Here is a 56097-nt window from a genome sequence, read left to right on the forward strand (position 1 = left end):
GCCGACCTGATGATGGTGGCCGGCAAGAAGATCGAGGAGCTGATCGCGCGGCTGGCGCAGAAGGCGCGCGCCGCCGGCATCCACCTGATCCTGGCCACCCAGCGCCCGTCGGTGGACGTGATCACCGGGCTGATCAAGGCCAACATCCCGACGCGGATCGCGTTCCAGGTATCGAGCAAGGTGGACAGCCGCACCATCCTGGACCAGATGGGCGCCGAGGCGCTGCTGGGCCAGGGCGACATGCTGTTTCTGCCGCCGGGCACCGGCTACCCGCAACGGGTGCACGGCGCGTTCTGCGCCGACGACGAAGTGCACAAGGTGGCCGAATACCTGAAGACCACCGCCGAGCCGAATTACATCGACGGTATCCTCAACGGCGGCTTCGAGGCCGAGGCCGCCGCGGGCGGCGGCGGGGGCGGTGCGCCGTGGGAAGGCGGCGGCAGCGGCGACCCGGAAGGCGATGCGCTGTACGACGAAGCAGTGGCGTTCGTCATCAAGAGCCGCAAGGCGTCGATCTCGTCGGTGCAGCGCCAGCTGCGCATCGGCTACAACCGCGCCGCGCGGCTGATCGAGCAGATGGAAACCGCCGGTCTGGTGAGCCCGATGGAAACCAACGGCAATCGCACGGTGCTGGTGCCGCCGGCCGATTGACGGCGATGCGCGCGCGCCACGGCGGGTGATGCGACACCTTGAACGCCGTCACGAGTTCATGCTATAAACTCGGTTTTTCCAGAAGTCAGGGAACATTCCAACCATGGCACGAGTATGCAAAGTCACCGGCAAGCGCCCGGTGACCGGGAACAACGTTTCCCACGCCAACAACAAGACCAAGCGTCGCTTCCTCCCGAACCTGCAATCCCGTCGTTTCTGGGTTGAGAGCGAAAACCGCTGGGTGCGTCTGCGTGTATCCAACGCCGCCCTGCGTACCATCGACAAGGTGGGTATCGAAGTCGTGCTGGCCGATCTGCGCGCCCGCGGCGAACTGTAATCGAGGCAACGACCATGCGTGAAAAGATCAAGCTCGAATCCTCCGCCGGTACTGGTCACTTCTACACCACGACCAAGAACAAGCGGACCAAGCCGGAAAAGATGGAAATCAAGAAGTTCGATCCGGTTGTCCGCAAGCACGTGATGTATAAGGAAACCAAGCTCAAGTAATCTGAGCTTGCCTTCCCTGGCTTCAGTGCTCGCAACGAAGAACCCCGCCTACGCGGGGTTTTTTGTTTGGCGCTGCCGAGGTTGTAGCGGGGCAAAACCCACACCTTGAACCACGGAGAACGGTGAGAACACAGAGTTGCACAGAGGAAAGCAAACCATTGGCCGGTGGATTTGCCCTCTCGTTTTGGTTTCCTCCGTGTATCTCTGTGCCCTCTGTGGTTCAAGGTGTGGGGGTTCCAAGGCAACGCCAACGGAATGCCCGCCGCCTATCCCCTGCCGTCGCTGTCGTCCACCGCCCACACTTCGCGCAGACCGTCGCGCAGCAGCATCAGCATCGGGTCTTCCTCGCGGTCGGCCGAATAGATGAACTGCAACGGCGCCGAGATCGCCACCTCGCCGCCCCGCCACAGCGCGATCGAGCCATCGGCGGTAAAGCGGCGCGCGGTACGCTCGGCCAGGATCGCCATGCCCAGACCGGCGCGCACCAGTTCGACCAGGGTGGCCTCTTCGTCGAACTCGCCCACCCGGCGCGGCGAGATGTTCTTCTCGCGCCATAGCTCCTGGGTGATGGTCGCCAGGCTGGTGAACTGCGACAGGCCCAGCCACGGCATCTGCCCCAGCGTGCGCCAGTCGCCATCCTGCGCCTGCGCGGCCCATTCGGGCGGCATGGCGATGCAGAAACCGAACTCCGACAGCACCATGTTGTTGACGTTCTGGTAGGGGTTGCGCCCCAGGTAGAAGCCGCCGTCCAGACCTTTCTTGCGGACTTCGTTCAGCACCACGCCGGAGATCGCGTGCTGGGTCTGGACTGAAATCAGCGGATGACGACTACGCAACAGCGCCAGCCACGGCCCCAATCTGAGGCGCGACGGCACGCCGATGGTGCCGATGCGCACCTTGCCCTTGGGCTCGCCGACCAGCCCGCGCGCGCGTTGCAGCATGCCGCGCGACAACGCCAGGATGTTCTCGGCCTCGGGCAGCAGGATTTTGCCGGCCTCGGTCAACTGCACCCCGCCCGGATAGCGTTCGAACAGCGAACTGCCCAGTTCTTCCTCCAGCGCCTTGATCTGCGCCGTGACCGCGGGTTGCGACAGATGCAGCAGTTCCGCGGCCTGGGTCAGGTGGCCCTGTTGCGCCACCGCCACGAAAGTACGTAATTGATAGATTTCCATCCGAAGCCTGTTCCGGGTCTGTGAGCGACCGCGTTACCGCTGTGCGCGGCGACGCCCGCCTTGCCGCGCCGCCCCTGCTGCCGGGGCCGCCGTGACAAACCGGACCATCCTTGGATTATCCCCCCATTTGATCGGCATTGTCGCCGCGTGGTGCACGGGGAATGTAGTCGCGAAATGCTAATTTCGCCCTGATGGGTAAGACTGATGCAACGCAACATCAGAAATGCTGATTCGCAACATCAGAAATTGCAATTGGCGCTGGTCCGGGCAGGGTGCTTACAGTGCTCCACGAACCGGGCAGCCGGTCGCCGTTCACCCCCTTCAGGAGTCAAGCATGGACGAAACACTGCTCCAGCGAATCCAGAGCAACCCCAAATTCACGGAATTGGTTCACAAGCGCTCCAGGCTGGGCTGGACGCTGTCGATCATCATGCTGGTGATCTATTACGGCTTTGTCCTGGTGCTGGCGTTCTCGCCGGCCACCTTCGGCACGCCGATCAGCGCCGGCAGCGTGACCACCGTCGGCATCCCGGTCGGCATCCTGGTCATCCTCTCCGCTTTCGTCATCACCGGTATCTACGTGCGTCGCGCCAATACCGAATTCGATCAACTGACCCGCGAGCTGGTCGAGGAGGTCCGTCAATGATGCGTTCGTTCACCACCCGTGCCGCGCTGCTCGCGGCCGGCCTCGTCGCCAGCCTGCCCACCTGGGCGGCCGAAGCCATCACCGGCGACGTCAAGCAGCGTGACCTGAACTGGCACGCGATCATCATGTTCTTCGTGTTCGTGGCGTTCACCCTGGGCATCACCTACTGGGCCGCGCGCCGCACCCGCTCCGCCAAGGACTTCTATGCCGCCGGCGGCGGCATCTCCGGCTTCCAGAACGGGCTGGCGATCGCCGGGGACTACATGTCCGCCGCGTCGTTCCTGGGGATTTCCGCCCTGGTGATGACCAGCGGCTACGACGGGCTGATCTACTCGATCGGCTTCCTGGTCGGCTGGCCGATCATCACCTTCCTGGTGGCCGAGCGCCTGCGCAACCTGGGCAAGTTCACCTTCGCCGACGTGGCGTCGTATCGCCTGTCGCAGACGCCGGTGCGCACCTTCGCCGCCGTCGGCACGCTGTGTACCGTGGCGCTGTACCTGATCGCGCAGATGGTGGGCGCGGGCAAGCTGATCCAGCTGCTGTTCGGCATGAGCTATCTGTCGGCGGTGGTGCTGGTCGGCATCCTGATGGTGCTGTACGTGACCTTCGGCGGCATGCTGGCCACCACCTGGGTGCAGATCATCAAGGCGGTGATGCTGCTGTGCGGCGCCACCTTCATGGCGATCATGGTGCTGGCGACCAGCGGCTTCAGCTTCGAAACCATGTTCCAGACCGCCGTCGCCACTCACCCCAAGGGCCTGGCGATCATGAGCCCGGGCGGCATGGTGTCCAACCCGATCGACGCGATCTCGCTGGGGGTGGGCCTGATGTTCGGTACCGCCGGCCTGCCGCACATCCTGATGCGCTTCTTCACGGTGAAGGACGCCAAGGAGGCGCGTAAATCGGTGTTCGTGGCCACCGGCTTCATCGGCTACTTCTACATCCTCACCTTCATCATCGGCTTCGGCGCGATCATGCTGGTGCTGGGCAAGCCCGAGTTCACCGAGACCATCGTCAAGGACGGCCAGCCGGTGTCGCAGCTGATCGGCGGCGCCAACATGGCGGCGGTGCACCTGGCCAACGCGGTCGGCGGCGACTTCTTCCTCGGCTTCATCTCCGCCGTGGCGTTCGCCACCATCCTGGCGGTGGTGTCGGGCCTGGCGCTGTCGGGCGCCTCCGCCGTGTCGCACGATCTGTACGCCAGCGTATTCGCCAAGGGCCGCGCCACCGAGGCCAAGGAGATCCGCGTGTCCAAGATGGCCACCGTGGCGCTGGGCATCGTGGCCATCCTGCTGGGCATCCTGTTCGAGAACCAGAACGTGGCGTTCATGGTGGGCCTGGCGTTCGCCATCGCCGCGTCGGCCAACTTCCCGGTGCTGTTCCTGTCGATGTTCTGGAAGGGCCTGACCACGCGCGGCGCCGTGGTGGGCGGGCTGGTCGGCCTGCTCAGCGCGGTGGTGATGATCGTGCTCGGACCGGCGGTGTGGGTGAAGACGCTGGGCCACGCCCAGGCGATCTTCCCCTACGAGAACCCGTCGATCTTCTCGATGCCGCTGGCGTTCCTGGCGGTCTGGATCGTCTCGTCGCTGGACAACAGCGCCTCAGCCGCCAAGGAACGCGCGCTGTTCCTGCCGCAGTTCGTGCGCTCGATGACCGGCATCGGCGCGGAAGGAGCCTCCAAGCACTGAGCGCCCAGCCGCCCCGCCCTGTCGCAAGTCCGCGGCGGGCGGGATGGCCGGCCACCTCTGGCCGGCCATCCATGGCGGACCGCTTCGTGACAAGCTTCGGCAACGCCCCGCCCGCGCGGGGCGTTTGCGCTAGGTGCGGCACGCCGGATGCCGCTCCGGATCAACCAACCAAGACGACGCGATGCCCGCTCCCTTCGACTTCAGCCGCCCGCCCTTCGATTGCCTCACCGACACCGAACGCGTCGAGCTGGAGGCGACGATGGACCTGGAATACTTCGCCGTCGGCGAGACGGTGATCGGCCAGGACCAGGAGGTGGACGCGCTCTACGTGACGATGAAGGGCTGCGTGATCGAGGCCGGCGTCGACGATCCCGCCGTCTACCGCGCCGGCGCGCCGTTCGACACCCGCGCGCTGGTCGCCGGGCGCGGCACCAGCCGCCTGCTGGCGCACGAGGACAGCATCGTGTTCCGCATCCCGCGCGACACCGTGCTGGCGCTGACACGACGCAACCCGCTGTTCGGCGCCTATTTCTACCAGGACGTCGCCAAGCGCCTGGCCTTCCTGGCGCATCGGCCGCTCCAGCGCGAACTGCAATCGCTGTGGATGGCGCGGGTGCGGCAGGCGCCGGTGGGCGAGCCGCACTGGCTGGAGCACGGCGCCACCGTGCTGGACGCCGCCCGCACCATGCGCCAGTACCACGTGACCTCGGTGCTGGTGCGCGGCGAAGCCGGCAGCGGCATCTTCACCCAGAGCGACCTGCGCAATACCGTGATCGACGGCATCGACGCCCGCAGCGCCCCGGTGGCCGAGCACGCGCGCTACGTGCTGCACGGCGTGGAGGAGGACGACTTCCTCTACCAGGCGATGCTGACCATGACCCACCACGGCATCCAGCGCGTGGTGGTCACCCGCGAGGGCGAAGTGGTCGGCGTGCTGGAGCAGGTGGACCTGCTCGCCTTCCTCTCCAACCATTCGCACCTGGTGGCGGCGCAGATCGAGCGCGCCGGCACCCTGGACGAATTGCGCCAGGCCGCGCGCGACATGGAACGCATGGTGTCGCTGCTGCACGGCCAGGGCGTCAAGGTGACGCTGATCGCCGAACTGGTGTCCGAACTGCACCACAAGCTGCTGGCGCGGCTGTTCGCCATGGTGGCGCCGCCCGACGCGCTGGCGCACGTCTGCCTGCTGCTGCTCGGCTCCGAAGGACGCGGCGAGCAGATCATGAAGACCGACCAGGACAACGCGCTGCTGGTCGAGGACGGCTACCGCCATCCCGAGCTGCCGGCCGCCGCCGCCCGTTTCAACGAGCTGCTGGTCGAGTTCGGCTACCCGCCCTGCCCCGGCGGCGTGATGCTGAGCAACCCGCGCTGGCGCCAGGAGATCGCCCCGTTCAAGCGCCAGCTCGAACAATGGATGGACCACCCCGACGGCGAGAACGCCATGAACCTGGCGATCTGGCAGGACGCCACCCCCATCGCCGGCCGCAGCGACCTCTACGAACAGGTGCGCACCCATTTCACCCGCTGGTTTGCGCAGGATGCCGGGCTGCTGGCGCGCTTCGCCCTGCCGGTGGAACAGCACTTCGACGCGCCGCGCCCGCTGCTGGCGCAGCTGTGGGGCGGCGACGCCCGCGACACGCTGGACCTGAAGAAAAGCGGCATCTTCGTCATCGTGCATGGCGCCCGCAGCCTGGCGCTGGAAGCCGGCATCATCGGCGCCAACACCTATCGCCGGCTGGACGCGCTGGCGCGCGGCGGCCACCTCGACAAACAACAGGCGCGCGACCTGGCCGAGGCGCTGGCCTTCCTGCAGGCGCTGCACCTCAAGCACGCCCTGGCGCAGGCCCAGGATGGCAAACCGATCGACTACCGCATCGCGCCGGGCGAATTGACCACGCTGGAGGGCGACCTGCTCAAGGACACGCTGGCGGTGGTCAAGCGCTTCCGCGCACACCTGCGCCACCACTTCCAGCTGGATACGCTGTGATGCGCGCCCTGTTCGACACCCTGCGCCGGGACTGGCACCGCCGCCAGTTACGCGACCCCGACTACGCCTTCCTGTTCGACGAGGAGCCGCCCGACGAATACGTCAGCCTCGACTGCGAGACCACCAGCCTGGACCCGCGCCGCGCCGAGCTGCTGGCCATCGCCGCGGTGCGGGTGCGCGGCCGGCGCATCCTGTCGTCCGAGCGGCTGGTGTTGCCGGTGCAGCCCGAAGGCGACATCGACCGCGCCGGCATCGCCATCCACGCCATCCGCCGCCAGGATGCGGTCGGCGGCCTGGCAGCGCGCGTGGCGCTGGAACGGCTGCTGCGCTTCATCGGCCCGCGCCCGCTGATCGGCTACTACCTGGAATTCGACCTGGCGGTGATCGACCGCCTGCTGCGGCCCTGGCTGGGCATCGGCCTGCCCAACCGCCGCATCGAGGTGTCGTCGATCTACTACGACCGCCACGTCAGCGCCTACCGACCCGAAGTCGACCTGTCGCTGGGCGCCATGCTGCGCGGGCTGCAATTGCCCGACCTGGGCCGGCATGATCCGGTGAACGACGCACTGATGGCGGCGATGATCTACCTGAAGCTGACGCAGCAGCCGGTGAAGGCCGACTGAAGCATCGGAAACCGCGCTGACACCGGCCGACATCCATATTGCAGCGCAATATCAGCGTAATTGATTCGGCACATCAAAAAACACGATTGGATTCGGCGATATCGGGGTTTTACATTAGCGTCCACCTGCACGGGTCCAGCCCGTCTTCCGTTTCTCTCCCGGTGCCGACCGGCCAGAACCGACCACAAGGAGCACGCATGAGCAGCATCGATTCCGTCCTCAAGGAAAACCGCCTTTTCCCGCCGAGCGACGATTTCCGCGTCAAAGCCAACGTCTCGGGCATGGAGGGCTACAACGCCCTGTGCGAACAAGCCAACAACGACTACGAAGGCTTCTGGGGCGACCTCGCCCGCGAACTGATCACCTGGAAGAAGCCGTTCGGCAAGGTGCTGGACAGCAGCAACGCCCCCTTCTTCAAGTGGTTCGAGGATGGCGTGCTCAACGTCTCCTACAACTGTCTGGATCGTCACCTGGAAACCCGCGGCAACAAGGTCGCGATCATTTTCGAAGCCGACGACGGCACCGTCACCAAGGTGACCTACCGTGAGCTGCACCAGCGCGTCTGCCAGTTCGCCAACGGCCTGAAGAGCCTGGACGTGCAGAAGGGCGACCGCGTGGTGATCTACATGCCGCACGGCATCGAAGCCGTGGTGGCGATGCAGGCCAGCGCCCGCATCGGCGCCATCCACTCGGTGGTGTTCGGCGGCTTCTCCGCCGGCGCGCTGCGCGACCGCATCGCCGATGCTGCCGCCAAGGTGGTGATCACCGCCAACGAATCGGTGCGCGGCGGCAAGGCCGTGCCGCTCAAGGCCGTGACCGACGAAGCCCTGGGCCTGGGCGGCTGCGACTCCATCGAAAAAGTGGTGGTGTACCAGCGCACCAGCAACAAGTGCGAACTGTGGGACGACGCCCGCGACCTGTGGTGGCACAACCTGGTCAAGGGCCAGGCCAGCGAATGCGAACCCGAATGGATGAGCGCGGAAGACCCGCTGTTCATCCTGTATACCTCCGGCTCCACCGGCAAGCCCAAGGGTATCCAGCACAGCAGCGGCGGCTACCTGCTCGGCACCCTGGTCAGCATGAAATGGGTGTTCGACTACAAGGAAACCGACGTCTACTGGTGCACCGCCGACGTGGGCTGGATCACCGGCCACAGCTACGTGTGCTACGGCCCGCTGGGCATCGGCGCCACCCAGGTGGTGTTCGAGGGCGTGCCCACCTACCCGGATGCCGGCCGCTTCTGGCAGATGATCGAAAAGCACGGCGTCACCACCTTCTACACCGCGCCGACCGCCATCCGCTCGCTGATCAAGCTGGGCGGCGACCTGCCCAAGCAATACAACCTGTCCAGCCTGCGCCTGCTGGGCACCGTGGGCGAGCCGATCAACCCCGAAGCCTGGATCTGGTACCACGAAGTGGTCGGCGGCGGCCGCTGCCCCATCGTCGATACCTGGTGGCAGACCGAGACCGGCGCCAACATGATCGCCCCGCTGCCGGGCGCCGTGGCGACCAAGCCCGGCTCGTGCACCCTGCCGCTGCCCGGCATCATCGCCGACGTGGTCGATGAAGCCGGCGCCCCGGTCGAGCCGGGCAAGGGCGGCTTCCTGGTGGTGAAGAAGCCGTGGCCGTCGATGGTTCGCACCATCTGGAACGACCCGGACCGCTTCAAGAAGACCTACTTCCCGGACGACTTCAACGGCAAGCTCTACCTGGCCGGCGACTCCGCCCACTTCGACGAGAACGGCTACATCTGGATCATGGGCCGCATCGACGACGTGCTGAACGTTTCGGGCCACCGCCTGGGCACCATGGAAATCGAATCCGCGCTCGTGGCCAACCCGCTGGTGGCCGAGGCCGCCGTCGTCGGCAAGCCGCACGAGATCAAGGGCGAGGCCGTGGTGGCGTTCGTGGTACTCAAGGCCAACCGCCCCGAGGGCGAGAAGGCCACGCAGATCGCCAAGGAACTGCGCGAGTGGGTGGCGCACGAGATCGGCAAGATCGCCCAGCCGGACGAGATCCGCTTCGGCGACAACCTGCCCAAGACCCGCTCCGGCAAGATCATGCGCCGCCTGCTGCGCGTCATCGCCAAGGGCGAGGAAGTCACCCAGGACACCTCCACCCTGGAAAACCCCGCCATCCTGGATCAACTGCGCCACAGCGCGCTGTAATCCCGATCAAGATCACGGCAGTACATTCGGCCCGCCCACAAGGCGGGCCTTTTTTTGCCCGGTTTGTACTGCGGCGCGCACGCCACAGCCACCACGCCCATGGATTTGCGCAAATAGACCCGCATTGCTAGGATGACCCGGCATTTCCGCTCCCGCGCAGCGGGCGCCTGGATTTGCGCAACCCCTTGCGCGCGGCCCAGTGCCGCGTTCTTTTTTATCGGTGCCGCACGACCATGGACCTCCAGCCAACCCCCGATTCCCCCGTCGCAACCGAAGGCAGCGCCCTCGCCGTCATCCAGCACTTCCGCGTCATCGTCGCCGCCATGCAAGGCCAATACCGCAGCATGCACAAGCAGACCGGCCTTTCCGGTGCCCAGCTCTGGTTCCTGCGCGAAGTGGCCGCCGACCCCGGCCTCACGCTCGGCCAGGTGGCGCAACGCCAGGCCATCCACCAGTCCACCGCCAGCAACCAGCTGGAAAAGCTGGTGCGACGCGGCCTGGTGCAGCGGGTGAAGGGCGAACAGGACCGCCGCCTGACCCGGCTGCAACTGACCGAAGCCGGCAAGGCCGCGCTGGCGGAAACCCCCGGCCCGGCGCGTGGCGTGTTGCAGGAGCTGCTGCTGACCATGCCGCAGGATGAACTGCACCAGCTCGATACCGCGCTCGCCGCCGTGGTGAACCGGCTGGAGCCGTGGCTGGACCACGAGCACCCCGCCGCGCAGACGCCGCTGGCCACCCTGCTGGACGACCAGGCCGAGGACTGACCCGGCCGTTCGCCGCGCTGGGCAAGCCGGGGACTTGTTTTTCCGGCGTGCCGCCGCCATACACATGGATTGCCGCGCCGCCGTCCTGGCGGTCGCCGCCGGGCAACGCCCGCCCACAGGTTCCGAGGTGCCCATGTACGTCGAATTTCCCGGCTCGCCCTACAAGCTGTTCCAGCCGTTCCCGCCCGCCGGCGACCAGCCGACCGCCATCGACGGCCTGATCGAAGGGCTGGAGGACGGCCTGAAATTCCAGACCCTGCTGGGCGTCACCGGCTCGGGCAAGACCTACACCATGGCCAACGTGATCGCCCGGTCCGGTCGCCCGGCCATCGTGATGGCGCCAAACAAGACCCTGGCGGCGCAGCTCTACGCCGAGTTCCGCGAGTTCTTCCCCGAGAACGCCGTCGAATACTTCGTCAGCTACTACGACTACTACCAGCCCGAAGCCTACGTCCCCAGCCGCGACCTGTTCATCGAAAAGGATTCGTCGATCAACGAGCACATCGAGCAGATGCGGCTGTCGGCCACCAAGGCCATGCTGGAACGCTCCGACTGCGTGATCGTCGCCACCGTGTCGGCGATCTACGGTATCGGCGATCCCACCGAATACCACCAGATGATCCTGCATCTGAAGGAAGGCGAGACCCACAGCCAGCGCGACATCATCCGCCGCCTTTCCGCCATGCAGTACGACCGCAACGAAATGGATTTCGGCCGCGGCACCTTCCGCGTGCGCGGCGACGTGATCGACGTGTTCCCGGCGGAAAACGCCGAGCTGGCGCTGCGCATCGACCTGTTCGACGACGAAGTGGAAAAGCTCAGCCTGTTCGACCCGCTGACCGGCCACATCAAGCAGCGCGTCGGCCGCTACACCGTGTTCCCGTCCAGCCACTACGTCACCCCGCGCGACACCGTGCTGCGCGCGGTGGAAACCATCAAGGACGAACTGCGCACCCGGCTGGAGTTCTTCAACAGGGAACAGAAGCTGGTCGAGGCGCAGCGGCTGGAGCAGCGCACCCGCTTCGACCTGGAGATGCTCAACGAGATGGGCTTCTGCAAGGGCATCGAGAACTACTCGCGCCACTTCTCCGGCAAGAAGCCCGGCGAGGCCCCGCCGACGCTGATCGACTACCTGCCCAAGAACACGCTGATGTTCCTGGACGAATCGCACGTGATGATCGGCCAGATCGGCGCGATGTATAAGGGCGACCGCTCGCGCAAGGAAAACCTGGTCGACTACGGCTTCCGCCTGCCCAGCGCGCTGGACAACCGCCCGCTCAAGTTCGAGGAATTCGAGCGGATGATGCCGCAGACCGTGTTCGTCTCCGCCACCCCGGCCGACTACGAGGACAAGCACCAGGGGCAGGTGGTGGAACAGCTGGTGCGCCCCACCGGCCTGATCGACCCGCGCGTCGAGGTGCGCCCGGTCGCCACCCAGGTGGACGACGTGCTGTCCGAGATCACCAAGCGCAGCGCCGTCGGCGAGCGGGTACTGATCACCACGCTGACCAAGCGCATGGCCGAGCAGCTGACCGAGTACCTGAGCGAGCACGGCGTCAAAGTGCGCTACCTGCACTCCGACATCGAGACCGTCGAGCGCGTCGAGATCATCCGCGATCTGCGGCTGGGCGTGTTCGACGTGCTGGTGGGGATCAACCTGCTGCGCGAGGGTCTGGACATCCCCGAGGTGTCGCTGGTGGCGATCCTCGACGCCGACAAGGAAGGCTTCCTGCGCAGCACCCGCAGCCTGATCCAGACCATCGGCCGCGCCGCACGCAACCTCAACGGCACCGCCATCCTCTACGCCGACCGCATCACCGACAGCATGGAGCGCGCCATCGGCGAAACCGAGCGCCGCCGCAACAAGCAGATGGCGTTCAACGCCGAGCACGGCATCGAGCCGCGCAGCGTCAACAAGCGCATCAAGGACATCATCGACGGCGTATACAACGAAGAGGAAGCCGCCGCCGCCCGCATCGAACGCAAGCGCCAGGCGCAACTGGCCGAGCTGGACGAAAAGCAGTTGTCCAAGGAGCTGAAGCGCATCGAGAAGGAAATGATGGAAGCGGCCAAGAACCTGGAGTTCGAAAAGGCCGCCAGCCTGCGCGACCAGCTCAAGCAATTGCGCGAGCGCGCCTTCGGCCACCAGTAGCCAACCGTCGCCGAAAACCAAATGGGCGCCCGCGAAGGCGCCCGTTCTCGTTTTTGCCGCGATCGCCGCGTCAGACTTCCTCTTCGTCCGGCGAGCCGCGGCACCAGCGCGGCAGGATGTTGTAGGACAGCCCCTTGCCACGGCACAGCCACTGGATCGCGCCGTCCTCGTCCTCCTGCGGCAGCAGGTGCAGGGTCTTGCCGGCCAGGCCGCCGCCGCTGCCGAAGGTCAGCGAGATCACGCCGCTCTCCGGATCGATCCGCGCATCCGCCAGCCCTTGCGGTAACGGCGCCTTCACCCCCGCCTCCGCCAGCGTCGCCGGGATCTGCTCGGTCTCGGTGTAGTGCGCCGTCACCGCCACCGTCGCCTGCTGCGCATAGGCCGACACCTCGGTCATCTGCGCGCGCTGCATATAGTCGGCGTACGCCGGGATCGCGATCGCCGCCAGGATGCCGATCATCGCCACCGCCACCAGCAGGCCCGCCACGATCACCACCACCAACGCGCCGCTGTCGCCCTGGCCCGGCACCGCGCCCTGGTTATGGCGCGCGTCCCAGCGCTCGTCGTCGGTGCAGAGGAACACGATGCCCTCCACCAGCGAGATCAGCCCTGGGATGAAGGTCCAGGAGAACAGCAGGTAGAACACGCCCCACCACTGGCCGAGATAGAAGCGGTGGATACCGAAGCCGCCGAGCAGCAGCGCCAGCACACCGGCAATGGACTTCTGCTTGTAGCGCTTGCCGCCCACCGGCTTGGCGCCGCAGAACGGACACTGCGCCGGTACCGGCTGTGGCTGCTGCCGGCCGCAGCCGCCGCAGAAAACGAGATTACCCATGATTTCCCCTGATTTTGGATCGTGTTTTGTCGTGACCGCCCGGGCGGTGCCGGCGTCGAGGCCGGCTCGGGCATTCTACGGGCAGCCGGCAAACGCTTTCAAATCCAGTCAATCAGCAATAGGGAAAAAGTCATCTGACGGGTCCAGTGCTAACCTTCGCGCTCGTCTCGACTTCCGTTCCCCGCGCCCCATGAGCCACGCCGCGCCAGACGCATACCGCATCCGGGAAGAAATCCCCAGCATCGAGCACTACATCGCCATCCGGCTGGCCGCCGGCCTCAGCCGCAAATCGGAGCAGGCCGCCGCCATCGGCCTGCGCAACGGCCTCTACAGCGTGGTCGCCTACCGCGGCGACCAGCCCATCGGCCTGGGCCGCGTCATCGGCGACGGCGGCTGCTTCTTCGAGATCGTCGACATCGCCGTGCTGCCGGCGCACCAGCAGCAAGGCGTCGGCGATCTGATCATGCGCGCGCTGATGGCCCATATCCATCGCCATGCCCCGCCCACCGCCTACGTCAGCCTGATGGCCGACCACGGCACGCCCGGCTTCTACGCGCGCTACGGCTTCCAGCCGTCGCTGCCGCCGGACAGGGCCGGCATGTTCCTGCGCATCGCCTGAAACCCATCCCCGGCCTGATCGATTGAAACAAGCAGCGCGCTGCCCGCGTCAGAGGCCGCCAGCCTCGAACGGCAGTTCCTTCGGCGCGCGTTTCAAGTGACGCAGCAGTTCGCCGGGATTGATGCCGAAATGAGTGCTGAAGCGGCGCGAGAAGCTGGCGATCTCCTGGTAGCCGACGGCGGCCGCCACCTGGCCGACGTTGCCCCAGCCCGCCAGCAGCAGCTCGCGGGCGCGCGCCATGCGTCGCGCCACGATCAGCTGCTGCGGCGCGTGGCCCAGGTGCTTCAGGCACAACCGCTGAAAATGCGCGGCGCTCACGCCGTGGCGCGCCGCCAGCGTGGCCACGCGCCAATCCGCATCCGGCGCGCGGGTCACGTCGTCGAACAGCGCGCGCAGGCTGGCGGCCTGGGCGTCGGCCGCCTCGCTGCTGTGGAGCATGCGCTTGAGCAGATCCGCCACCAGCACCAGCGCGCCGGCCGACAGCGCCTCGTGATCGCGCCGGGCCTCCAGGCACAGCGCGGCGACGGCGTGGAACAGCGTCTCGGCGTCGCGCACCGGCCGCACCTGCGCCCCGCCGCCGGCCACGATGGGCCAGCTCAGCGCATCGTTCAGCAGGAACCACGCGAAGCGCCACGGCGCCGCGGTCATGCGGAAGCCCGAATGCCCCAGCGCTGGCAGCACCGCCAGCTGGCCCGCGCCCACCGGCAGCCGCGATTCGCCGTCGATGACCTCGCCCGCCCCGTCCACACTGACCAGCACCACATGGAACGGCGCGCCGACCCGCTCCACGTGCAGCAGATCCCGCGCCTCGGAAAACCCCGCCAGCACGATGTCGTAATCGCTCAGCGCGCGCAGGTGCGGATGATGGAAAATGCGGGCGCCCACGCCCAGTTGCCGCGTCTGGGGGCCGGCTTCGAACAGCTCCTGGTAGATGGTGGACATGACGGTGCGCGATCCGGACAAACGAAGCGGTCAGATTGCGACATTCGCCCGCCGCATTCAATGGCTTATCTTGCGCTAGGAGGAATCGCCCCGGCCCATCTCGCGCCACACCGCGACCATCGGACCGGCCGAATCGATCCGGCCCGCGCCCTGCGCAGGCCATCACGACAGCAATCAGGCACCGCCTGACACAAAGAGGAGTTGGACCATGACCACCGTTCGCGCCCTGCCCCTGGCGCTGGCCCTGCTCAGCGCCAGTACCATCGCCCATGCCGCGCCCAAGCTGATTTCCTACCTGCCCACCTGGCAATCGGACGAAGACCGCGCCCGCGCCGCCGAGGTGCTGCCGCAGCTGGACATGGGGCTGTATTCCTTCATCGCCGTGCAGCCGGACGGCACCGCCTTCGTGCCCGACGAATCGAAGCCCGTGGCCGAAGCCTGGCGCAAGGCGTTCGCCAACGCCCGCAAGGTGAACCCCAAGCTGGGCTGCCAGTGGGCCATCGGCGGCTGGACCCTGTCGCGCAACATTGCCAAGGTTGCCCAGACCGAAGCCACCCGCAACAAGCTGGCCGCCACCTCGGTGGCCATCATGCGCGACTACCAGTGCCAGGGCCTGGACCTGGACTGGGAACACCCGGTCACCGGCGGCGACTACGCGGCCGACGCCTCCGAGGCCGACCGCGACAACTACATCAAGCTGTTGCAGGCGCTGCGCACCGCGCTCGACGCCCAGGCCAAGAAGGACAAGGCCACCTACGTGCTGACCGCCGCCATCCCCAACACCGCCGGCGGCTGGGGCGTTTCCGGCTACGACCTGCCGCGCGCCGCCGAATTGCTCGACTGGGTGAACCTGATGAGCTACGACTTCTACGGCGGCTGGAGCGGCCACGCCGGCCTGCACGCCGCGCTCTACCCCACCCCGGGCGAGCCGGATGCCGCCATCCTCAACGGCGACGCCGGCGTGAAGTACTTCATGTCCAAGGGCTTCAAGCCGTCGCAACTGGTGTTGGGCGTGCCGTTCTACGCGCGCGGCCAGGGCAACGTCGAGCCCGGCCCCAACAACGACGGCCTGGCCCAGCCCTCCAAGGGCCCCGGCCTGACCAAGTACCCGGAGGCCGGCACCGCGCAGTACTACCTGGCGAAGAAGGACGTGATCGGCCAGCCCGGCTGGAAGTCGTTCCGCAGCAAGGAGGCCGGCGACGCGCCGTACCTGTACAACGCCGAGCTGAAGGAACTGGTGAGCTACGACGATCCGCAGTCGCTCAAGGTGAAGGTGGATTACGTGAAGGCCAACAAGCTGGGCGGCGTGATGATCTGGGAACTGACCCAGGACGATGCCGAGCATAGTCTGCTGAAGGCGCTGAAAAGCAACCTGAAGTAACAAGTAAATAGGGGTGGCCAACGTTGGCCACCCCTGCTGCCATTTTGCATTCTGAAAAAACCTCTCAAATACCTGCAATCATCAATGCCAACCATGCCAATACAAGGGGGCCTACGATCAATTTAAAAAGGACTTTATCCCCCTTACTAAACATAACCCCCGCCACCACGCCCGTCACGCCAGCCGCTAGCAACATCGGAGTGAAGGCCAGAAAAGCAATCCACGCAAATTGGATCTTCAAAGTAGAAAAAATAAATCCAGAAACGCCCACCACAGAAAAAAACAACATAACCACACCAGCCTTACCACCCAAGAACCTCCCCCAGAAGAAGGAGAAAAATACATACAAGACGACGCCCGTCAATAAGTCCAATTTGCAACCCCAAAGGATAGATTTCTCTGCCTCTGCACATCAAACAGGTTTCGGGAAGAATATCAAATCAGATGCACACCACACTCCGGGCAGTGGTCTGCCGTGCCCTCAATAGTCTTCCGGCATATTGGGCAAAGCATTTGGGTTTTCACAGCATAGCCTTCCCCACCACCTTCAGAATTTCTGGGCTCAGACACCTTAATAAAAGCATCAGTCTTTTTTTTGTCCTTCTCCCTTACCGGAATAAAAATCCCAAACATTGCAACAACATTTGACGCCAGCCAAAAATAGTAACCAGGAAGTAAATCAACCTTCACGATAGTCGGAGAACCTCCACCCCCACCAATCCAACCCGGAGGAATAACCAGACAGGAAGCAGCCAGCACGACAGCCAAAATAGCTAAAACACATATGAAAAACGGGGGTTTTCTTTCACTCAACACATAGCAAATCACAACAGGAAAAAACAAATTAACAACCCATCTTATCTCACCCAAGGACAGCAAACCAATAACCCCCACAAGCAATACCATCCACCCTGAGGCCGGGTCTCTAGAGTCCACAACGGGCATTGAAAGGGAAACAAAATACAAAAAAATCGACACAAAACCAAATGCAGCATTAAAGTAATGCGATGACTTCTTCGGCCTTTTCTCGAAATTCTCCATCTTCGTCCAAATCCAAATTAAAATCTTCAAAATTCGATCATAAAAAATTTGACAAAATGCCCCACCCACAACACTAGCAGCGTGCGCTTTTCATCCTATTGACCAGTGGCACTTGCAGGGCAAAAAAGAAGGGCCTTATTTGCAATCAAGTAAAGCGCAAAGAATTTATTCCCTTGATCACCGCTCACAGGCACTTAGGCCAGCGAGCGATTTTAGCTTTGATCAGCACCCACTACCAATCCAGTTCCGCGCCCTCCAGCAACGCAATCAACCCCCGCGCAATCGCCCGGTGATCGCGCGCCGACGGATGCCAATGGCAGGCGCGCAGGTCCAGGTCGCCGTATTCGAAGTACACCACCCGCGCATCGCCGGCCGCCCGGGCCTCGGCCACCGCGGTCCGCACCGTCGCCAGGAAAGTGCTGGACGGCGGGGTGGCAGTCGCGACCAGCAGGGTATCCGGGCCGTAGCGCTGACGCAGGTCGGCGAGCAAGGCGAGATACGCCAGCTTGAACTGCTGCGGAAAGGGATCGGCGATCAGCCCACCGATCTGCGCGGGCACGATACCGAAGTCATTGAGCCCCAGTCCGATCGCCACCACCTGTGGCCGCCAGTCCGCCGGCTGCGGCCAGCGGCTGCCCGGCTCGCTGGGCAGGGTGCGCTGGTAAAAGGCGGGAAACGCCGGCAGCGACGCCATGCCGTGGTAGTTGCGCACCAGCCCGATGCCGGAATACGCATTGATCTGCACGTCCGCGCCGAAATGCCGCGCGGTCAGTGCACCGTAGCTGCGCTGCGCGTCGGTGCGGTCGAACACTTCGGCGTCGCTGCACTGGTGCGTGGTGCTGCGCAGACCGTAGCCCACGGTATTGGAATCGCCGATGAACTCGATCTGCCGCGACCGCGCCGGCGGGGGCGGCAGCACGGCGCCGTCCCGATCCGCCACCAGCCCCAGAAAGCGCCCCACCCGATCCGGCGCCTCGCTGCGGCCGGCCAGCCGCAACGTATGCTCGCCCGGCGCCAGCCCCTCGACCCACACGGTGCGCCGGCCGGGCTTGCGCACGTCCGCCACCGGCTTGCCATCGACTTCGACGTCGAAGTGGTTGATCGCGTCGTCGAAACGCAGGCCGATCCGCGTTCCGCGAAACCGCCCCTCGAAATACACGCCGGGCCAGCCGTAGCGCGCGCCGTCGTCGTCGAGCTGAACCCGCCCCACCGCGCGCACCGTCGCCAGCGAAGTCGCCTGTTCCGCCGCGTGGAGCTGCGGCAGCGCCGTGACCAGCACCAGCAACGCCAGCCCGGCGCGACGCCTTCGATCTCCGATCCATCCCATGTCCGTTCCCTCCCTCGATGATTTGCCTGCATTGTGGAAAACCGGGCCGGGCAAATCCATGCAGCGGACGACACAGCACAAGTTGGGAACAATCGTGTATCCGGCGGCGATCACCGTACCGGCAACACCCGCGGCTCCAGTGGCATGGCGCGCGGGGTGGCGTGCAGCTGGCGCAGCATCTCGCTGGGGTTCACCCCGAAATGTCGCTGGAAGCGGCGGCTGAAGCTGGCGATCTCCTGGTAGCCGACGGCAGCCGCCACGTCGCCCACCCGCTCGCAGCCGGCCAGCATCAGCCGTTGCGCGCGCTCCATGCGTTGCGCGATCAGCAACTGCTGCGGCGTGCGCCCCAGGTGCTTCTGGCACAGCCGCAGCAGTTGTTCGGCGCCGACGCCATACGCGGCGGCGAGCGCTTCCACCCGCCAATCGTGCGCCGGATCCTGCCCCACCTGCTCGAACAGCGCGCGCAGGCGCGGCGCGTGCTCGTCCGCCGGCAGGCCGTGCGCCAGTGCGCGTTGCAGCAGGTCCAGCGTGGTGACCAGCGCCGCGCCGGCCCCGGCGGCGCGATCCCGCGCCTGGTGGCAGAACAGCGCCAGCGCGTGGAACAGGCTGTCCGCGCCGCCGATCGCCAGGCTGCTGGCGCGCGGCCCGGCGAAGCGCGCCCAGCGTGGGGTGGGATCGAGCAGCAGCCATGCCAGTTGCCAGTGCTCGCCGGTCAGGCGCAGCCCGCGCCGCGCGGGGCCGGCGGGCAGGATGCCGAGCATGCCCGGCCCCAGCGGCAGGCGGCGGTCGTCGTCGAGCAGTTCGCCCTGCCCGGCCACGCATACCACCGCCACGTGGAACGGCGCGTCGATCCGCTCGACCACGAATCGCTGCCGGATATCCGAATGGCCGGCGAAGAAGATGTCGTGGTCGGTGAGCGGCAGGTAGTGCAGCAGGTGATACACCCGCCCGCCGATGCACAGCTGGCGGCACGCCGGATCGATGTCGAACGATTCCTGGTAGGTGGCATTCATGGCGCTTGCGGAATTTGGACAAACCGCCGGCCAGATTGCGACATTCCCTTGGCATTTACAAGGCGGTAGCGTACCGCCTGCCTGTCGGATTCGGCCAAGCAGCCGGGGCGCGGGCGATACCGGACAATCGGCCGCGCTGACGGCCGGCAGAACGAGGATGGAGCAATGAAAAGAACCAGGATGATCGGCCTGCTGGCGGCGCTGCCGCTGGCGATGATGCTGATCGGCGCCCAGGCCAAAACGCTCAGTTGGGCGGGTTACCAATGGAACGTCCGCAGCGGCGGCGGCGGCCCGGGCCCCAATACCTGGGACGAGCGCAACGCCTGGGTGGACGAGAACGGCTACCTGCACCTGAAGGTGGCCAACCGCAACGGCGCGTGGTCGTCCGCCGAAGTGCAGTTGTTGAACCCGGCGCGCGTCGGCTTCGGCACCTACCAGTTCCAGATGCTGGGCCGGCCGGATCTGCTGGACCGCAACCTGGTGTTCGGCTTCTTCACCTATCCCAGCGCCGACGTCGGCCCCAACGCCACGCACGAGATCGACATCGAATTCGCGCGCTGGGGCAACGACACCTACCCGTGGGGCAACTACACGGTGTATCCGAACGAAGTCGGCATCGAGCAGAGCTGGGCCGGCTTCAACGACCCGCTGACCACCGACCGCACCACCCACCGCTTCGCCTGGAGCGGCGGCGGCGTGGTCTACCAGGCGTTGAACGGCCACGTGGCGGTGAACGACAACGCCGGCCAGTTCATGCGCTGGGAGTTTCCGCGCAGCGAGGACCCGAACAACTGGCTGCGCCGCAACAAGTGCCCGAACAACAATGCCGCGCGTTGCGTCTCGCAGAAGCAGCAACAGTTCCTGATCAACTTCTGGCAGTTCGAGGGCAAGGCGCCGGCCAACGGCCAGGAAGCCGAAGTGGTGCTCACCGGCTTCACCTACCTGCCGCAGGGCAGCAATCCGCCCACGCCGACCCCGACGCCGGTCCCCACACCGACCCCGACCAAGGCGCCGACACCGACCCCGGTGCCGACCCATGTCCCCACGCCGACGCCCACTCCCAGCGCATGCTACCCGGCGTGGGCCGCGGCCGCCGTGTTCAGCGGCGGCCAGCGCACCACCTACAACGGGCGCAACTACGAGGCCAAGTGGTGGACCCAGGGCGACAACCCGGCGCAGTCCGGCCAGTGGGGCGTGTGGAAGGATATCGGCGCCTGCGGCAACGGCACGCCGCTGCCCACCCCGCCAGCCACGCCGACGCCCCAGCCCACGCCCACGCCGGCGGTCACCCCGGTACCGACCCCCGTGCCGACGCCGGCCGGCAACTGCCCCGCCTGGCAGGATGGCCGCGCCTACGCGGTGGGCGACTGCGTCAGCTACAACGGCCGCCAGTACACCGCCCTGATCGCCCACACCGCCCCGGCCGGCGGTAACTGGACCCCGGAAATCGTGCCGGCCCTGTGGCGGGCGAAGTAACGCGCTGCGCGCCAACGAAAACAGCCCGGCAAGCGCCGGGCTGTTTTGTTTGCGTACCCTGTCATGGGTTAGCGGTAAGCGACTCGCGGGCCTGTTGCGTAGAGGCTTCGCCGCACGCCACTCCATCCACAGCACATCGATCCACTAAGCCTTCACCACTTCACGCCAGCCGTCTCCAGCAGCCCGATCAGGCGTCGCGCAATCACTTGGTGATCCCTCTCCGACGGGAGCCCATGGCAGCCGCACAAATCCAGGTCGCCGTATTCGAAGTACAGTACACGGGGGTCATCGGCCGCCCGGGCTTCGACAACGATCTCCCTGATCGTGGATTTGAACTGCGCGGGAGGCCGGATATCGGTAGCAGTCAGAACCAGCCAAGTATCCGGACCATAGCGTTGGCGAATGTCGTCAAGCAATGACTTATACGCCTGCTTGAACTGTTGCTTCAAAGGATCCGCAATTCTCTGGTCGCTTGGCAACGATGAAAAATCGTTGATCCCGAGGCCAATCACCACTACCTGAGGCCGCCAGTTGGGGGGAGTCGACCAATGAGGCTCGGCCATTCCGGGATATGTTCTTTCGTAGAACACACGAAAACCTGGCAGATCCGTCATTCCCGAAGCGTTATGGATCAGCCCCAGCCCCGAATAACCGTTGATCTGAGCGTCCGCACCGAAATGTCGAGCAACCAGCATGCCGTAGCTGAGCTGGGTATCGGTGCCTTCAAACACTTCCGAATCAGCGCATCGGGGGACACTGCTACCCAACCCAGACCCAACAATATGGGCATCCCCCACAAATTCCATCTGACGAGGACTCGCCGCGGGCGGAGCCAGCATTGCGCTATCTTGTCCAACGACAAACCCTAGGAATCTGCCGACCTGGCCCGGCGCCTCACTACGTCGTGCCACCCGCACGGTATGTTCGCCCGGACCAACACCGGGAACCCACAGCGTTACTTTCCCGGGCCGACGAACCACCATCTTCCGCACATCATCCACCAGCACATCAAACAAGTTGATTTGATCGTCGAACCGCAACCCAATCTGCGTGCCTCGAAAGCGCCCCTCGAAATAAATCCCTGGCCAAGCATAAAGGGCGCCATTCCGATCAAACTCCATCCGCCCTACTGCCTTGACATAGGCCATCCCCCCACCAGACGGGCGGATGGGCACCTCCACAGCTTGGCGCTTGTCGATCCCCGCACCATAAGTGTTCAAGTTCAATGCCAATACAGAAAACCCCACCACAGCGTGCACCAACCAACGACAATCCATAGCCCTGACTCTTCTTCTTTTACTCGTGAATAACCTTCAACACCCTGTTTTATAAGTCCAGCCAACTCCGTGCGAGGGCTGGAAAAGCAGCAAGCGAAGTGAAATGGTACCGGGCATTTACACGATTCGTGCAGCCTTGTCGTTCCAGCGCCCATGATCAGGCGAGCCCCCGGCCAAAACTCAGTTTGTCCTTCAGCAGCACCAGACCCCGCCCCTTCAGGGGGCTCTCCTTACCCCTTCAACCCCAGCCGCTGCGCCAGCTTGTGCAGGTTGCTGGAATCCAGTTCCAGCAACCGCGCGGCGGCGGCCCAGTTGCCCTGGCTGGCGGCCAGCGACTGTTCGATGGCCTGGCGCTGGCAGGCGGCGACGAGATCGCGCATCGGCAGCGGCATCGCCGGCGCGACCGGCGGCGTCACGCCGGGGGCGGCGCTGGGCGTGGCCGGCAGCTGGCCCGGGTCCAGGTCGAGCAGGTCCGGCTCCAGGGTGACGATATCGCTGCGGTCGGCGCCGCGGCCGATGGCCTTGAGCGCGGCGCGGCTGATGGCGTGTTCCAGCTCGCGCACGTTGCCCGGCCAGCCGTAGCGCCGCAGCGCATCCTCGGCGCCGGGCGACAGCCGCAGGCTGCGCAGGCCCAGCCGCGCGCGGTTGCGCTCCAGAAAGCGCCCGGCCAGCAGCAGCACGTCGTTGCCGCGCTCGCGCAGCGGCGGGATGGCGATGGGGTAGACCGACAGGCGATGGTAGAGATCGGCGCGGAACTGGCCCTGCCGCACCAGATCGCCCAGGCTGCGGTTGGTGGCGGCGATCACGCGCACGTCCACCCGCTTGGGGCGATCCGCGCCCAGGCGCTGGATTTCGCCATTCTGCAAGGTGCGCAGCAGTTTGGCCTGCACCGCCAACGGCAGCTCGCCGACCTCGTCGAGGAACAGCGTGCCGCCGTCGGCCGCCTCCACCCGCCCGGCGCGCTCGCCGCCGGCGCCGGAGAACGCCCCCTTCACGTGGCCGAACAGCTCGCTCTCGGCCAGCGATTCGGGCAGCGCCGCGCAGTTCACGTGCACCAGCGGCGCCGCGTGCCGCCGCGAATGGCGATGCAGCCGGTGCGCGAACAACTCCTTGCCGACGCCGGTTTCGCCCAGCAACAACACCGGCAACTCGGAATCGGCCACCACATCGATTTCGTGTAGCAACCGCGCCATCGCCTCGCTGCGGCCGACGATCTCGCCGTCGCCGGCCGGCACGCCCTCGCCCACCGCATCGCCGCGCAGGGCGCGCAGCGCGCGCAACTCGCCTTCCAGCTGGGTCACCCGCACGGCGGCCTCCACCGCCACGATCAACTGCCGCAGTTCGTCCTGCGCAATCTCGTCGAAGGCACCGACCTCCAGCGTGTCGAAGGTGACCACGCCCCACGGCCGCCCCTCCACGTAGAGGCTGGCGCCCATGCAGTCGTGCACCGGCAACGGCTCGCCGGCGTGGCTGTCGATCAGGCCGTCGTAGGGGTCGGGCAGGTTGCTGTCGTGGTGGAAGCAGGTGACGCCGCGCTGGCCGAGGATGGCCGCCAGCCGCGGGTGCTGGCCGATGGCGAAGCGCCGGCCCAGCGCATCGCGCACCAGCCCGTCCACCGCCACCGGCTTCAGATCGTCGCCCTCGCGCTGCAACAGCGCCACCGCGCCACATTGGAAATGCGTGCGCAGCCAGCCCGCCAGGCGTTGCAGGCGCACCGCCTGCGGCAGATCCGCGGCCAGATCGGCCAACATCAGGGGAAGCATCATGGTTCAAATCACCCTATCAGGTAAAACGAACCCTAACGCAATACGGTCGTTTGCACCACACCAACCTACAAAGCATTGATTTCATTGGCATCCGGCAGCTGGAACAGCGCTTGCTAAAGAAGAGGCAACCCCGGCAACCACCGGCCCGCATCCCCATCCGAACAAGGACCGACCATGGAACTCCTCGACCAACCCCTGGCAAAACTGGCCCAACGCATCGCCGGCGCCACCCGCGTGTTCCACGAACACCAGCTCGACTTCTGCTGTGGCGGCAAGCACACCCTGCGCGACGCCGCCGCCGCGCGCGGCGTGGATGCCGACGCTGTCGCCGCGCAACTGGCCAAACTGGCCGAATTGCCGGCCGGCGACCAGCGCGACTGGAGCGCCGCGTCCACCGCCGAGTTGATCGACCACATCCTCACCCGCTTCCACGACGTGCACCGCGAGCAGTTGCCCGAGCTGATCCGCCTGGCGCGGCGCGTGGAACAAGTGCACGGCGACCGCGAGGATTGCCCGCACGGTCTGGCCGACCACCTGGAATTCATGTTCCAGGAACTGGAAAGCCACATGCAGAAGGAAGAGCAGATCCTGTTCCCGATGCTGGCGGCCGGGCGCGGCATGATGGCCGGCGGCCCGATCCAGGTGATGCGCATGGAGCACGACGAACACGGCGAATCGCTGCGCCGCCTGGCCGAACTCACCCACGACATCACCCCGCCGCGCGGCGCCTGCAACACCTGGCGCGCGCTGTACCTGGGCCTGCGCACCCTGCGCGAGGACCTGATGGAGCATATCCACCTGGAGAACAACATCCTGTTCGAGAATGCGGGACGGACCGCGGCGTGATGCGGGATTGAACGAACTGGCCTCGTCGGCGATATGAGCGGTCGGGGCCAGTCAGGCGCACCTCGCGCCCGCTCAACCCGCCGCGCTCGTCACCCACGCCGCAAAAGTCGGCAGGTGCGCCACCACGGGCGTGGCCACCTGCTTGCGCGCAGCGGAGCCCGACGGATCGAACCAGACCCCTTGCACGCCAAAGCTGCGAGGATAGTGCGCATCCTGTTCATAGGAGTCGCCGATCATGGCGATGCCTGCCAACGGCACCCCCAGCCCGTGCGCGACGGCGGACCAGAACTCGGGCTGATCCTTGCGGCAACCCAGCTCGGTGTAACAGAAGATGTTCTGGAAGTACTCGTCGAAGCCCACGCGCCGCAGCGCAAGCTCGATCATCGCCCGCCCGGATACCGTGGCATTCGTCGCAATCGCCAGCGGCACCCTGCCCTTCAGCGCGGCCAGCGCTTCGGCGGCGCCCTCGATGGCTTCGACCCGAGGCCAAAGCCCCATCGGAAGATCGTCGGGACCGCCGTGCTCGGACATGAGCGTGCCACCCCAGTCGAAGCAGACGGCTTTGATGTGGTGGAGGGGGTTCATGGTTCAGGGTATTTCGAGAGATGGGAGCTGCTTATCTCCCTGACCCCGGGATATCTTGCTGGACACCTTGCCGAGCGGCGGCGACTTCCTGGAAATATCGTTTGGAAGCCGAGCCGAATGTGTACCGATAAAACCAAACCACCGGAAGCACCGACAAAACGAAGACAAAAAGCGCTGTACCGGGCGCTTGGGCAAACATCCCGAACGCAGCAAGGAAACCGGCGCAAGAGCCAAGCAACAGGAAAGCCAATACCGCTATCACAATCCGGCGGCCCACGATGGTTCCCGATAACGCGCCTATAAATCCGAGTGTAAAAATGACCTTTTGTACGAGCGACAACATTCCTGTCAGGTCCAGCGGATACCCACCCAGCAGGTAACTCAGGAACGAGAGCACGCCAAGAACGACCGTGGTCACGATCACAACGGGAGGCTTGTCTATTTTTTTGGATTCCACAGGGCACGCTTCCTGTACGACTTTGCGCTCAAATACTCTGAGCGGTGGTCTGGATGAATAATGGGCGAGGCCAGCCTTTGCAAAAGGCGCTTTTCTTCATGCGATCCGACTCCGCCACGCAATCTCACGACAAATCCACCGCCTCCGCACTCATCCTGAGGCTGGCCATCTGCATCGCGTAGATTCTCTGCACCACCAGCAGCGTCGCAATACTGGAAAGAATGCCGATCCAGTCGGAGATTTGCGTGGCGATGTTTGCCCACATGTATCCGTCGATCTCCTCCGCGTGCATCACCACCCACAATGCCACATTGCCGGCAACGTTGGAGGCAATCCACAGCCCCACCACCACCCCAGCAGGGACGCGACGGCCTTTGCTTCCAATCGCTCTGGATATCGCTGGCCTGCCAGATTTCCTTCATCGCCTGGAAGGGCACGTCGCAGGATCGATGAATGTCTCATCCTTGCTTGTCATCCCGTTCCCCTGCACTTGTTTGTTTTTTCTATGGCCGAAGCCGCCGCCCGCGACCCGCGCGGCTCCCGCTTTCTTGGTTCCCAGATGCGCCATCATGGATGGATCGTGATGGCGCTCCAGGCGGAACCGACGCGATTGATACTGCAAAACCACCGCCTGCGCCATCCCCGGATCAAAAAAAGGAGCCATTGCGCTCCCTTGTTCTTCGATTGATTCCCACCCCACGCCATGGCTTTATTCGGCGCCGTGAAGGCTTGGCGTATCGCGCAGGCTTTGTTCCGTGTTTTCGGTGTTCTCCCCGCCCTCGATATCGGCTGGCTTTCCAGCCGCCCCGCCTCAATCCCGATGGTCCGCCAGCCCATGTTCCACCGCATACACCGCCACCTGCACCCGGCTGCTCAGGTTCAGTTTGCGCAGCACGCTCTGGATGTGGATCTTGACGGTGCTTTCGGCCAGGTCCAGCCGGCGGGCGATTTCCTTGTTGCTCTCGCCGCGCGCCAGGCAGGCGACGATGTCGCGCTCGCGCGGGGTGAGCTTTTCGCGCTCGACCGGGGGCGCGGCGGGGGTGCTGGCCTGGGCGCGGAATTGCGCCACCAGCTTGCCGGTCATGCTGTCGGCGATCACCGGCTCGCCGCTGGCGGCGCGGCGGATGGCGGCCACCAGCGCGTCGGCGTCGATGTTCTTGATCAGGTAGCCGCGCGCGCCGGCGCGCAGTGCCTGCGCCAGCTCCTCGGCTTCTTCCGATACGGTGAGGATGACGACGGCGCACTCGGGCAGATCCTGCGCCAGCAGCTGCATGGTCTCCAGGCCGGACAGGCCGGGCATGTTGAGGTCGAGCAGGATCACGTCGGGGCGATGCTCTCGGGCGCGCTTGATGCCCTCCAGCCCGTCCGCGGCCTCGGCCACCACCGCGAAATCCGGCTGCTTCTGCAACAACTGGCAGACGCCGGAGCGGAACAGGCTGTGGTCGTCGATGACGAGGATGCGCAGGGTCATGGCGGGTTCCTTGGAATGGTTTGGCGTTCAGGCGGCCTGGCGCGCCTGTTCCGGCAGGCGCAGGGTGATGTGCACGCCCCGCCCCGGCGCGGTGGCGACGTCCAGCTCGCCGTGGATGCGCCGGGCGCGCTCGACCATGATGTGCAGGCCGACGTGCGCTTCGCCGCGCTGGGCGACTTCGGCCGGATCATACCCGCGCCCGTTGTCCTGCACGCTGAGCGTGAAGTCGCGCTCGTTGCGTAAACCCACCCGCACCTGGCTGGCCTCGGCGTGCTTGCGCACGTTGGACAGCGCCTCTTGCAGGATGAACAGCACCTGCAACTGCTGCTCGGGCGGCAGCGGAGGGCCGGCCTGCGGGGCGATGTCCAGCGCGACCGGGATGCCGGTCTGGCGGCGGAAGCGGGCGATGGTCTCCTCCACGCCGGCCAGCAGTTCGCCCTGCTCCAGCCGCGAGCGGAAGTTGAGCAACAGCTCGCGCACGTCCTGGTAGCTTTCCTCGACGCCGGCGCGCAGGCGCGGCACCAGTTCGCGCACGTCGTCCAGCGCGCCGGCGCGGGCGGATTGTTCCAGCATCTGCACTTGCAGGTTCAGGTAGTTCAGGCCCTGGGCGATGCTGTCGTGCAGGCCCTGCGCCATCAGGCTGCGCTCCTGCACCACGGCCACCTGCCGCGCCTCGGCGCCCAGGCGGCGGTTCTCCAGCGCCACGCCGAGGTGCTGGCCCAGCGATTCCAGCAACTGGGTTTCGGCCGGCAGCAGCACGCGGCTGTGGCGGAAGTGCAGCGAGAACGAGCCGAGCACGCTGCTGCCACTGACGATGCGGAACACGCCCAGGCCGGGAAAGCCTTCGCGGCTGCAATGGAAGGCCTGGCCCGGCTCGCTGCGCCCCAGGTCTCGGATGGCGATCATGCCCTGCCGGGTGGCCTGGCCGCAGAAGCAGCTTTCCACCGCCATGCAGTGTTCGTCGTGCGCCAGGGAATCGGGCAGGCCGTCGGACACCATCAGGTGCAGCCGTTCGCCGTCGGGGTCGATCAGGCGCACGCTGGCGCCGTCGGCGCCGAACTGGCGACGCACCCGTTGCAGGAAGCCGCCGCACAGCGCTTCGATATCGCCCGGCTGGTTGAGGAAAGCGGTCATGTCGTACAGCGTTTCCAGCTCGCGGTTCTGCGCCGCCAGTTGCGCGGTCTTGCCGGCGACGCGCGCTTCCAGGTCGCGGTACAACCCGGCCAGCTCGTCGGCCATGTGGTTGAAGCCCTCGGCCAGCGCGCCGAATTCGTCGCGGCTTTCCACCGGCAGGCGCACGCCGAATTCGCGCTCGGCCATGCGCGACAGTCCTTCGCGCAGCCGCAGCACCGGGGCGATGATCCACAGGTACAGCAGGTAGATCATGGCCAGGGTGCCGGCGCAGGAGATCACCAGCAGCACGGCCTGCGAGGCGCGCAGCAGCGTGGTCTTGCTGGCGTTGTCCTGCTCGATCATCCTGACCAGGGTGTCGGCCTCGGCGACGAACTGCGGCAGTTCGGTCATGTAGGCGCCGCTACCGTCGCCCGCCAGCACGCGTTCGGCGGCGACAGCCATGCGGCTGTGCCACGCCTGCGCCACGCGCTCGAACTGGTCGCGGATGGCGCTGTCCTGCGGCAGGAACAGCGGTCGCGCCGGCACGCCGTGGCGCAGCCGCTCCAAGGTCTCGTCCTGGGTCGCGATCAGGCCGCGGGTGCGCGCCGCGTAGCTGGGCACGCGTTGCAGCAGCTCGATGCCGACGCGGTTGGCGCGCATGCGCAGGCTGCCGGTGTCGTTGATGGCGGCGCCGGCACCTTCCAGTTGCCAGGACAGCCACAAGGTCCAGCACACCATGCTCACCACCACCAGCAGCGCGACGATGCTGCTGGCGACGATGCGCGTGGACAGCCGGTCGCGCAGGCGCGGCTCGCCTGGGGATGCGGGATCGGATGGCGATTCTGGCTGGTCGGTCATGCCCATCAGTCTAGAGCGGATCAGCCGCCGCGCGGCCGTCATGCGGCCGTCACGTCGGCATCCCACGCGCCCGACTTGCCGCCGCGCTTGTGCAGCAAGCGCACGCCGTCGATCACCATGCCTTTGTCCACCGCCTTGCACATGTCGTACACGGTGAGCAGCGCCACGCTGGCGGCGGTGAGCGCCTCCATCTCCACCCCGGTGGGGCCGACGGTCTCGGCCGTGGCGCGCACGGCGACGCCGTCGGCCTCGATGTCGAACGCCACGCCCAGGTGGCTGAGCGCCAGCGGGTGGCACAGCGGGATCAGGCTGGCGGTCTGCTTGGCGGCCATGATGCCGGCCAGCCGGGCGATGCCCAGCACGTCACCCTTGGCATGCCCGCCTTGGCGCAACAGCGCCAGCGTGTCGGGCCGCATGCGGATGCGCCCGCCGGCGATGGCGACACGCGCGGTGTCGGGCTTGTGGCCGACGTCGACCATGTGGGCGTCGCCGGCGGCGTTGAAATGGGTCAGTCGATCCACGCTTGCTCCTGCCGCGCCAGGGCGGCGGCATCGTTGAGGTTGTCGAAGGCGAAGTCGAAGTGCACGGCGCAGCCACCCACTGCGCGCTGCCAGCGCGCCACGCCGCGCTCGCCGGCATCCAGCCGGGCGCGCAGGCCGGGCAGTTGCGCGCGGTCGATCAGGCAGATGCCGGGATGATCGCGCTCGGTGTCGGCGGCCCAGGCCAGCGACGCCCCGACGTCGAGGGCGGCGTTCAGCGCGTGGAACAACGTCGGCGGCAGGCGCGGCACGTCGCACGGCACCACCAGCAGGCGCTCGCCGTCGCTGGCGAGCAGCCCGGCCTCGATGCCGGCCAGCGGGCCGGGGTAATCGGGCCGCAGGTCGGGCAACACCGGGCAGCCGCGTCGGGCGTAGTCATCGAGGTGGCGGTTGGCCGAAAGCTGGATGCGCCGCAGCGGCCAGCGTTGCAGTTGCCGCAGCGCGCGATCGACCAGCGCCTGCCCGCGCAGCAGCAGCAGGCCCTTGTCGCGCCCGCCCATGCGCTGGCCGCGACCGCCGCACAGGATCAGGCCGTCGACGACGGTCACAGCGCGCCCCAGCGCGCCAGCGCGGCCTGATCGCTGTCGCGGGCGTCCACCCAGTGGCGCGCGGCGCCGTATTCCTCGCACTTCCAGAACGGGGCGACGGATTTGAGGTGATCCATCAGGCAATCCACCGCCTGCAACGCGGCGTGGCGATGCGGCGCGGTGGCGACCACCAGCACGATCTGCTCGCCCGGTAGCAGCCGGCCGACGCGGTGCAGCACCAGCACGCCGTCCAGCGCGAAGCGCGCGGCCACCGCCTGCGCCAGTTCCTCCAGCACGCGCTCGGTCATGCCGGGATAGTGCTCCAGCGTCATCGCGGTCAGCGGCACACCGTCGCGGGTGTCGTCGCGTACCCGGCCGATGAAGCTGGCGACGGCGCCGCTGCCGTCGCCCAGCCAGCCCAGCTCGGTGGCGAAATCGAAATCGGCGTGTTGTACGGAGACGTGGCAGCGCGCCATCTCAGAGCCTGTCCATGATCTTTTCGCGGCAGCGTTCGGGGCAGTGCCGGTGTGCGGCAAGGCGCAGGACGCGCGGCGGTATGAATACCGTGAGCGGCGTACAACGCGGCAGCGCGCCGGCAATGTCCCTGAACCCCGAGGGCCGGGCCGGAAAAAGGTCATCCACTGCGTTGTACTCCTTGGTAATAACCGGTTATTGCCTGCGTCGTACGCCTTGTGCCTGACCTTTTTCCGGCCCGGCGCTGCCGTGAAAAGATCATGGACAGGCTCTCAGCCCCCGGTCACCGGCGGAAACAGCGCCACCTCGGCGCCGTCGACCAGCACGGTGGCGGGGTCGGCCATGTATTGGTCCACCGCCACGCGGAACACGCGGTCGCCGCCCAGCTCGCTGTCCCACGGTGCGCCGCGCGCGCGCAGCAGCGCCAGCAGGTCCGCCACGGTGGCGGGGCCGTCCAGGGTCAGCGTTTCGCGGCTGCGGCCCAGGGTGTCGCGCAGGCGCGCCAGGTAGAGCACTTCGAGGTGCAGCGGGGTGGGTTCGGTCGGGTTCATCCATGCAGTCCTAGGGCGTGTCATCAATGGTTTCGCGGCAGCGTTCGGTGCAGTTCGGGATGCCACGCAAGGAGTTGGTCGCGCCGCGGTATGAATACCGCAAGCGGCCAGCGACACCGCGTGGCGCCCGAAATGCACCGAACCCGCCGGGCTGGGCCGAAAAAACACCATCCACTGCGTTGCCCTCCTTGCCAATAACTGGTTATTGCCTGCGTCGCGCGCCTTGTGGCTGGCGCTTTTTCGGCCCAGCGCTGCCGCGAAACCATTGATGACACACCCTAGCCCATCGGATAACAGCGTACCCGATTGCCGGCCGCGAGCCGTGCCTGCGCCGGCAGTTCCAGCAGCACTTCGGCCTGCGCCAATGTGGCCAGCGCCGCCGAGCCCTGCTGCTCGAACGGTTGCACGTGACGGATGCCGTCCAGTTCGACGAAGCGGCCACGCAGGAAATGCCGGCGCGGGCCGGGGTTGTCGGCGGCGTCCAGCAGTGGGTAGGCCACCGTTTCCTGCGGCGGCGCGTGTTCGCCGCCGGCGCGCCGCACCAGCGGTCGCGCCAGCAGCAGGAAGGTGATCGCCGCCGCCACCGGGTTGCCCGGCAGCGCGACGAAGGGCTTGCCCAGCACGTGGCCGAAGGCGAACGGCTTGCCGGGCTTGATCGCCACCTGCCAGTGGGCGATGGCGCCGAGCGCCGCCACGGCGTCGCGCACGTGGTCGGCGTCGCCCAGCGAAGCGCCGCCGGAGCTGACGATCAGGTCGCACAGTTCGGTGGCTTCGCGCAGCCGGGCGCGGGTGGCGGCCGGGTCGTCGGCCACCGAGCCGAGGTCCACCGCCTCGGCGCCGACGCTGTCGAGCAGCGCCAGCAGTTGCGGGCGGTTGGCGTCGTAGATCTGCCCCGGCGCCAGCGGCTGGCCGGGGGCGCGCAGTTCGTTGCCGGTGGACAGCACGCCGATGCGCGGACGGGCGAACACCGGCAGCGCCGCCAGCCCTTGTGCCGCCAGCAGGCCGATATGCAGGGTCTTGAGACGCTCGCCGCGCTCGACCAGCACCGCGTCGCGCGCCAGTTCGCTGCCGCGCAACCGCATGTGGGCGCCGTAGCACAACGGGGCGGCCAGGTGGACGCCGTCGGCGTCGCAGCGCGCCTGCTCCTGCGCCACCACGCCCTGGCAGCCGCGCGGCAGCGGCGCGCCGGTCAGCACCCGCATCGCCTGCCCCGGCGCCAGCATGCCGGGATCGGCGTCGCCGGCGGCCACGTGGCCGACCAGGGCGAAGGGGCCGAGCGGGCGCTCGGGATGGGCGGCGATGGCGTAGCCGTCCATGGCGCTGGCGTCGAACGCCGGCAGGTCGTGCCCGGCACGGACGGTCTGCGCGCTGACCCGCCCCGCCAGCCGGTGCAGCGGTACGGTTTCGAGGCGCGGCAACGGCAGCGGCTGCTGGTTCAGCAGCGCCAGCATGGTTTCAAGACTGTGCATGGTTCAACCAATCGACGATAAAGGCCACCACCGCGGCGGGCTGGTTCAGATCCAGCCGCGGCAGGCCGCAGGCCACCGGCTGGTCGCTCACCAGCGCCAGCAGCCCGCTCAGTTCGGGATAAAGCGGCGGCATGCCCGCCGCGGGGCGGTGCACTTCCAGCCGGGGAATGGGGTCCTGCCTGAAGCCTTCCACCAGGGTGAGATCGGCCGGCGCCAGCCGCGCCAGTTGCGCGCCGAGATCGGGCTCCGGCTCGTCGCGCAGGTCGCGGTACAGCGCGAAGCCGTGCGGCGACGCCACCAGCACCTCCTGCGCGCCGGCCGCGCGAAAACGCGCGCTGTCCTTGCCCGGCGGCTCCAGCATCAGTTGGTGGTGGCTGTGCTTGACCACGTTGACGCGCAGCCCGCGCGCGGCGAACAGCGGCAGCATCGCTTCGATCAGCGTGGTCTTGCCGCTGCCGGAGCGGCCGACGATGCCGAGCACGCGCGGCAACGCCGTCGCGGCCGGGGCGGGGTCGGGCGTTGCGGTGCCCGGATCGATGCCGATCGCCATGGGTCAGCCCCCCGTCTGCGCCATGAAGCGCACCACCTTGGTGGGGCGGCTGGCGAAATCGTGGCGCTCGGGCTTGGCGGCGATGCCGGCGCGGATGGCGGCCAGCAGCTCGTCGTCGTCGGCGCCGTCGCGCAGCATGGCGCCCAGCGGCACGCGATCCTCCTGGCCCAGACACAGGTGCAGCGTGCCGTCGACGGTCAGCCGCACCCGGTTACAGGTGGCGCAGAAATGCTGCGACAGCGGCGTGATCACGCCCAGCCGCCAGCGGCCGTCGGCATCGGCCCAGTAGCGCGCGGGGCCGGCATCGCGCCCAGGCAGCGTGGGCACCAACCCGCGTCCGCCGGCCAGCCGCGCGCCCAGGCGGCTGACGTCCACCTGCCGCGCGCTGCGCCCGGTGTCGCCCATCGGCATCACTTCGATCAGGCGCAGCAGGAAATCGCGCGTCAGGGCAAAGTCGAGCATGCGCTCGACGTCGTGTTCGTTGACCTCGCCCTGCACCACCATATTGAGCTTGATCGGTGCCAGCCCGACGGCGCGCGCCGCCTCCAGCCCGGCCAGCACGGCCTCCAGCCGGTCGGCGCCGGTGATGCGGGCGAAGCAGCCGCGATCCAGGGTATCGAGGCTGACATTGAGCCGCCGCACCCCGGCCGCCTTCAGCGCGGCGGCCTGCGCCGCCAGCCGGGTGCCGTTGGTGGACAGCGACAGGTCGGCCAGCCCCGGCAGCGCGGCGATGCCGGCCGCCAGGTCCACCACGCCGCGCCGCAGCAGCGGCTCGCCACCGGTGAGCCGCACCTTGGCCACGCCCAGCCGCACGAACAGGCCCACCAGCCGCAGCATCTCGTCGTGCCGCAACCAGTGCGCCGGCTCCTCGAAGCCCTTGAAGCCCTTGGGCAGGCAATAGGTGCAACGCAGGTCGCAACGGTCGGTGACCGATACGCGCAGGTAGTCGATGCGACGGCCGAACGGGTCGATCAGGGCGGAGGGCGGGGCGGAATCGGACATGGGCGGCTATCCGGGGAGGGTGCTTCATTGTGCAAGGTGGCCGCCCACCCGACCATCCGCAAGGGGAACTAGTCCGGTCGGCGGGTAACGGCAAAAAGCCCCGCTTTGGCGGGGCTTTTCGTTGGGTGGGCGACGGTCGGATCGCTCAGGGTTGTTTGACTTCGGTGGCGGCGAGTTCGGGGGTGGGGTGCCAGGTGATCTCGAAACTGCCGGTGGATTCGTCCTGGGTGACGATCACTTTGCCGAGGGCAATGTTAAAGCCACCGGCAACGGTATTATTGTAGAACGGTACGGGTAAATCCTCGTAGGTCCGCTTTTGCGTCGCCACCCCGTACAGGTATTCATACCGTTTCCCCTGGATGGAAATGGCAAAGCCGCTGGAATAATTGAGCACCGACTCCGGTTCACCCATTTTTCCGTAGAAGGGTATGTCACTGCCGATTTCATATACCCCGGGCTCCAGCTTCGGCCCACCGGGCGTCAGGCTTTCGCAGGTCAGCGCACGCATCACCCGTTGCCAGCCACGATCATCGTATTTGATCGCCAAGACGCCGACGACATCATCCAGATCCGGCCTCGGTTTTCCTGGTGTCCAGTACCAACGCCAGAGCCCTCTTGGCCCTTTCAAATACATATCGTTGTAATACGGGTGAGTCGGCACCAACGAACCCGGCATTAGAAGCCATTCCACCCACTGGTTCCACAGTATTTCATCGTAGGGAAGCCCGTAATAGTCCAACACCAACGGCGCGCCTTGAAGCGCCGGGTTATCCGCATAGAGCGGATTCAGATTGCCGTTCATGGCCTTCATCGCCGCCACCATCCCATCCAACATCGCCTGTCGCCCATTGAGCGCCGGATTCAGATACACCTCCTTGAAGCCATGCCCGAGCAGGTCCGATTGGGTGCGCGGAATCTCGATGTTGTGCGGCAACACTTTGCGCAGGATGTCCAGGCTGGCGATCACCACGTCGTTGCGCGAGGTGAGGTAACTGCCGCCACCCAGCACCCGGTCGGCCGGCGACGCCGCGCCGTGGATGCGCAGGTCCTGCGGTTGCAAAGCGCCGCTGTCGGTCAGCAGCGTATACATGCGGTTGGCGAACAGGTTGCCCTGCGAATGCGGCACCAGCAGCACCTTTTCCGCCTTGGCGCTGGCGCTGCGGATGTCGCGCAGGATTTCGCTTTCCTCGTCCAGCGTCAGCTGCGCCAACGCGGCCTGTTCGGCCTTGGCTTGGTAATAGCGGATCGCGCCTTCGGCGATGCGCTGGTCCATGCCTTCGGGCGCGTTGCCGTAAAGCAGCGCTTCGGCGATCTTCTCGGGCGCGGTATCGGGGTCTTGCTGGCTGAGCTGGTAGAAGGTCTGGGCAATATCGGCGAAGAAACCGTGGGTTTGGTTGTAGGCGAGGTCGGTGGGGACGGGGTGGCCGAGTTCAGCCTCCAGTGCTTGCGTAAGCATTTCATTACTTTTCTCCGCATCAATACGGGTCGTTGTAATGCCGTTTATATGTACCGCCACAGGGATTTGGTCGCAATTTGTCAATTCGGCCCAAGCATTAGTTGAAAGCAAGAGTCCGACAATGGCAGTTTTAATTTTCATGACGGCCCCCTTAGTCGCACTGGTAACGAACAGGGGAACGGAACATCATGCCACCTACTAACTCATCTCCTTTCCTATAGGCGGTCATTCTGTCTGGGGTATTGGCATGTAACGCTTCATATCTCTTTGAAAAATTCAACCTCCATTCATACTCCTGCGTTGGCCCATATGTTCTTTCAAAGCAACTGGAAGACATACGCCATTGATTGAACAAAGCCCTTGCCTTTTCCCGATCATTCCCACCCGCCGTCAATATCTCTTGCTGGGTAATCCGCGCCATCTCCATCGCATATTTGAACCGCGCCGGATGTTTCCCCACCTCCTGCGCCAGAAAGCGCTGCACGTCGTCGCGCACACCGTCGTTATCGGCGTCGATGCCCGCCAGCGTCTTGCGTCCGGCCGCGCCGGGGTCGGGGGGGACTTTGATGCCGTTGATGGTGTCGGTATTGCCCGGCGGCACCGGGGTGACGGCGTCGCATTGTGCAATCGGCTGCCACAGCGCCGGCACCCGCGGCGGTTGCCATTCGGTGCCGGCGTGCGCGGTATGCGCCTGGCGGGCGCGGTAGTAGTCGCCCTCGTAACGGATCTGGTCGCCCAGTTGGTAGCTGTAGCCCGCCTGCCAGGGCGAACAGCGTTGCACCGGGCCGTGGTGCAGTTGCCACAGCGCGGGGGTGGAGGCGGGATTCCAGTTGGCCCCCTTTTGCGCGGTATGCGATTGCAGTGCGCGGTAGGTCTGGCCCTGGTATTGGACGGCGACGCCGATCAGGTAGCCGTCGCCTTCGCGCCATTCGGGCAGTGGCGGGGCGGCGAATGCGGGGACAAGCAAGGTGGTGGTGAGCAGTGCGGCAAGGAAGGGCCTGCGCATCGGGCGATCTCCTGGGGCGATGCCGGGGCATCGCGAACGTGAGCGGACGTATTCCCAGTGGTGCCGCTGCCCTGTGGCCGGGCAGTCGGAGGCAGCGCCGACTATACCCGTGCTTTTTTACACACCTCAACAGATTTCTATAAAGTTCAATCCATAGTTCTTACAAATCGAATTTTCGTGGCCTATCCGCGGGTATGGCTTGCCGCAGTCGCCACCTGCCCTACCGTAAGCGGCAGCGGTGTCCGCTCGGCGTCGAAAAGCCGCGTTCCAATCCGGCATCGGCCAGTGTCGGCGACGGTAGAACCATCTTCTTTGCCGGGGCTGGGACGAGTTGGCGGCGCTGGTCCGGAGCTGATCGGAGGATGGCGAGGACGGCGACAATCAGACAGTTTTAAGAAAGCAAACTCAGCCATCCAGCCACAGCGCCAACGCGCCCCATCCCCAAAGGCTTTGCGCCTCGCGTCTCTCCGCCGGCCGAAAAAAAACAGGGCGCATGGCGCCCTGGGAAGACGGAGCCTGGGCGGCGGCCCGCTCCGTGGAGTCGCGCTGTGGTCAGCGTGGCCGGACCAGTTGCCAGGCGCGGCCAAGGTAGGTGACCGAGCCGAAGCCGCTCCAGACGTGCACCAGCCGGGTGAAGGGGAAGATCACGAACAGCGTCATGCCCATGAACAGGTGGGCCTTGAACAGCCAGTGGGCGTCGACGATGAAGTCGGCGGCGCCGCCGCGGAAGGTGACGATGTGCTGCGCCCAGCTCATCAGCAGCACCATTTCGTGGCCGTCGCGGTGGCTGGCGGAGACGAAGATGGTGGACAGCCCCAGCAGCAGGGTGATCAGGATCCACAGCAGCAGGATCTTGTCGCCGGGGCGGGTGACGGCGCGCAGGCGCGGGTCGCTCAGGCGGCGATGCAGCAGGATGATCAAGCCGGTCAGGCAGAGGCCGCCCATCACGCCGCCGGCCACCATCGCCACCATCTGCTTGAAGCTGTGGGTGACGCCCAGCGCGTCCCATACCGCCACGGGGGTGAGCAGGCCGACCAGGTGGCCGAAGAACAGGCCGAGGATGCCGACGTGGAACAGGATGTTGCCCAGGCGCAGCCGGCCGCGGTGCAGCAGTTGCGAGCTGTCGCTCTTCCAGGTGTATTGCTCGCGCTCGAAGCGGGCGAGGCTGCCCAGGATGAAGATCGCCAGGGCGATGTACGGGTAGATGCCGAAGACGAAGTAGTGCAGGCCGTTCATGGCGCGACTCCTTGGAGCCTGTTCCAAGCGATCAGGCTCAGAGATAGACGAATGTGCGGTCGGGCCCCCGGCAAAGCCGGGCGCTCAGGATGGGTGGCACGCCAGTAGCGGCTCCATCTGGTCCATTCCACTCCCCCCGCCCTCGCCACCCGCGCCTTGCGTGCTTTCACGTGGCCTTGGTACTCGAACGGATGCAGGCCCCCGGCCAGGCCGGGGGCAAATCCAGTTGTGGAATGCCGATCACGGCCCTCGTTGATCGATTCCACTCCCCCCGCCCTCGCCGCCCGCGCCTTGCGTGCTTTCACGTGGCCTTGGTACTCGAACGGATGCGGGCCCCCGGCCAGGCCGGGGGCAAATCCAGTTGTGGAATGCCGATCACGGCCCTCGTTGATCGATTCCACTCCCCCCGCCCTCGCCGCCGCGAGGGAGCCTCGCCTTGCTCGAAGGGTGGATGAGCGATTCGGTTTATCGTGCGTTCGCATATTGGCCTCGCGGGTGGAAATGCACGGTGTGAGTGCCGCCCGGCTGCGGCTTGAGCAGCGGTTCGACGCCGTCGGCGCCGGGGCCGAAGGTTTCCAGCGCTTCGTCCATGTCGCGGATCGGTGGGTCGGTCTGATCGCGCGGCTCGACGCGGGTCAGGGTGCGCAGCACCTGGAATACGGCGGCGTACGGGCTTTCGTTGCGCGCCAGGCGGCGGCCGATGGCGGCCAGTACGTGGATGGCGTCGTCGAGCAGGGCCTCGGCTTCGTCCTCGTCGATCAGCCCGAGGAATTCGAGGAACAGCGGCACGTGGTCGGGCAGCTCGGCGACGTCGGGCTCGACGCCGTGGCGCTGGTATTCGGCCAGCAGGTCGACCATGGCCTGGCCACGGTCGCGGCTTTCGCCGTGGATGTGCTCGAACAGGTGCAGCGAGTGCGCCGGGTTGCGGTCGAAGGTGGCGACGTAGTTCTCCTGCAAGGCGATCAGCCGGTGCGCGGCGAGGAAGTCGGTCAACGGGCGCAGGGTGTCGCATGCGGCGGGGTGCGCCGCCAGCGCGGCGGCGATCTCGTCGCGGGCGTCGAGCAGGTCCTGCTCGGGGTAGCTCAGCAGGGCGGACAGGATGCGGTACAGGCTCATGTCCCCTCCCCTATGCGCCGTCGGCCGCGCGGCGGCGCGATTTGGGCATGTCGATGAAGATCACGCTGCCCTCGGGCTTCTTGCCGAACAGCGCGCCGGCCGAGGTGCCGCCGGAGCAGCCGTTGCCGAAGCTGAAGCCGCAGCTGCCTTTCTCGTTGAAGCTGTCCTCCACCACTTCCTTGTGGCTGGTCGGCACTACGAAGCGATCCTCGTAGTTGGCGATGGCCATGGTCTGGTACATGTCCTCGACGGTGGCGGCGTCCAGCCCCAGCGGCGCCAGCAGCGTTTCGTCGCCACGGCCGTGCACCACCTGGCCGCGCTTGTAGGCGCGCATGGCGATCATCCGCTCCAGCGCGGTGACGACGGGTTCCTCCTTGCCGGCGGTGAGCAGGTTGGCGAGGTAGCGCACGGGGATGCGCAGGCTTTTCACGTCAGGGATGATGCTGTCGCCGACGGCGCTGTGCGGCATCTGCCCCGCCTCGGCGGCGCTCTGGATCGGCGACAGAGGCGGGATGTACCACACCATCGGCAGCGTGCGGTATTCCGGGTGCAGGGGGAACGCCACTTTCCAGTCCACCGCCATCTTGTAGACAGGCGATTTCTGCGCGGCGTCCAGCCAGCTTTGGGCGATGCCCTGGCGCAGTGCTTCGGCGATCACTTCGGGCGAGTGCGGGTCGAGGAAGGCTTCGAGCTGGGCTTGGTACAGGTCCTGTTCGTTCTCGGTGGCGGCGGCCTGTTCGATCAGGTCGGCGTCGTACAGCATGACCCCCAGGTAACGGATGCGGCCGACGCAGGTTTCGGAGCAGACGGTGGGCTGGCCGGCTTCGATACGCGGGAAGCAGAAGGTGCACTTCTCGGCTTTGCCGGTGTGCCAGTTGTAGTAGATCTTCTTGTACGGGCAGCCGGAGATGCACATGCGCCAGCCGCGGCATTTGTCCTGGTCCACCAGCACGATACCGTCGTCCTCGCGCTTGTAGACCGAGCCGGACGGGCACGACGCCACGCACGCCGGGTTGAGGCAGTGCTCGCACAGGCGCGGCAGGTACATCATGAAGGTGTTCTCGAAGGTGGCGTACATCTCCTTCTGCACGCCTTCGAACAGGGCGTCGCGGCTGCGCGAGGCGAATTCGCCGCCCAGGTCGTCCTCCCAGTTGGGGCCCCACTCGATCTTGTCCATCTTCCTGCCGGTCAGCACCGACACCGGGCGCGCGGTGGGCGGGGTCTGCGACAGCGGCGCCTTTTGCAGGTGCTCGTAGTCGTAGGTGAACGGTTCGTAGTAATCGTCGATGGCGGGCAGGTTGGGGTTGGCGAAGATGTTGGCGAGGATCTTCATCCGCCCGCCCTGGCGCGGCTCCAGCCGGCCGGCGGCGTTGCGCACCCAGCCGCCCTGCCATTTGTCCTGGTTTTCCCATTCCTTGGGGTAGCCGATGCCGGGCTTGGTCTCGACGTTGTTGAACCAGGCGTATTCCACGCCGTCGCGGCTGGTCCAGACGTTCTTGCAGGTGACCGAACAGGTATGGCAGCCGATGCATTTGTCGAGGTTCAGCACCATGCCGACTTGTGCGCGTATCTTCATTTTGCTTCGCTCCTTGCGTCGCTCGGTGAGGGGGGAGGAGTGAGGGGTGAGGTGTTGCCTCGGCTCGCTCCCACCACCGTGGATTCGATGGTCGATGACGTCGGGGTGGGGGTTGCCCCCTCACACCTCACGCCTTACCCCTCACGCGCCGCGTCCCGCGGCGCTTCCAGCCACTTCACTTTCTTCATCTTGCGCAGCACCACGAATTCGTCGCGGTTGCTGCCGACGGTGCCGTAGTAGTTGAAGCCATACGCCTGCTGGGCGTAGCCGCCGATCATGTGGGTGGGCTTGAGCACGGCGCGGGTGACCGAGTTGTGGATGCCGCCGCGCTTGCCGCTGGTTTCGGCGCCGGGCACGTTCACGATCTTTTCCTGGGCGTGGTACATCAGGCACATGCCGGGCGGCACGCGCTGGCTGACCACCACGCGGGCGGTGAGCGTGCCGTTGAGGTTGAACACCTCGATCCAGTCGTTGTCGCGGATGCCGGCCTGCGCGGCGTCGGTTTCGGAGATCCACACGTGCGGGCCGCCGCGGCTGAGGGTCAGCATGCGCAGGTTGTCGGAATAGGTGCTGTGGATGCCCCACTTCTGGTGCGGGGTGATCCAATTGAGCACCAGCTCGTGTTCGCCGTTGCCGTGCCTGCCGAGCATCGGCGCGACGCTGCGGGTGTCGATCGCCGGCTTGTAGACGCACGAGCCCTCGCCGAAGTCGAGCATCCAGCGGTGATCCTGGTAGAACTGCTGGCGGCCGGTGAGCGTGCGCCAGGGGATCAGCTCGTGCACGTTGGTGTAGCCGGCGTTGTAGCTGACCTCTTCCGACTCCAGGCCGGACCAGGTGGGGGCGGAGATGATCTTGCGCGGCTGCGCCTGCACGTCGCGGAAGCGGATCTTGTCGTGCTCGCGCCCCACCGCCAGGTGGGTGTGGTCGCGCCCGGTGATCCTGCCCAGCGCCTCCCACGCCTTGACCGAGACGTGGCCGTTGGTTTCGGGGGCGAAGGTGAGGATCATCTCGGCGGCGTCGATGGCGCTGTCCAGGCGCGGACGGCCTTCGCTGATGCCCGGCTCGGTCACGGCGCGGGTCAGCCCGGCCAGTTCGCGCACCTCGTGCCTGGTATCCCAGTTGATGCCCTTGCCGCCGTTGCCCAACTTGTCGAGCAGGGGCCCGACGCTGGTGAACTTGCGATGGATGTCGCGGTAGTCGCGCTCGACCACGGTCATGTTGGGCGCGGTCTTGCCGGGGATCAGGTCGCATTCGCCGTGCTTCCAGTCGCGCGGCTCCAGCGGCTGGCCCAGTTCCCCCGGGGTGTCGTGCAGCAACGGCGTCAGCACCAGATCCTTGCGCGTGCCCAGGTACGGGCCGCCGATCTCGCTGAATTGCTTCGCCAGCAGCTTGTAGATCTCCCAGTCGGTCTTGCTTTCCCACAGCGGCTGCACGGCTTCGGACAGCGGGTGGATGAACGGGTGCATGTCCGAGGTGTTGAGGTCGTCCTTTTCGTACCAGGTGGCGGTCGGCAGCACGATGTCGCCGTACAGGCAGGTGGTGCTCATGCGGAAGTCGAGCACGGTGAGCAGATCCAGCTTGCCCTCGGCCGCCTGCTCGCGGTACGTCACCTCGCTGGGATGCACGGTGTCGCTTTCGTCGCAGAACAGCGCGTTCTGGGTGCCGAGCAGGTATTTGAGGAAGTACTCGTGGCCCTTGCCGCTGGAGCCCAGGATGTTGGAGCGCCAGACGAACATGTTGCGCGGGAAGTTGGCGGGATCGTCCGGGTCGTCGCAGCTCATCGCCAGCGTGCCGGCCTTGAGCTGGGCGGCGGCGTAGGCCACCGGGTCCTGGCCGGCGGCCTCGGCCGCGGCGGTCACCTGCAACGGGTTGGTGCGCAGTTGCGGCGCCGACGGCAGCCAGCCCATGCGTTCGGACTTGGCGTTGAGGTCGATCAGGCTCAGCTTGCCGTAGCGACCGCGATCGGCGGTGGGGGCGAGGATGTCGTCCACGTGCAGTTTTTCGTGGCGCCACTGGCTGGTGTGGGCATAGAAGAAGCTGGTGCCGTTCATCTGGCGCGGCGGGCGCGACCAGTCGGTGGCGAACGCCAGCGGCGCCCAGCCGAACTGCGGCCGCAGCTTTTCCTGGCCCACGTAGTGCGCCCAGCCGCCCCCGCTCTGGCCGACGCAGCCGCACATCATCAGCAGGTTGATGATGCCGCGGTAGGTCATGTCCATGTGGTACCAGTGGTTGAGCGCAGCGCCGACGATCACCATGCTCTTGCCGTGGGTGTCGTGCGCGTTCTGGGCGAACTCGCGCGCCACCTGGATCACCAGTTCGCGCTTCACCGTGGTGTGCTTTTCCTGCCAGGCCGGGGTGTAGGGCACGTCGTCGTCGAACGACGCAGCCACATTGCCGCCGCCCAGGCCGCGATCGACGCCGTAGTTGGCCAGTTGCAGGTCGTACACGGTGGTGACCAGCGCGCTGCCGCCATCGGCCAGGGCGATGCGCTTGACCGGCACATTGCGCACCAGCAGTTCGTCGTGCTCGCCGCCGAAGTACGGGAAGCCCACCCCGGCCACCTCGTCGCGGCAATCGATCAGGCTGAGCAGCGGATCGACCTCGCGCCCGCTGCCGCCGTCCTTCTGTTCCAGGTTCCAGCGGCCGACCTTGGCGCCGTCGTCCACCTTGCCCTCGCCCCAGCGGAAGCCAATGGTGCCGTTGGGCACCACCAGGTCGCCGGTGGTGGCGTCGATCTCCAGAGTCTTCCATTCGGGGTTGTTGGCCTCGCCGTGGTTGCCGGCCAGGTGCGAGGCGCGCAGGAAGTGGTCGGGCACCAGGCAGTCGCCATGCTCGCGCAGCAGCACCAGCATCGGCATGTCGGTGTATTGCTTGGCGTAGTCGCGGAAGTAATCGGATTTGCCGCCGTGATGGAATTCCTTGAGCACCACGTGGCCCATCGCCATCGCCAGCGCGGCGTCGGTGCCCTGGCGCGGCGCCAGCCAGATGTCGCCGAACTTGACCATCTCGCCGAAGTCGCTGGAAACAGCCACTGTCTTGGTGCCCTTGTAGCGCACCTCGGTATAGAAGTGGGCGTCCGGGGTGCGCGTCATCGGCACGTTGGAGCCCCACACCATCAGGTAGGTGGCGTTGTACCAGTCGGCCGACTCGGGCACGTCGGTCTGCTCGCCCCAGGTCTGCGGGCTGGCCGGCGGCAGGTCGCAATACCAGTCGTAGAAGCTGAGGCACACCCCGCCCAGCAGGCTGAGGTAACGCGCGCCGGCGGCGTAGCTGACCATCGACATCGCCGGGATCGGCGAGAAGCCGATGATGCGATCCGGGCCGAACTTGTCGATGGTGAAGGCGTTGGCGGCGGCGATGATCTCGGTGGCGGTGTCCCAGTCGGCGCGCACGAAGCCGCCCTGGCCGCGCTCGCGCTTGTAGCGGCGCGATTTTTCCGGATCCTGGCTGATCGACGCCCAGGCGGCGATCGGGTCCAGCGTGCGGCGCGCCTCGCGCCACATGTCGATCAGGCTGCTGCGGATCATCGGGTACTTCACCCGCTGCGCCGAATACACGTACCAGCTGTACGACGCGCCGCGCGGACAGCCGCGCGGTTCGTGGTTGGGCAGGTCGGGCCGGGTGCGCGGATAGTCGGTCTGCTGGGTTTCCCAGGTGATCAGGCCGTTCTTGACGTAGACCTTCCAGGAACAGGACCCCGTGCAGTTCACGCCATGGGTGGAGCGCACGATCTTGTCGTGCTGCCAGCGCGAGCGGTAGCCGTTCTCCCACTTGCGATCCTCGTCCACCACCGCGCCATGGCCGTCCGAGAAGGTGGACTTCACCCGCGACAGGAACTTCAGTCGATCCAGAAAGTGACTCATTGCTTGTTCTCCGTATCCGCCGCCGCGGGGGCGGCCGGCACTCCGATGGAATGCAACCAGCGTAAGGCGCGACGACGACCCGGCCCATTCGCCGGAAGACGGGGGACCGCCACTGCAAGAGGACTAGGCCGGTTGGGGGAACTGGATGGGGTGGGGGCGTTGGAAACCCTACACCTTGAACCACAGAGGACAGTGAGGACACAGAGGGGTCACAGAGAAAGACAAACCAAATGGAACGTGGGTCTTGATCGACTCACCCGCTGGTTTGGCCTTCTCCGTGGATCTCCGTGCTCTCACTGCCCTCTGTGGTTCAAGGTGTGGGGTTTCTTTCAACAAAGCTGTGGCGTTAAACCTCCAACCGCCTCAGCAAGGCATCGGCGCGTTGCGGCGGGCGTAGTGCCACCAGGTGATCAGCACGCAGCTGATGTAGAAGCCGATGAAGCACAGCAAGGCGGCGTCGACGCTGCCGGTCAGGGCCAGCGACGAGCCGAAGCTCTTGGGGATGAAGAAGCCGCCGTAGGCGCCGATGGCGGCGGAGAAGCCCAGCACCGCGGCGGCCTCCTTGCCGGCGTCGACCAGCGCCTGCTTCTCGGCCTGGGCGCCGCGCCCGGCCGCCGCGCGCTGGCGCTCGGTGAGGAAGATCACCGGGATCATGCGGAAGGTGGAGCCGTTGCCGATGCCCGACAGCGCGAACAGCACGATGAACATCGCCAGGAAGCCGACGAAGTTGCCGCCCTGCCCCGCTTGCGGCAGGAACTGCATCACGCCGATCACCGCGCCGATCATGCCGATGAAGGTCCAGAAGGTGACGCGCGCGCCGCCCAGCTTGTCCGAGATCCAGCCGCCCACCGGCCGCGTCAGCGCGCCCACCAGCGGACCGAGGAAGGCATAGGCGGTGGGATCGACCGTGGGGAACTGCGATTTGGTCAGCATCGCCAGCCCGGCCGAGAAGCCGATGAACGAGCCGAAGGTGCCCACGTAGAGCCAGCACATCAGCCAGTTGTGCTTGCGCTTGAAGATCACCGCCTGGTCGGCGAACGATGCCTTGGCGTCGGCGATGTCGTTCATGCCGAACCACGCCGCCACGCTGGCGATGGCGATGAACGGCACCCAGACGAAGCCGGCGTTCTGCAACCACATGCTGGCGGTGGCGCCGTCCTTCACATAAAGCTGCGGCGCGCCGCCGAGCGCGCCCAGCACGCCGGCCGAGATCACCAGCGGCACCACGAACTGCACCACGCTCACCCCCAGGTTGCCGATGCCGGCGTTCAGGCCGGTGGCCAGGCCCTTGCGGGCCTTGGGGAAGAAGAAACTGATGTTGGCCATGCTGGAGCTGAAGTTGCCGCCGCCCAGGCCGCACAGCAGCGCCAGTCCCAGCAGGGTGGGATAGCTGGTGGTCGGGTCGCGCAGCGCGAAGCCCATGCCGATGGCCGGGATCAGCAGGCTGGCGGTGGAGATCGCGGTGAAGCGGCGTCCGCCGACGATGGGCACCAGGAACGAATAGAAGATGCGCAGCGTGGCGCCGGACAACGCCGGCAGCGCGGTCAGCCAGAACATCTGGTTCTTGCTGAGGGCAAAACCGGCCTGGTCGAGATTGACCACCACCACGCTCCACAGCATCCACACGCTGAAGGCCAGCATCAGCGCGGGAATGGAGATCCACAGGTTGCGGTTGGCGACGCGGGCGCCGCTTTCCTGCCAGAAGCCGGGGTTTTCCGGCTCCCAGCGCTTGAGCACATAGCTGGACATGGGTCAGGACTCCTGGGCAATGGCGCAGCCGGCAGGCCGCGTCCGTTCAAACGGTTGGCCGGCCAGCAGGCGCCGGTCTTGCGACAGGCGCTCCGGACGGAAGCTGTAGTGCATCCACACCAGGCTGACGCACACGGTGCCGTACAGCAGCATGAAGGCGCTGCTGCGCACGCCAGTGAGATCGAGCAAGGCGCCGAACAGGATGGGCAGGATGAAGCCGCCCAGGCCGCCGGCCAGGCCGACCACGCCCGAGACGGCGCCGATGTTGTGCGGGAATTCGTCGGAGATGAACTTGAACACCGATGCCTTGCCGATGGCCATGGCGATGCCGACCACGAACAGCAGCAGGGTGAACAGCCAGGCGTTCAGCCCGAGGTGGAAGCTGCGCGCGCCGGCCACGGTCTGCACCGTGAACTGGGTCTGCGGGTAACTCAGCAGGAAGAACGCCACCCAGCACACCCACATCACCCACCAGGTGGTGCGGTAGGCGCCGTAGCGGTCGGACACCCAGCCGCCAACCGCGCGCAGCACGCCCCCGGGCAGCGAGAAACACGCCGCGAGCACGGCGGCCAGCTTCATGTCGAAGCCGTATTCGCCGATGTAGTACTTGGTCATCCACAGCGCGAGCGCCACGTAGCCGCCGAACACCACCGAGTAGTACTGGCAGTAGCGCCATACCCGCGGGTCGCGCAGCACGTGCAGTTGCTCGCGCAGGCTGGCGCCGCCCTTGACGCGGTGCCCGGGGCGGCTGTCGGACAGGAACCAGAACGCCAGCGCGGTGACCAGCATCGCCACCGCGTACACCTTGGGCACGATCACCCAGCTGCCGGCAGCGGCGATCAGCGCGGGGGCGACGAACTTGGTCAGCGCCGAGCCGGAATTGCCGGCGCCGAACACCCCCATCGCCAGCCCCTGCCGTTCCTTGGGAAACCAGCGCGCCACGTAGGGCGTGCCCACCGAGAACGAGCCACCGGCCAGGCCGACGAACAGCGCCAGCACCAGGAACTGCCAGTAGGCGGTGGCGTGGCTGAGCAGCCAGATCGCCGGCACGGTGGACAGCATCAGCAGGAACAGCACGATGCGCCCGCCGTAGCGGTCGGTCCAGATGCCGAGGGGCACCCGCACCAGCGAGCCGGTCAGCACCGGCATCGCGGCCAGCAGGCCGAACTCGGTTTCGTTCAGCCCCAGCCGGTCCTTGATCGGAATGCCGATCACGGCGAACACCATCCACACGGCGAAACAGATGGTGAAGGCCAGGGTGCTGGCGGCCAGTACCCGGATGGCGCCCTGCGGTACGGGTTCGGCGGATTTCATGGCGACGCTCCCAACGATGGATGGTTGAGAACGAGCTTATGGCGGGCAAGCGGGGGCGCCCATTCGCCGAAAGGCCGACCGCCGCGTCGCAGGCGAACTAGGCCGGTCTACCGATGAGGTGATCGTCGGAAACGACAACAGCCCGACGGGATCGGGCTGTCCGGGCTGGGCAATGGTGGGGAGGAGCAAAACCTGCCAAGCGATTCATCGGCCGGGACAAATCAAAGATGCCACCGCAAACCAGGAACGATGTGCGCCCGGCTCTGCCGGGGGCTGCTCACGGTGATGAAACCGCGACCGCCAAACCAGATCCAAGGCGCGGTGGCGGGGGGAGTGGAATCGACCAGGAAGCGTCAAATACCGGCATACCGAACAGGCTTCGCGCCCGGCTCTGCCGGGTGCCTGCGCGATCAAGCCGACAACCGCCGCCGGCTATTTAAAGCTCCAACCGCCCCCAGCGGCCGTCGATCAAACCCTCGATCGGGTGGTATTGCGTTTTGTAGGCCATCTTGCGACAGGCTTCGATCCAGTAGCCGAGATACACGTAGGGCAGGCCCAGCTGCCGCGCCAGACCCACCTGCCACAGGATGTTGAACACGCCGTAGCTGGAGCCGGGGATGTCCGGGTCGTAGAAGGTGTAGACCGACGACAGGCCGTCCTCCAGCTGATCGACGAGGCTGACCATCCGCACCACGCCGGCTTCGCGGAATTCGGCCAGGAAGCTGGCGACGTTGCTCTTGAGGATGAAGCTCTCGTACTGCTCGCGGCCATCTTCGTCCATGCCGCCGCCGGAATGGCGCGCCGCCTGGTAGCGCTGGTACAGCCGGAAATGCGCCTCGGAATACTCCAGCCCCAGGATGCGGGTCTTGAGGTTGGCGTGATGGCGCGCGGCGCGGCGCTGGGTGCGGTTGGGCTCGAATTCGGCCACCGGCAGGCGCACCGGCACGCAGGCCTGGCAGGCGTCGCAATGCGGGCGGTAGACGAACTGGCCGCTGCGGCGAAAGCCGTGTTGCACCAGCTGGCTGTAGGTGCGGGTGTCGATCAGTTCGGACGGCACCGCCACCTGCGAGCGCGCCAGCTGGTCCGGCAGGTAGCTGCACGGGTACGGCGCGGTGGCGTAGAACTGGAGCTGGATCGTGTGGCCGCGTGGGTTCATCGTGATGGCGTTCCCGGATTGTCGCAGTGGTAGTTCCAGGGCCCGGGCAGGTCGGGCCGACTCGTCAGTATGCCCAGCGTAGCAACAAAATCGTCACGTGCTATTTCGCTTGCACCGAAACGGGCGAGGTGATCCGTGCGCATCTGGCAGTCGATCAGGCCGAAGCCCTGCTCCGCCAGCCAGCGCACCAGGTGCACGAAGGCGATCTTGGAGGCGTCCGGCGCGCGGGCGAACATCGATTCGCCGTAGAACATGCGGCCGAGCGCCACGCCGTACAGGCCGCCGACGAGCCGGCCGTCGATCCAGCACTCGGCCGAATGCGCATGGCCCAGGCGGTGCAGGTCGCCGTAGGCTTCGCGCATCTCGTCGGTGATCCAGGTGCCGTGCTCGGTGCCACGCGGTGCGGCGCAACCCGCCATCACCTGGTCGAAGGCGCGGTCGAAGGTGACCGCGTAAGGCTTGTTGCGCAGCACCTTGGCCAGCGAGCGCGGCACGTGCAGCGCCTGCGGCGGCAACACGGTGCGCGGATGCGGGCTCCACCACAGGATGGGCTCGCCGGGCATGTACCAGGGAAAGATGCCGCGCCGGTAGGCGGCCAGCAGCCAGTCGGGCGTCAGGGCGCCGCCGGCCGCCAGCAGGCCGTTGGGCTCCGCCATGGCGCTGGCCAGCGGCGGAAAACCGGGGGTACGGCCCAACCAGGGAATCATCGCGGCTGGGCCGGCTTACTTGCCCTTGCCGCGACAGTCGGCACAGACGCCGTACAGATAAAGCTCGTGTTCCTGGATTTCGAAATCGTGCTTGGCGGCGATGGCGTCCTGGCGCCGTTCGATCTCGGGATCGTAGAACTCCTCGACCTTGCCGCACTTCACGCATACCAGGTGATCGTGGTGGCCACCCTGGTTCAGTTCGAACACGGCCTTGCCGGATTCGAAATGGTGGCGCACCAGGATGCCCGCCTGCTCGAACTGGGTCAGCACGCGGTAGACGGTGGCCAGGCCGATGTCCGTGTTGTCGGACAGCAGCAGGCGGTACACGTCTTCGGCGGTCATGTGACGTTGTTCGCTGTTCTCGAACAGATTCAGGATCTTGAGGCGGGGGCCGGTGGCTTTCAGGCCGGCATCCTTGAGGTCGGTAGCATTGCTCATCGGGTTGTCTCCGCTAGGCTGCGGCAAGTGTCTAGTCAAGGTATGATATAGCGTTTGGCAAGCAACGAAAAACCAGAGCCTGCCCCAACCGCCGCCACTTGCGCTTGTGGCGGTCCGCCGCGAAAACCCGCCCGTCACAGATTCCTAGGCATGCAAACCATCAAACCGATTCTGCTTACCCTGACCCTGGTCGGCGCGCTGTCGGGCTGCGGCCTTCTCAACGCCGTGCCGCACTACAAGCTCGACATCCCGCAAGGCAACCAGGTGACCGCCGACAAGGTGGCCGGCCTGAAAGAAGGCATGAGCCACAACCAGGTGCGCTTCCTGCTCGGCACGCCGCTGCTGAACGATCCGTTCCATGCCGACCGCTGGGATTATGTCTACAGCGACGCCAAGGGCGGCAAGCTGCTGACCCGCCACGTGTTCACCGTGTTCTTCGAAGGCGACCGGCTGGTGCGCTGGGAAGGCGAAACCCTGCCCGCCGCGCCCGACACCACGCTGCGCATGACCAGCGAGCCCAAGAAGGAAGACGCTGCCGTGATCGGCTCCGAGATCAACCCCGGCTCGCCGGGCACGACCAAGGATGTCGAGGTCAAGCCCATCATCGACAAGGATTTCTGATGCCCGTGAAGATCGCCATCGCCGGCGCCTCCGGCCGCATGGGCCGCATGCTGATCGAGGCCGTGCTGGCGACCCCCGACTGCGCGCTGCACGCCGCGCTCGACCGCGCCGGCGGCGAGGCGCTCGGTCAGGACGCCACTGCCTTCCTGGGCCGCGCCTCGGGCGTGCTCATCACCGACGACCTGGGCGCGCTGGCCGGCGCCGACGTGCTGATCGACTTCACCCGCCCCGAGGGCACGCTGGCGCATCTGGCGCGTTGCCGCGCGCTGGGCGTGAACATGATCATCGGCACCACCGGCTTCGACGAGGCCGGCCGCGCCGCGATCCACGCCGCCAGCAGCGAGATCGCCATCGTTTCGGCCTACAACATGAGCGTCGGCGTGAACCTGGTGTTCAAGCTGCTGGAGGTGGCCGCGCGCGTGCTCAACCAGGGCTACGACGTGGAAATCGTCGAGATGCACCACAAGCACAAGGTGGACGCGCCCTCCGGCACCGCCATCGCCATGGGCGAAGCCGTGGCCCGAGCCTGGGAGCAGGAGCTTAAAGACATCGCCACCTGGTCGCGCGAGGGCATCACCGGCGAGCGTCAGAACGGCACCATCGGCTTTGCCGCGCTGCGCGGCGGCGACGTGATCGGCGACCACACCGTCGTGTTCGCCGGCCCCGGCGAGCGGGTGGAGATCACCCACAAGGCCAGCAACCGCACCATCTACGCGCAGGGCAGCCTGCGCGCGGCGCAGTTCCTGGCCGGGCGCCGTAGCGGGCATTTCACGATGCAGGATGTGCTGGGGCTGAATTGACCGACACCCCCATTGAAAAAGGACGCCACGGCGTCCTTTTTTCATGTGCAACCCAAGCCATCGTGGCCGACGGCACACTGGCCAATTAACAATAATTAATCTCATTTAGAGTATCGCTCGCGTACAGTGCCCTCCTGTCTGTCGCAGGGAGGTCCCATGATTCGTTACGTACTGGCCGCCGTGGCCGTCGCCACCGCCTTTTCCGCCCAAGCCGCCGAGTACCCGATCGGCAAGCCCGCCATCAGGAACGGCATGGAAATCGGCGCGGTGTATCTGCAACCGATCAAGATGGACCCGCCCGGCATGATGCAGGACGCCGCCAAGACCGACGTGCACCTGGAAGCCGACATCCACGCCGTGGCCAACAATCCCAACGGCTTCGCCGAAGGCGACTGGATGCCCTACCTGGTGGTGAAGTACGAGATCCAGAAGGTGGGCAGCAAGAACGTCATCAAGGGCGACTTCATGCCGATGGTGGCCAGCGATGGCCCGCACTACGGCGACAACGTCAAGCTGGAAGGCCCGGGCAAGTACAAGCTGAAGTACACCATCCTGCCGCCGTCGGAGAACGTGCACGCGCACTTCGGCCGCCATGTGGACAAGGAAACCGGCGTCGGCCCGTGGTTCAAGCCGTTCGAGCTGAACTATGAGTTCACTTTCGCCGGCACCGGCAAGAAGGGCGGCTACTGATGCTCGGACGCCGTTCGCTGGCCGGCGCGTTGCTGCTGCTGACGGTGGCCGCGCACGCGGAAGACCTGCCGGTGTTCCGCGTGTTGTTCAAGGACGGCACCATCGCGCCGACCCGCATCCAGGCCCCTGCCGGCAAGCGTTTCAAGCTGGAAGTGGTCAACGCCGGCAAGACACCGGTGGAGTTCGAAAGCCTGCCGTTGCGCAAGGAAAAGGTGCTCGGCCCCGGCGTGACCTCGTTCGTGGTGATCAAGGCGTCGCAGGCGGGCGAATACCCGTTCTTCGACGACTTTCACCAGCAGGCGCGGGGCGTGATCGTCATCAAATAAGAGCGGCTAACAAAACCTCCTGGCGGCGTCGCGCTCACTTGCAGTACTACCCGTACTGTCTGAGTTTCGCGCTTCTTGCCAGGACCGCTTCGCTGGTTTTGTTAGCGGCTCTAGAGCGGGCCACCCAGGCCGGGGCAAGTGCTCCGAACGTGGTCTTCAGCCGCGCCGCCGGCGCCCCGCCCCGTCCGCACCGCGCCACGGGGCGGGGGTCATTGCGGTTCGCGGTCGGGTGGTAAGCGTCGCTGCATGAGCGGTCGACAAAATCCGGTGTAGCGATTCCGGCAACGAGCGCGACACAGCCAGCAGGGTTTGGTTGGCCGATCCAAAGAGGTATTGCATGGAACAAGTTCTGTTCATCGTCTGGCGCGAAAGCGTCGAAGCGCTGCTAGTGGTCGGCATTCTCTATGCCTGGCTCAAGGCATCCCCCGCCGGCCAGCCCGGCATCAAGTACCTGTGGGGCGGCGTCGTCGCCGGCCTGGTGCTGTCCGCGCTGCTGGCGCTGGCCATCCTCGGTGTGTCGTCGTGGCTGTCGGACGACGGCCAGGAGTACTTCCAGGCCGGCATGGCGCTGGTCGCCGCCGCGCTGGTGGTACAGATGGTGTACTGGATGCGCAAGCACGGCCGCACGCTCAAGCGCGAGCTGGAAGGCGGGCTGTCCAACGCGGTATCGCGCGCCAACTGGTGGGGCCTGACGGTGCTGGTGATGGTGGCGGTGGCGCGCGAAGGCTCGGAAACCGTGGTGTTCCTTTACGGCAGCGTGGCCGGCGCCGACGCGGCGCAATGGCCGCACCTGCTCCTGGCCGGCGCGCTGGGCCTGCTGGCGGCGTTCTTCACCTTCTGGCTGCTGCAACTGGGCGGCAAGGTGCTGACCTGGCGCCGCTTCTTCGCGCTCACCGAAGTGCTGCTGCTGTTGCTGGCCGGCGCGCTGCTGGTCAGCGGCCTGGAGAAACTGGTCGATCTGGGCACCCTGCCCAGCCTGCTCGACCCGGTGTGGGACAGCTCCGCCCTGCTGGACGACAGCCAGTCCATCGGCAAGGTACTGGCCGATTTCGCCGGCTACCGCTCGCATCCGGCACTGATGGTGCTGCTGTTGTGGCTGGCCTATTGGGGCACCACCGTCACCCTGTTGCGGCGCGGTCGCGGATGAGGTCGGCCCCTGCGTTTTCCGCCCCGGCCGGCAGTGCGCTGCGCCGGGGCGCCTCCGTCTTCGGCGACTTGCTGCGCCGCCATTCGCGGCTGCTGCGCCGGTTGCAATGGGCCATCGTCGCCGTCTACCTATTCCTGTTGATCGTGCCGGTGTTCCTGCCGCTGCCGGACGAGACCGCGCACGTGTTCGACAACCTGACCGTGGCTGCGCAGTTCGCCTTCTGGGGCATCTGGTGGCCGTTCGTGCTGGTGTCGATGCCGCTGCTGGGACGCGCCTGGTGCGGCTGGCTGTGCCCGGAAGGCATGCTCGCCGAATGGGCCAGCGAACGCGGCCTGGGCAAGCCGATCCCGCGCTGGATGCGCTGGGGCGGCTGGCCGTTCGTGGCGTTCGCCTGTACCACCATCTACGGCCAGTTGGTCAGCGTCTACCAGTATCCGCGCGCGGTGGCGCTGGTGCTGGGCGGCTCGACGCTGGCCGCGGTCGGCGTCGGGCTGGTCTACGGCCGCAGCAAGCGCGTGTGGTGCCGTTACCTGTGCCCGGTGAACGGCGTGTTCCACGTGCTGAGCAAGCTGGCGCCGTGGCACTTCAAGGTGGACGGCGCGGCGTGGCATGCCTCGACCCGCCAGCCGCACCGGGTGATCCCGATCGCCGCGGTGAACTGCGCGCCGCTGCTGCCGCTGCGCCACATGCAGGGCGCGGCCGACTGTCACATGTGCGGCCGTTGCAGCGGCCATCGCGACGCCATCGCCCTCGCCCCGCGCTCGCCCGAGGCCGAGATCGTCGAGGTGGCGCAGGCCGACCGCTGGCAGACCCGGCTGATCGTGTTCGGCATGATGGGCATCGCGCTGGGCGCCTTCCTGTGGTCGGCCAGCCCGTGGCTGGTGGCGCTCAAGCAAAGCATCGCCGAGTGGCTGATCGAACGCGACCTGCTGTGGCCGCTGGCCGACAACGCGCCGTGGTGGCTGCTGACCCATTACCCCGAGGTCAACGACAGTTTCTCGTGGCTGGACGGCGGCCTGCTGCTGGGCTTCATCGCCACCAGCGGCGCGCTGGTGGGCGGCTGGCTGTACGGCGCGCTGCGCCTGGCCGACCGGCTGCTGCCCGGCCGCGACGCCGACAGTTTCGACCGGCTGGCGCAGGCGTTGATCCCGCTGGCGGGCTGCGGCGTGTTCCTGGGCCTGTCGGCCACCACCGTCACCCTGCTCAAGCACGAGGGCCTGACCAGCGTCTGGACCAACGACGCACGCTACGCGCTGCTGGCGCTGGCCACCGCGTGGTCGCTACGACTGGCCTGGCGGCTGGCGGCACGACGCGGCGCGGGCAAGGCACGGCGCACGGCGGCATTGTTGGCAACGGCGGTGGGACTGGCGCCGTTCCTGGGCGCGTGGGCGTTGTTCTTCAGCGTGTGGTGAACCCGTTGCGATACGAACGGGCAAAAGGAAACGGGGCGCCTGACTGGACGCCCCGTTTGTCTTCGAACCCAACACGTTTCACGAGTGCTATGCCTGGGCCCTAGTACGGGCTCATGTGCGCGCTAGGAGTTCGCGCCAGGAATCATCATCGTCGATCACGGCCAACTAACTTCGGCAAACGTGCCTCTAGAGGTTAAAGAACGGACTCTGATTCAATCAGCCAACAGGCTTGCGCTCGCGGGCCCGAAGACAGTTCCACCTTATGCCCGCCCCATCCGGCTTTCAAGTGCAGCAGCGTGAACGGTCGCAGCAAGGATGATCTGGATCAAGCCGCACTGCCGGCCGCGAAGCCGGACGACCACGCCCACTGGAAGTTGTACCCGCCCAGCCAGCCGGTCACGTCCACCACCTCGCCGATGAAGAACAGCCCCGGCACCGTGCGCGCCATCATGCTGCGCGAATCCAGTCCGGCGGTATCGACGCCGCCGCGCGTGACCTCGGCCTTCTTGTAGCCCACCGTGCCCGACGGCACCACCTGCCAGCGCTTCAGGCTGTCCTCCAGGCTGCGCAGCGCCTTGGCGGAATACTGCTTGAGCGGCTTGTTGTCGCCCAGCCCGGCGACGATGGCCTGCGCCAGGCGCTTGGGCAGCGCGTCGGCCAGCACGTTGGCCAGCAGCGCGTCGCGATTGGCGTCCGCCAGCAGTTCGTCCAGCGTACGCTCGGGCAGCAGGTCGATGACGACGGGCTGGCCCGGCTGCCAGTACGACGAGATCTGCAGCATGGCCGGACCCGACGCGCCGCGATGGGTGAACAGCGTGGCCTCGCGGAACTGCGTGCGACCGGTGGCGACGATGCTGTCGTCCACCGCCACGCCGGCCAGCTCCTCACGCAGATCCTCGGGCTGGAAGGTGAACGGCACCAGCGCGGGCGCGGTCGGCACGATCTCCAGCCCGAACTGGCGCGCCAGTTCGTAGCCGAAGCCGGTGGCGCCGATCTGCGGAATCGAC

The 56097-nt window shown here is 66.4% G+C and carries 54 protein-coding genes (1 of these 54 only partly in view); 20 read left to right on the forward strand and 34 right to left on the reverse strand.

Annotated features, from left to right (window positions below; genetic code table 11):
* From C556_RS20960 to rpmG, 3 genes are all read left to right on the forward strand, one after another.
* The coding region (locus tag C556_RS20960) for a DNA translocase FtsK (RefSeq protein ID WP_018749483.1) at positions 1-651 on the forward strand (651 nt) is incomplete at its 5' end.
* A 103-nt stretch (positions 652-754) separates the two neighbouring features.
* Positions 755-988 (forward strand): 50S ribosomal protein L28, encoded by a 234-nt coding sequence (rpmB, locus tag C556_RS0117170; protein ID WP_018749484.1) that lies wholly within the window; start codon positions 755-757, stop codon positions 986-988.
* 14 nt (positions 989-1002) lie between these two features.
* Entirely contained in the window at positions 1003-1158 is a 156-nt protein-coding gene (rpmG, locus tag C556_RS0117175; RefSeq protein ID WP_018749485.1) for a 50S ribosomal protein L33, read from the forward strand.
* Between the two features lie 266 nt (positions 1159-1424).
* Here the strand turns inward: rpmG and C556_RS0117180 are convergent, their stop codons facing one another.
* On the reverse strand, positions 1425-2330 hold the full coding sequence (locus tag C556_RS0117180) for a LysR family transcriptional regulator (protein ID WP_018749486.1): 906 nt from the start codon (positions 2328-2330) through the stop codon (positions 1425-1427).
* Between the two features lie 334 nt (positions 2331-2664).
* Here C556_RS0117180 and C556_RS0117185 point away from each other — a divergent pair, with 334 nt between their 5' ends.
* From C556_RS0117185 to uvrB, 7 genes are all read left to right on the forward strand, one after another.
* The gene (locus C556_RS0117185) at positions 2665-2976 is read left to right on the forward strand and encodes a DUF485 domain-containing protein (RefSeq protein ID WP_018749487.1); all 312 of its coding nucleotides are present in this window, start codon (positions 2665-2667) and stop codon (positions 2974-2976) included.
* Entirely contained in the window at positions 2976-4664 is a 1689-nt protein-coding gene (locus C556_RS0117190) for a cation acetate symporter (RefSeq protein ID WP_373279225.1), read from the forward strand. Before C556_RS0117185 ends, C556_RS0117190 begins: the two co-directional genes overlap by 1 nt.
* 181 nt (positions 4665-4845) lie before the next feature.
* The gene (locus tag C556_RS0117195) at positions 4846-6651 is read left to right on the forward strand and encodes a DUF294 nucleotidyltransferase-like domain-containing protein (RefSeq protein WP_018749489.1); all 1806 of its coding nucleotides are present in this window, start codon (positions 4846-4848) and stop codon (positions 6649-6651) included.
* Entirely contained in the window at positions 6651-7274 is a 624-nt protein-coding gene (locus C556_RS0117200; RefSeq protein ID WP_018749490.1) for a 3'-5' exonuclease, read from the forward strand. The genes C556_RS0117195 and C556_RS0117200 overlap by 1 nt, the downstream gene beginning before the upstream one ends.
* 197 nt (positions 7275-7471) lie before the next feature.
* Entirely contained in the window at positions 7472-9442 is a 1971-nt protein-coding gene (acs, locus tag C556_RS0117205; RefSeq protein WP_018749491.1) for an acetate--CoA ligase, read from the forward strand.
* A 233-nt stretch (positions 9443-9675) separates the two neighbouring features.
* A complete protein-coding gene (locus tag C556_RS20965; protein ID WP_018749492.1) occupies positions 9676-10206 on the forward strand; it encodes a MarR family winged helix-turn-helix transcriptional regulator in 531 nt (176 codons plus the stop codon).
* A 133-nt stretch (positions 10207-10339) separates the two neighbouring features.
* A complete protein-coding gene (gene uvrB / locus C556_RS0117215; RefSeq protein WP_018749493.1) occupies positions 10340-12358 on the forward strand; it encodes an excinuclease ABC subunit UvrB in 2019 nt (672 codons plus the stop codon).
* 70 nt (positions 12359-12428) lie between these two features.
* On the opposite strand, the gene C556_RS21880 is transcribed toward uvrB, so the two are convergent.
* Complete coding sequence (locus C556_RS21880; RefSeq protein WP_018749494.1) at positions 12429-13193, reverse strand: NINE protein; 765 nt, start codon at positions 13191-13193, stop codon at positions 12429-12431.
* A gap of 190 nt (positions 13194-13383) precedes the next feature.
* Here C556_RS21880 and C556_RS0117225 point away from each other — a divergent pair, with 190 nt between their 5' ends.
* On the forward strand, positions 13384-13812 hold the full coding sequence (locus tag C556_RS0117225) for a GNAT family N-acetyltransferase (RefSeq protein WP_018749495.1): 429 nt from the start codon (positions 13384-13386) through the stop codon (positions 13810-13812).
* 48 nt (positions 13813-13860) lie between these two features.
* On the opposite strand, the gene C556_RS0117230 is transcribed toward C556_RS0117225, so the two are convergent.
* Positions 13861-14754, reverse strand: coding sequence for a helix-turn-helix transcriptional regulator (locus tag C556_RS0117230; RefSeq protein WP_018749496.1), 894 nt, complete (start codon positions 14752-14754; stop codon positions 13861-13863).
* A gap of 208 nt (positions 14755-14962) precedes the next feature.
* Between C556_RS0117230 and C556_RS0117235 the strand changes: the two genes are divergently transcribed.
* Positions 14963-16135 carry a glycoside hydrolase family 18 protein gene (locus tag C556_RS0117235; RefSeq protein WP_018749497.1) on the forward strand — a complete coding sequence of 391 codons (1173 nt, stop codon included), beginning with the start codon at positions 14963-14965 and terminating at the stop codon, positions 16133-16135.
* Between the two features lie 64 nt (positions 16136-16199).
* Here C556_RS0117235 and C556_RS0117240 read toward each other — a convergent pair whose 3' ends face one another.
* The 4 genes from C556_RS0117240 to C556_RS0117250 form a co-directional block, all read right to left on the reverse strand.
* On the reverse strand, positions 16200-16484 hold the full coding sequence (locus C556_RS0117240) for a hypothetical protein (RefSeq protein ID WP_169338639.1): 285 nt from the start codon (positions 16482-16484) through the stop codon (positions 16200-16202).
* 86 nt (positions 16485-16570) lie between these two features.
* Positions 16571-17176 (reverse strand): hypothetical protein, encoded by a 606-nt coding sequence (locus tag C556_RS23260; RefSeq protein WP_169338640.1) that lies wholly within the window; start codon positions 17174-17176, stop codon positions 16571-16573.
* Positions 17177-17408: 232 nt separating this feature from the next.
* On the reverse strand, positions 17409-18503 hold the full coding sequence (locus C556_RS20975) for a GDSL-type esterase/lipase family protein (protein ID WP_157236248.1): 1095 nt from the start codon (positions 18501-18503) through the stop codon (positions 17409-17411).
* Positions 18504-18613: 110 nt separating this feature from the next.
* Positions 18614-19516, reverse strand: a complete 903-nt coding sequence (locus C556_RS0117250; RefSeq protein WP_018749500.1) for a helix-turn-helix transcriptional regulator — start codon at positions 19514-19516, stop codon at positions 18614-18616.
* A gap of 165 nt (positions 19517-19681) precedes the next feature.
* Between C556_RS0117250 and C556_RS24130 the strand changes: the two genes are divergently transcribed.
* On the forward strand, positions 19682-20992 hold the full coding sequence (locus C556_RS24130) for a carbohydrate-binding protein (RefSeq protein ID WP_157236249.1): 1311 nt from the start codon (positions 19682-19684) through the stop codon (positions 20990-20992).
* Between the two features lie 152 nt (positions 20993-21144).
* On the opposite strand, the gene C556_RS20985 is transcribed toward C556_RS24130, so the two are convergent.
* A complete protein-coding gene (locus C556_RS20985) occupies positions 21145-22269 on the reverse strand; it encodes an SGNH/GDSL hydrolase family protein (protein WP_245559269.1) in 1125 nt (374 codons plus the stop codon).
* Between the two features lie 230 nt (positions 22270-22499).
* Positions 22500-24035: a nitric oxide reductase transcriptional regulator NorR gene (gene norR, locus C556_RS0117270; protein WP_211214750.1), complete on the reverse strand. Its 1536-nt coding sequence runs from the start codon at positions 24033-24035 to the stop codon at positions 22500-22502.
* Between the two features lie 174 nt (positions 24036-24209).
* Between norR and ytfE the strand changes: the two genes are divergently transcribed.
* Positions 24210-24881, forward strand: coding sequence for an iron-sulfur cluster repair protein YtfE (gene ytfE / locus C556_RS0117275; protein ID WP_018749504.1), 672 nt, complete (start codon positions 24210-24212; stop codon positions 24879-24881).
* Between the two features lie 72 nt (positions 24882-24953).
* Here ytfE and C556_RS21890 read toward each other — a convergent pair whose 3' ends face one another.
* The 24 genes from C556_RS21890 to fur all read right to left on the reverse strand — a co-directional run bounded on the left by C556_RS21890 (position 24954) and on the right by fur (position 50094).
* Entirely contained in the window at positions 24954-25466 is a 513-nt protein-coding gene (locus C556_RS21890) for an HAD family hydrolase (protein WP_018749505.1), read from the reverse strand.
* Between the two features lie 31 nt (positions 25467-25497).
* A complete protein-coding gene (locus tag C556_RS0117285) occupies positions 25498-25923 on the reverse strand; it encodes a hypothetical protein (protein WP_018749506.1) in 426 nt (141 codons plus the stop codon).
* 124 nt (positions 25924-26047) lie between these two features.
* Positions 26048-26269: a hypothetical protein gene (locus C556_RS0117290; protein WP_157236250.1), complete on the reverse strand. Its 222-nt coding sequence runs from the start codon at positions 26267-26269 to the stop codon at positions 26048-26050.
* Positions 26270-26341: 72 nt separating this feature from the next.
* Positions 26342-26587: a hypothetical protein gene (locus tag C556_RS23265; protein ID WP_157236251.1), complete on the reverse strand. Its 246-nt coding sequence runs from the start codon at positions 26585-26587 to the stop codon at positions 26342-26344.
* Between the two features lie 147 nt (positions 26588-26734).
* Positions 26735-27394, reverse strand: a complete 660-nt coding sequence (locus tag C556_RS0117295) for a response regulator (protein WP_018749508.1) — start codon at positions 27392-27394, stop codon at positions 26735-26737.
* Between the two features lie 27 nt (positions 27395-27421).
* Positions 27422-29365 (reverse strand): type IV pili methyl-accepting chemotaxis transducer N-terminal domain-containing protein, encoded by a 1944-nt coding sequence (locus C556_RS0117300; RefSeq protein ID WP_018749509.1) that lies wholly within the window; start codon positions 29363-29365, stop codon positions 27422-27424.
* A 38-nt stretch (positions 29366-29403) separates the two neighbouring features.
* On the reverse strand, positions 29404-29886 hold the full coding sequence (moaC, locus tag C556_RS0117305; protein ID WP_018749510.1) for a cyclic pyranopterin monophosphate synthase MoaC: 483 nt from the start codon (positions 29884-29886) through the stop codon (positions 29404-29406).
* On the reverse strand, positions 29874-30452 hold the full coding sequence (mobA, locus tag C556_RS0117310) for a molybdenum cofactor guanylyltransferase MobA (protein WP_018749511.1): 579 nt from the start codon (positions 30450-30452) through the stop codon (positions 29874-29876). Before mobA ends, moaC begins: the two co-directional genes overlap by 13 nt.
* Positions 30449-30907 (reverse strand): molybdenum cofactor biosynthesis protein MoaE, encoded by a 459-nt coding sequence (locus C556_RS0117315; RefSeq protein WP_018749512.1) that lies wholly within the window; start codon positions 30905-30907, stop codon positions 30449-30451. Before C556_RS0117315 ends, mobA begins: the two co-directional genes overlap by 4 nt.
* Positions 30908-31177: 270 nt before the next feature.
* Positions 31178-31456, reverse strand: a complete 279-nt coding sequence (locus C556_RS0117320) for a MoaD/ThiS family protein (protein WP_018749513.1) — start codon at positions 31454-31456, stop codon at positions 31178-31180.
* A gap of 278 nt (positions 31457-31734) precedes the next feature.
* Positions 31735-32925 (reverse strand): molybdopterin molybdotransferase MoeA, encoded by a 1191-nt coding sequence (locus tag C556_RS0117325; RefSeq protein WP_026263177.1) that lies wholly within the window; start codon positions 32923-32925, stop codon positions 31735-31737.
* Positions 32912-33475, reverse strand: coding sequence for a molybdopterin-guanine dinucleotide biosynthesis protein B (mobB, locus tag C556_RS0117330; RefSeq protein WP_018749515.1), 564 nt, complete (start codon positions 33473-33475; stop codon positions 32912-32914). Before mobB ends, C556_RS0117325 begins: the two co-directional genes overlap by 14 nt.
* A 3-nt stretch (positions 33476-33478) precedes the next feature.
* Positions 33479-34477 (reverse strand): GTP 3',8-cyclase MoaA, encoded by a 999-nt coding sequence (moaA, locus tag C556_RS0117335; protein ID WP_018749516.1) that lies wholly within the window; start codon positions 34475-34477, stop codon positions 33479-33481.
* 145 nt (positions 34478-34622) lie between these two features.
* On the reverse strand, positions 34623-36074 hold the full coding sequence (locus tag C556_RS0117340; RefSeq protein WP_157236252.1) for a hypothetical protein: 1452 nt from the start codon (positions 36072-36074) through the stop codon (positions 34623-34625).
* Between the two features lie 10 nt (positions 36075-36084).
* Positions 36085-36939, reverse strand: a complete 855-nt coding sequence (locus tag C556_RS21895; protein ID WP_018749518.1) for a carbohydrate-binding protein — start codon at positions 36937-36939, stop codon at positions 36085-36087.
* A gap of 552 nt (positions 36940-37491) precedes the next feature.
* Positions 37492-38175 carry a respiratory nitrate reductase subunit gamma gene (narI, locus tag C556_RS0117350; RefSeq protein ID WP_018749519.1) on the reverse strand — a complete coding sequence of 228 codons (684 nt, stop codon included), beginning with the start codon at positions 38173-38175 and terminating at the stop codon, positions 37492-37494.
* Between the two features lie 465 nt (positions 38176-38640).
* On the reverse strand, positions 38641-39291 hold the full coding sequence (gene narJ / locus C556_RS0117355) for a nitrate reductase molybdenum cofactor assembly chaperone (RefSeq protein ID WP_018749520.1): 651 nt from the start codon (positions 39289-39291) through the stop codon (positions 38641-38643).
* A gap of 10 nt (positions 39292-39301) precedes the next feature.
* Positions 39302-40867 (reverse strand): nitrate reductase subunit beta, encoded by a 1566-nt coding sequence (gene narH, locus C556_RS0117360; protein ID WP_018749521.1) that lies wholly within the window; start codon positions 40865-40867, stop codon positions 39302-39304.
* A gap of 134 nt (positions 40868-41001) precedes the next feature.
* A complete protein-coding gene (locus C556_RS0117365; protein ID WP_018749522.1) occupies positions 41002-44730 on the reverse strand; it encodes a nitrate reductase subunit alpha in 3729 nt (1242 codons plus the stop codon).
* 363 nt (positions 44731-45093) lie between these two features.
* Positions 45094-46479, reverse strand: coding sequence for a NarK family nitrate/nitrite MFS transporter (locus C556_RS0117370; protein ID WP_018749523.1), 1386 nt, complete (start codon positions 46477-46479; stop codon positions 45094-45096).
* A 3-nt stretch (positions 46480-46482) separates the two neighbouring features.
* On the reverse strand, positions 46483-47793 hold the full coding sequence (locus tag C556_RS0117375; protein WP_018749524.1) for an MFS transporter: 1311 nt from the start codon (positions 47791-47793) through the stop codon (positions 46483-46485).
* A gap of 436 nt (positions 47794-48229) precedes the next feature.
* Complete coding sequence (locus C556_RS0117380; RefSeq protein WP_018749525.1) at positions 48230-48949, reverse strand: arginyltransferase; 720 nt, start codon at positions 48947-48949, stop codon at positions 48230-48232.
* Positions 48946-49656, reverse strand: coding sequence for a leucyl/phenylalanyl-tRNA--protein transferase (gene aat / locus C556_RS0117385; protein WP_026263179.1), 711 nt, complete (start codon positions 49654-49656; stop codon positions 48946-48948). Before aat ends, C556_RS0117380 begins: the two co-directional genes overlap by 4 nt.
* A 15-nt stretch (positions 49657-49671) precedes the next feature.
* Positions 49672-50094 carry a ferric iron uptake transcriptional regulator gene (fur, locus tag C556_RS0117390; RefSeq protein ID WP_018749527.1) on the reverse strand — a complete coding sequence of 141 codons (423 nt, stop codon included), beginning with the start codon at positions 50092-50094 and terminating at the stop codon, positions 49672-49674.
* A gap of 150 nt (positions 50095-50244) precedes the next feature.
* Here fur and C556_RS21000 point away from each other — a divergent pair, with 150 nt between their 5' ends.
* From C556_RS21000 to C556_RS0117420, 6 genes are all read left to right on the forward strand, one after another.
* Positions 50245-50715: an outer membrane protein assembly factor BamE gene (locus C556_RS21000; protein ID WP_018749528.1), complete on the forward strand. Its 471-nt coding sequence runs from the start codon at positions 50245-50247 to the stop codon at positions 50713-50715.
* Positions 50715-51515 carry a 4-hydroxy-tetrahydrodipicolinate reductase gene (gene dapB / locus C556_RS0117400; RefSeq protein WP_018749529.1) on the forward strand — a complete coding sequence of 267 codons (801 nt, stop codon included), beginning with the start codon at positions 50715-50717 and terminating at the stop codon, positions 51513-51515. The genes C556_RS21000 and dapB overlap by 1 nt, the downstream gene beginning before the upstream one ends.
* Positions 51516-51671: 156 nt before the next feature.
* The gene (locus C556_RS0117405; protein ID WP_018749530.1) at positions 51672-52205 is read left to right on the forward strand and encodes an iron transporter; all 534 of its coding nucleotides are present in this window, start codon (positions 51672-51674) and stop codon (positions 52203-52205) included.
* Positions 52205-52531 (forward strand): cupredoxin domain-containing protein, encoded by a 327-nt coding sequence (locus C556_RS0117410; RefSeq protein WP_018749531.1) that lies wholly within the window; start codon positions 52205-52207, stop codon positions 52529-52531. The genes C556_RS0117405 and C556_RS0117410 overlap by 1 nt, the downstream gene beginning before the upstream one ends.
* A 337-nt stretch (positions 52532-52868) precedes the next feature.
* Entirely contained in the window at positions 52869-53678 is an 810-nt protein-coding gene (locus C556_RS0117415; protein WP_018749532.1) for an FTR1 family iron permease, read from the forward strand.
* Entirely contained in the window at positions 53675-55090 is a 1416-nt protein-coding gene (locus C556_RS0117420; protein WP_018749533.1) for a 4Fe-4S binding protein, read from the forward strand. The genes C556_RS0117415 and C556_RS0117420 overlap by 4 nt, the downstream gene beginning before the upstream one ends.
* Positions 55091-55415: 325 nt before the next feature.
* Here C556_RS0117420 and C556_RS0117425 read toward each other — a convergent pair whose 3' ends face one another.
* Positions 55416-56097, reverse strand: the 3' portion of a protein-coding gene (locus C556_RS0117425; RefSeq protein WP_040431486.1) for a BaiN/RdsA family NAD(P)/FAD-dependent oxidoreductase. 491 nt of this gene lie beyond the right edge of the window; only the last 682 of its 1173 coding nucleotides appear in the window; the start codon falls outside the window, past its right edge; its stop codon occupies positions 55416-55418.

It is taken from the genome of Chitiniphilus shinanonensis DSM 23277 (genome assembly GCF_000374805.1).
Lineage (GTDB): Bacteria > Pseudomonadota > Gammaproteobacteria > Burkholderiales > Chitinibacteraceae > Chitiniphilus > Chitiniphilus shinanonensis.

Excerpts from the sequence above, each read along its gene's own strand:
- norR (WP_211214750.1), bottom strand. The coding sequence starts at position 24,035 with ATGATGCTTCCCCTGATGTTGGCCGATCTGGCCGCGGATCTGCCGCAG.
- C556_RS0117195 (WP_018749489.1), top strand. The coding sequence starts at position 4,846 with ATGCCCGCTCCCTTCGACTTCAGCCGCCCGCCCTTCGATTGCCTCACC.
- C556_RS0117340 (WP_157236252.1), bottom strand. The coding sequence starts at position 36,074 with ATGAAAATTAAAACTGCCATTGTCGGACTCTTGCTTTCAACTAATGCT.
- C556_RS0117300 (WP_018749509.1), bottom strand. The coding sequence starts at position 29,365 with ATGACCGACCAGCCAGAATCGCCATCCGATCCCGCATCCCCAGGCGAG.
- C556_RS0117320 (WP_018749513.1), bottom strand. The coding sequence starts at position 31,456 with ATGAACCCGACCGAACCCACCCCGCTGCACCTCGAAGTGCTCTACCTG.
- rpmB (WP_018749484.1), top strand. The coding sequence starts at position 755 with ATGGCACGAGTATGCAAAGTCACCGGCAAGCGCCCGGTGACCGGGAAC.
- C556_RS0117180 (WP_018749486.1), bottom strand. The coding sequence starts at position 2,330 with ATGGAAATCTATCAATTACGTACTTTCGTGGCGGTGGCGCAACAGGGC.
- C556_RS21880 (WP_018749494.1), bottom strand. The coding sequence starts at position 13,193 with ATGGGTAATCTCGTTTTCTGCGGCGGCTGCGGCCGGCAGCAGCCACAG.
- C556_RS0117315 (WP_018749512.1), bottom strand. The coding sequence starts at position 30,907 with ATGGCGCGCTGCCACGTCTCCGTACAACACGCCGATTTCGATTTCGCC.
- C556_RS0117365 (WP_018749522.1), bottom strand. The coding sequence starts at position 44,730 with ATGAGTCACTTTCTGGATCGACTGAAGTTCCTGTCGCGGGTGAAGTCC.
- narI (WP_018749519.1), bottom strand. The coding sequence starts at position 38,175 with ATGAACGGCCTGCACTACTTCGTCTTCGGCATCTACCCGTACATCGCC.
- mobB (WP_018749515.1), bottom strand. The coding sequence starts at position 33,475 with ATGGCGATCGGCATCGATCCGGGCACCGCAACGCCCGACCCCGCCCCG.
- C556_RS0117420 (WP_018749533.1), top strand. The coding sequence starts at position 53,675 with ATGAGGTCGGCCCCTGCGTTTTCCGCCCCGGCCGGCAGTGCGCTGCGC.
- C556_RS0117235 (WP_018749497.1), top strand. The coding sequence starts at position 14,963 with ATGACCACCGTTCGCGCCCTGCCCCTGGCGCTGGCCCTGCTCAGCGCC.
- C556_RS0117225 (WP_018749495.1), top strand. The coding sequence starts at position 13,384 with ATGAGCCACGCCGCGCCAGACGCATACCGCATCCGGGAAGAAATCCCC.
- C556_RS0117190 (WP_373279225.1), top strand. The coding sequence starts at position 2,976 with ATGCGTTCGTTCACCACCCGTGCCGCGCTGCTCGCGGCCGGCCTCGTC.
- uvrB (WP_018749493.1), top strand. The coding sequence starts at position 10,340 with ATGTACGTCGAATTTCCCGGCTCGCCCTACAAGCTGTTCCAGCCGTTC.
- C556_RS21000 (WP_018749528.1), top strand. The coding sequence starts at position 50,245 with ATGCAAACCATCAAACCGATTCTGCTTACCCTGACCCTGGTCGGCGCG.
- C556_RS0117375 (WP_018749524.1), bottom strand. The coding sequence starts at position 47,793 with ATGAAATCCGCCGAACCCGTACCGCAGGGCGCCATCCGGGTACTGGCC.
- C556_RS0117230 (WP_018749496.1), bottom strand. The coding sequence starts at position 14,754 with ATGTCCACCATCTACCAGGAGCTGTTCGAAGCCGGCCCCCAGACGCGG.
- dapB (WP_018749529.1), top strand. The coding sequence starts at position 50,715 with ATGCCCGTGAAGATCGCCATCGCCGGCGCCTCCGGCCGCATGGGCCGC.
- C556_RS0117410 (WP_018749531.1), top strand. The coding sequence starts at position 52,205 with ATGCTCGGACGCCGTTCGCTGGCCGGCGCGTTGCTGCTGCTGACGGTG.
- C556_RS0117185 (WP_018749487.1), top strand. The coding sequence starts at position 2,665 with ATGGACGAAACACTGCTCCAGCGAATCCAGAGCAACCCCAAATTCACG.
- narH (WP_018749521.1), bottom strand. The coding sequence starts at position 40,867 with ATGAAGATACGCGCACAAGTCGGCATGGTGCTGAACCTCGACAAATGC.
- C556_RS0117295 (WP_018749508.1), bottom strand. The coding sequence starts at position 27,394 with ATGACCCTGCGCATCCTCGTCATCGACGACCACAGCCTGTTCCGCTCC.
- C556_RS20965 (WP_018749492.1), top strand. The coding sequence starts at position 9,676 with ATGGACCTCCAGCCAACCCCCGATTCCCCCGTCGCAACCGAAGGCAGC.
- C556_RS0117200 (WP_018749490.1), top strand. The coding sequence starts at position 6,651 with ATGCGCGCCCTGTTCGACACCCTGCGCCGGGACTGGCACCGCCGCCAG.
- C556_RS23265 (WP_157236251.1), bottom strand. The coding sequence starts at position 26,587 with ATGGCTCCTTTTTTTGATCCGGGGATGGCGCAGGCGGTGGTTTTGCAG.
- C556_RS0117250 (WP_018749500.1), bottom strand. The coding sequence starts at position 19,516 with ATGAATGCCACCTACCAGGAATCGTTCGACATCGATCCGGCGTGCCGC.
- narJ (WP_018749520.1), bottom strand. The coding sequence starts at position 39,291 with ATGAGCCTGTACCGCATCCTGTCCGCCCTGCTGAGCTACCCCGAGCAG.
- C556_RS0117405 (WP_018749530.1), top strand. The coding sequence starts at position 51,672 with ATGATTCGTTACGTACTGGCCGCCGTGGCCGTCGCCACCGCCTTTTCC.
- C556_RS0117415 (WP_018749532.1), top strand. The coding sequence starts at position 52,869 with ATGGAACAAGTTCTGTTCATCGTCTGGCGCGAAAGCGTCGAAGCGCTG.
- moaA (WP_018749516.1), bottom strand. The coding sequence starts at position 34,477 with ATGTCCGATTCCGCCCCGCCCTCCGCCCTGATCGACCCGTTCGGCCGT.
- fur (WP_018749527.1), bottom strand. The coding sequence starts at position 50,094 with ATGAGCAATGCTACCGACCTCAAGGATGCCGGCCTGAAAGCCACCGGC.
- C556_RS21895 (WP_018749518.1), bottom strand. The coding sequence starts at position 36,939 with ATGCGCAGGCCCTTCCTTGCCGCACTGCTCACCACCACCTTGCTTGTC.
- C556_RS20975 (WP_157236248.1), bottom strand. The coding sequence starts at position 18,503 with ATGGGATGGATCGGAGATCGAAGGCGTCGCGCCGGGCTGGCGTTGCTG.
- C556_RS21890 (WP_018749505.1), bottom strand. The coding sequence starts at position 25,466 with ATGAACCCCCTCCACCACATCAAAGCCGTCTGCTTCGACTGGGGTGGC.
- aat (WP_026263179.1), bottom strand. The coding sequence starts at position 49,656 with ATGATTCCCTGGTTGGGCCGTACCCCCGGTTTTCCGCCGCTGGCCAGC.
- ytfE (WP_018749504.1), top strand. The coding sequence starts at position 24,210 with ATGGAACTCCTCGACCAACCCCTGGCAAAACTGGCCCAACGCATCGCC.
- C556_RS0117370 (WP_018749523.1), bottom strand. The coding sequence starts at position 46,479 with ATGTCCAGCTATGTGCTCAAGCGCTGGGAGCCGGAAAACCCCGGCTTC.
- C556_RS20985 (WP_245559269.1), bottom strand. The coding sequence starts at position 22,269 with ATGGATTGTCGTTGGTTGGTGCACGCTGTGGTGGGGTTTTCTGTATTG.
- rpmG (WP_018749485.1), top strand. The coding sequence starts at position 1,003 with ATGCGTGAAAAGATCAAGCTCGAATCCTCCGCCGGTACTGGTCACTTC.
- C556_RS0117380 (WP_018749525.1), bottom strand. The coding sequence starts at position 48,949 with ATGAACCCACGCGGCCACACGATCCAGCTCCAGTTCTACGCCACCGCG.
- C556_RS0117325 (WP_026263177.1), bottom strand. The coding sequence starts at position 32,925 with ATGCACAGTCTTGAAACCATGCTGGCGCTGCTGAACCAGCAGCCGCTG.
- C556_RS24130 (WP_157236249.1), top strand. The coding sequence starts at position 19,682 with ATGAAAAGAACCAGGATGATCGGCCTGCTGGCGGCGCTGCCGCTGGCG.
- acs (WP_018749491.1), top strand. The coding sequence starts at position 7,472 with ATGAGCAGCATCGATTCCGTCCTCAAGGAAAACCGCCTTTTCCCGCCG.
- C556_RS23260 (WP_169338640.1), bottom strand. The coding sequence starts at position 17,176 with ATGGAGAATTTCGAGAAAAGGCCGAAGAAGTCATCGCATTACTTTAAT.